The 56267-nt window shown below is 67.4% G+C and carries 56 protein-coding genes (2 of these 56 cut by a window edge); 32 read left to right on the forward strand and 24 right to left on the reverse strand.

Annotated elements, in window-relative coordinates; genetic code table 11:
* From GON09_RS13570 to GON09_RS13605, 8 genes are all read right to left on the reverse strand, one after another.
* Positions 1–437: the 5' end (the start) of an LLM class flavin-dependent oxidoreductase gene (locus GON09_RS13570; RefSeq protein WP_213932233.1), read on the reverse strand. Its footprint begins 916 nt before the window's first position; the window shows 437 of its 1353 coding nt (coding positions 1–437); it begins with the start codon at positions 435–437; its stop codon lies beyond the left edge, outside the window.
* Between the two features lie 34 nt (positions 438–471).
* Positions 472–1335, reverse strand: a complete 864-nt coding sequence (locus tag GON09_RS13575; RefSeq protein ID WP_213932234.1) for an ABC transporter permease — start codon at positions 1333–1335, stop codon at positions 472–474.
* On the reverse strand, positions 1322–2149 hold the full coding sequence (locus GON09_RS13580) for an ABC transporter ATP-binding protein (RefSeq protein ID WP_213932235.1): 828 nt from the start codon (positions 2147–2149) through the stop codon (positions 1322–1324). The genes GON09_RS13575 and GON09_RS13580 overlap by 14 nt, the downstream gene beginning before the upstream one ends.
* Positions 2146–3231 (reverse strand): ABC transporter substrate-binding protein, encoded by a 1086-nt coding sequence (locus tag GON09_RS13585; protein ID WP_213932236.1) that lies wholly within the window; start codon positions 3229–3231, stop codon positions 2146–2148. Before GON09_RS13585 ends, GON09_RS13580 begins: the two co-directional genes overlap by 4 nt.
* 351 nt (positions 3232–3582) lie before the next feature.
* Positions 3583–4863: an MFS transporter gene (locus GON09_RS13590; protein ID WP_213932237.1), complete on the reverse strand. Its 1281-nt coding sequence runs from the start codon at positions 4861–4863 to the stop codon at positions 3583–3585.
* A gap of 76 nt (positions 4864–4939) precedes the next feature.
* Complete coding sequence (locus GON09_RS13595; protein WP_213932238.1) at positions 4940–5113, reverse strand: hypothetical protein; 174 nt, start codon at positions 5111–5113, stop codon at positions 4940–4942.
* Between the two features lie 45 nt (positions 5114–5158).
* Positions 5159–5350 carry a hypothetical protein gene (locus GON09_RS13600; RefSeq protein ID WP_213932239.1) on the reverse strand — a complete coding sequence of 64 codons (192 nt, stop codon included), beginning with the start codon at positions 5348–5350 and terminating at the stop codon, positions 5159–5161.
* 31 nt (positions 5351–5381) lie between these two features.
* The gene (locus GON09_RS13605; RefSeq protein WP_213932240.1) at positions 5382–6761 is read right to left on the reverse strand and encodes an MBL fold metallo-hydrolase; all 1380 of its coding nucleotides are present in this window, start codon (positions 6759–6761) and stop codon (positions 5382–5384) included.
* A gap of 237 nt (positions 6762–6998) precedes the next feature.
* On the opposite strand from GON09_RS13605, the gene GON09_RS13610 reads away from it, so the two are divergent.
* The 6 genes from GON09_RS13610 (at position 6999) to GON09_RS13635 (ending at position 10561) form a co-directional block, all read left to right on the forward strand.
* Positions 6999–7598 (forward strand): rhodanese-like domain-containing protein, encoded by a 600-nt coding sequence (locus GON09_RS13610; RefSeq protein WP_213932241.1) that lies wholly within the window; start codon positions 6999–7001, stop codon positions 7596–7598.
* 2 nt (positions 7599–7600) lie between these two features.
* Positions 7601–8479: a sulfite exporter TauE/SafE family protein gene (locus tag GON09_RS13615; protein WP_213932242.1), complete on the forward strand. Its 879-nt coding sequence runs from the start codon at positions 7601–7603 to the stop codon at positions 8477–8479.
* A 58-nt stretch (positions 8480–8537) separates the two neighbouring features.
* On the forward strand, positions 8538–8852 hold the full coding sequence (locus GON09_RS13620) for a rhodanese-like domain-containing protein (protein WP_085470894.1): 315 nt from the start codon (positions 8538–8540) through the stop codon (positions 8850–8852).
* Positions 8853–8937: 85 nt separating this feature from the next.
* On the forward strand, positions 8938–9711 hold the full coding sequence (locus GON09_RS13625) for a sulfite exporter TauE/SafE family protein (RefSeq protein ID WP_213932243.1): 774 nt from the start codon (positions 8938–8940) through the stop codon (positions 9709–9711).
* 134 nt (positions 9712–9845) lie between these two features.
* Positions 9846–10115 carry a metal-sensitive transcriptional regulator gene (locus tag GON09_RS13630; protein WP_039586002.1) on the forward strand — a complete coding sequence of 90 codons (270 nt, stop codon included), beginning with the start codon at positions 9846–9848 and terminating at the stop codon, positions 10113–10115.
* Between the two features lie 32 nt (positions 10116–10147).
* Positions 10148–10561: a DUF302 domain-containing protein gene (locus tag GON09_RS13635; RefSeq protein WP_213932244.1), complete on the forward strand. Its 414-nt coding sequence runs from the start codon at positions 10148–10150 to the stop codon at positions 10559–10561.
* A gap of 55 nt (positions 10562–10616) precedes the next feature.
* Here GON09_RS13635 and GON09_RS13640 read toward each other — a convergent pair whose 3' ends face one another.
* Positions 10617–11843 carry an oxygenase MpaB family protein gene (locus tag GON09_RS13640; protein ID WP_213932245.1) on the reverse strand — a complete coding sequence of 409 codons (1227 nt, stop codon included), beginning with the start codon at positions 11841–11843 and terminating at the stop codon, positions 10617–10619.
* Between the two features lie 289 nt (positions 11844–12132).
* Between GON09_RS13640 and GON09_RS13645 the strand changes: the two genes are divergently transcribed.
* Positions 12133–12735, forward strand: a complete 603-nt coding sequence (locus GON09_RS13645) for a TetR/AcrR family transcriptional regulator (RefSeq protein ID WP_213932246.1) — start codon at positions 12133–12135, stop codon at positions 12733–12735.
* Here the strand turns inward: GON09_RS13645 and GON09_RS13650 are convergent.
* Complete coding sequence (locus tag GON09_RS13650) at positions 12717–13211, reverse strand: NUDIX domain-containing protein (protein ID WP_213932247.1); 495 nt, start codon at positions 13209–13211, stop codon at positions 12717–12719. The genes GON09_RS13645 and GON09_RS13650 overlap by 19 nt on opposite strands.
* Positions 13211–13852, reverse strand: coding sequence for a GyrI-like domain-containing protein (locus GON09_RS13655; RefSeq protein WP_213932248.1), 642 nt, complete (start codon positions 13850–13852; stop codon positions 13211–13213). Before GON09_RS13655 ends, GON09_RS13650 begins: the two co-directional genes overlap by 1 nt.
* 105 nt (positions 13853–13957) lie before the next feature.
* Between GON09_RS13655 and GON09_RS13660 the strand changes: the two genes are divergently transcribed.
* Entirely contained in the window at positions 13958–14884 is a 927-nt protein-coding gene (locus GON09_RS13660; RefSeq protein ID WP_213932249.1) for a sigma-70 family RNA polymerase sigma factor, read from the forward strand.
* A gap of 3 nt (positions 14885–14887) precedes the next feature.
* Here the strand turns inward: GON09_RS13660 and GON09_RS13665 are convergent, their stop codons facing one another.
* Entirely contained in the window at positions 14888–15484 is a 597-nt protein-coding gene (locus tag GON09_RS13665; RefSeq protein WP_213932250.1) for a carboxymuconolactone decarboxylase family protein, read from the reverse strand.
* Between the two features lie 114 nt (positions 15485–15598).
* On the opposite strand from GON09_RS13665, the gene GON09_RS13670 reads away from it, so the two are divergent.
* From GON09_RS13670 to thpD, 3 genes are all read left to right on the forward strand, one after another.
* Entirely contained in the window at positions 15599–16792 is a 1194-nt protein-coding gene (locus GON09_RS13670; protein ID WP_213932251.1) for a pyridoxal phosphate-dependent aminotransferase, read from the forward strand.
* Entirely contained in the window at positions 16793–17797 is a 1005-nt protein-coding gene (locus GON09_RS13675) for an AraC family transcriptional regulator (RefSeq protein ID WP_213932252.1), read from the forward strand. It begins immediately after the preceding gene.
* 193 nt (positions 17798–17990) lie between these two features.
* Positions 17991–18881, forward strand: a complete 891-nt coding sequence (thpD, locus tag GON09_RS13680) for an ectoine hydroxylase (RefSeq protein ID WP_213932253.1) — start codon at positions 17991–17993, stop codon at positions 18879–18881.
* Positions 18882–18944: 63 nt separating this feature from the next.
* Here thpD and GON09_RS13685 read toward each other — a convergent pair whose 3' ends face one another.
* The 3 genes from GON09_RS13685 to GON09_RS13695 all read right to left on the reverse strand — a co-directional run bounded on the left by GON09_RS13685 (position 18945) and on the right by GON09_RS13695 (position 21858).
* Entirely contained in the window at positions 18945–19829 is an 885-nt protein-coding gene (locus GON09_RS13685) for a glycosyltransferase family 2 protein (protein WP_213932254.1), read from the reverse strand.
* Between the two features lie 83 nt (positions 19830–19912).
* On the reverse strand, positions 19913–21010 hold the full coding sequence (locus tag GON09_RS13690) for a 3-deoxy-7-phosphoheptulonate synthase (protein WP_213932255.1): 1098 nt from the start codon (positions 21008–21010) through the stop codon (positions 19913–19915).
* A gap of 236 nt (positions 21011–21246) precedes the next feature.
* Positions 21247–21858 carry an acetate uptake transporter gene (locus GON09_RS13695; RefSeq protein WP_213932256.1) on the reverse strand — a complete coding sequence of 204 codons (612 nt, stop codon included), beginning with the start codon at positions 21856–21858 and terminating at the stop codon, positions 21247–21249.
* A gap of 164 nt (positions 21859–22022) precedes the next feature.
* On the opposite strand from GON09_RS13695, the gene GON09_RS13700 reads away from it, so the two are divergent.
* On the forward strand, positions 22023–22427 hold the full coding sequence (locus tag GON09_RS13700; RefSeq protein WP_213932257.1) for an SRPBCC family protein: 405 nt from the start codon (positions 22023–22025) through the stop codon (positions 22425–22427).
* 23 nt (positions 22428–22450) lie between these two features.
* Positions 22451–22912, forward strand: a complete 462-nt coding sequence (locus tag GON09_RS13705; RefSeq protein ID WP_213932258.1) for a PPOX class F420-dependent oxidoreductase — start codon at positions 22451–22453, stop codon at positions 22910–22912.
* 294 nt (positions 22913–23206) lie between these two features.
* Here the strand turns inward: GON09_RS13705 and GON09_RS13710 are convergent, their stop codons facing one another.
* Positions 23207–24391 (reverse strand): acyl-CoA dehydrogenase family protein, encoded by a 1185-nt coding sequence (locus GON09_RS13710; RefSeq protein WP_213932259.1) that lies wholly within the window; start codon positions 24389–24391, stop codon positions 23207–23209.
* Between the two features lie 125 nt (positions 24392–24516).
* On the opposite strand from GON09_RS13710, the gene treS reads away from it, so the two are divergent.
* Positions 24517–26340 (forward strand): maltose alpha-D-glucosyltransferase, encoded by a 1824-nt coding sequence (treS, locus tag GON09_RS13715; RefSeq protein WP_213932260.1) that lies wholly within the window; start codon positions 24517–24519, stop codon positions 26338–26340.
* A complete protein-coding gene (locus GON09_RS13720; RefSeq protein WP_213932261.1) occupies positions 26340–27731 on the forward strand; it encodes a maltokinase N-terminal cap-like domain-containing protein in 1392 nt (463 codons plus the stop codon). Before treS ends, GON09_RS13720 begins: the two co-directional genes overlap by 1 nt.
* A 64-nt stretch (positions 27732–27795) precedes the next feature.
* On the opposite strand, the gene GON09_RS13725 is transcribed toward GON09_RS13720, so the two are convergent.
* Positions 27796–30219 carry an ATP-dependent Clp protease ATP-binding subunit gene (locus GON09_RS13725; protein ID WP_213932262.1) on the reverse strand — a complete coding sequence of 808 codons (2424 nt, stop codon included), beginning with the start codon at positions 30217–30219 and terminating at the stop codon, positions 27796–27798.
* Positions 30220–30369: 150 nt separating this feature from the next.
* Between GON09_RS13725 and GON09_RS13730 the strand changes: the two genes are divergently transcribed.
* The 3 genes from GON09_RS13730 to GON09_RS28875 all read left to right on the forward strand — a co-directional run bounded on the left by GON09_RS13730 (position 30370) and on the right by GON09_RS28875 (position 33631).
* Positions 30370–30834, forward strand: a complete 465-nt coding sequence (locus GON09_RS13730) for a MarR family winged helix-turn-helix transcriptional regulator (RefSeq protein ID WP_213932263.1) — start codon at positions 30370–30372, stop codon at positions 30832–30834.
* Positions 30831–31253 (forward strand): organic hydroperoxide resistance protein, encoded by a 423-nt coding sequence (locus tag GON09_RS13735; protein WP_213932264.1) that lies wholly within the window; start codon positions 30831–30833, stop codon positions 31251–31253. The genes GON09_RS13730 and GON09_RS13735 overlap by 4 nt, the downstream gene beginning before the upstream one ends.
* A gap of 77 nt (positions 31254–31330) precedes the next feature.
* Positions 31331–33631, forward strand: a complete 2301-nt coding sequence (locus GON09_RS28875) for a DEAD/DEAH box helicase (protein ID WP_213932265.1) — start codon at positions 31331–31333, stop codon at positions 33629–33631.
* Positions 33632–33652: 21 nt separating this feature from the next.
* On the opposite strand, the gene GON09_RS13745 is transcribed toward GON09_RS28875, so the two are convergent.
* Positions 33653–34540: an oxidoreductase gene (locus tag GON09_RS13745; RefSeq protein WP_213932266.1), complete on the reverse strand. Its 888-nt coding sequence runs from the start codon at positions 34538–34540 to the stop codon at positions 33653–33655.
* 173 nt (positions 34541–34713) lie between these two features.
* Between GON09_RS13745 and GON09_RS13750 the strand changes: the two genes are divergently transcribed.
* Both GON09_RS13750 and GON09_RS13755 read left to right on the forward strand, forming a co-directional pair.
* Positions 34714–35895 carry an RNA polymerase sigma factor gene (locus GON09_RS13750; RefSeq protein ID WP_244865507.1) on the forward strand — a complete coding sequence of 394 codons (1182 nt, stop codon included), beginning with the start codon at positions 34714–34716 and terminating at the stop codon, positions 35893–35895.
* 89 nt (positions 35896–35984) lie between these two features.
* Positions 35985–36419, forward strand: a complete 435-nt coding sequence (locus GON09_RS13755; RefSeq protein ID WP_213932268.1) for a GNAT family N-acetyltransferase — start codon at positions 35985–35987, stop codon at positions 36417–36419.
* A gap of 36 nt (positions 36420–36455) precedes the next feature.
* Here GON09_RS13755 and GON09_RS13760 read toward each other — a convergent pair whose 3' ends face one another.
* On the reverse strand, positions 36456–37322 hold the full coding sequence (locus tag GON09_RS13760; protein WP_213932269.1) for an oxidoreductase: 867 nt from the start codon (positions 37320–37322) through the stop codon (positions 36456–36458).
* Positions 37312–38307 carry an alpha/beta hydrolase gene (locus GON09_RS13765; RefSeq protein ID WP_307854371.1) on the reverse strand — a complete coding sequence of 332 codons (996 nt, stop codon included), beginning with the start codon at positions 38305–38307 and terminating at the stop codon, positions 37312–37314. Before GON09_RS13765 ends, GON09_RS13760 begins: the two co-directional genes overlap by 11 nt.
* Before the next feature lie 191 nt (positions 38308–38498).
* On the opposite strand from GON09_RS13765, the gene GON09_RS13770 reads away from it, so the two are divergent.
* Together GON09_RS13770 and GON09_RS13775 are read left to right on the forward strand one after the other, a co-directional pair.
* A complete protein-coding gene (locus tag GON09_RS13770; protein WP_213932270.1) occupies positions 38499–39419 on the forward strand; it encodes a pseudouridine synthase in 921 nt (306 codons plus the stop codon).
* Positions 39420–39447: 28 nt separating this feature from the next.
* Positions 39448–39954: an SRPBCC family protein gene (locus GON09_RS13775; RefSeq protein WP_213932271.1), complete on the forward strand. Its 507-nt coding sequence runs from the start codon at positions 39448–39450 to the stop codon at positions 39952–39954.
* Positions 39955–39979: 25 nt separating this feature from the next.
* Here the strand turns inward: GON09_RS13775 and GON09_RS13780 are convergent, their stop codons facing one another.
* Positions 39980–40525 carry a flavodoxin domain-containing protein gene (locus tag GON09_RS13780; protein ID WP_213932272.1) on the reverse strand — a complete coding sequence of 182 codons (546 nt, stop codon included), beginning with the start codon at positions 40523–40525 and terminating at the stop codon, positions 39980–39982.
* 166 nt (positions 40526–40691) lie between these two features.
* Here GON09_RS13780 and GON09_RS13785 point away from each other — a divergent pair, with 166 nt between their 5' ends.
* Entirely contained in the window at positions 40692–42224 is a 1533-nt protein-coding gene (locus tag GON09_RS13785) for a CYTH and CHAD domain-containing protein (protein WP_213932273.1), read from the forward strand.
* Positions 42225–42372: 148 nt separating this feature from the next.
* The gene (locus GON09_RS13790; protein WP_213932274.1) at positions 42373–43266 is read left to right on the forward strand and encodes a universal stress protein; all 894 of its coding nucleotides are present in this window, start codon (positions 42373–42375) and stop codon (positions 43264–43266) included.
* A 70-nt stretch (positions 43267–43336) separates the two neighbouring features.
* Here GON09_RS13790 and GON09_RS13795 read toward each other — a convergent pair whose 3' ends face one another.
* On the reverse strand, positions 43337–44866 hold the full coding sequence (locus tag GON09_RS13795; RefSeq protein WP_213932275.1) for a bifunctional aminoglycoside phosphotransferase/ATP-binding protein: 1530 nt from the start codon (positions 44864–44866) through the stop codon (positions 43337–43339).
* Positions 44867–45008: 142 nt separating this feature from the next.
* Here GON09_RS13795 and GON09_RS13800 point away from each other — a divergent pair, with 142 nt between their 5' ends.
* The 6 genes from GON09_RS13800 to GON09_RS13825 all read left to right on the forward strand — a co-directional run bounded on the left by GON09_RS13800 (position 45009) and on the right by GON09_RS13825 (position 52802).
* Positions 45009–47411 carry a glycerol-3-phosphate 1-O-acyltransferase gene (locus GON09_RS13800; protein WP_213932276.1) on the forward strand — a complete coding sequence of 801 codons (2403 nt, stop codon included), beginning with the start codon at positions 45009–45011 and terminating at the stop codon, positions 47409–47411.
* Complete coding sequence (locus tag GON09_RS28880) at positions 47408–48838, forward strand: HAD-IB family hydrolase (RefSeq protein ID WP_213932277.1); 1431 nt, start codon at positions 47408–47410, stop codon at positions 48836–48838. Before GON09_RS13800 ends, GON09_RS28880 begins: the two co-directional genes overlap by 4 nt.
* The gene (locus GON09_RS13810; protein ID WP_213932278.1) at positions 48839–49987 is read left to right on the forward strand and encodes a lysylphosphatidylglycerol synthase transmembrane domain-containing protein; all 1149 of its coding nucleotides are present in this window, start codon (positions 48839–48841) and stop codon (positions 49985–49987) included.
* Between the two features lie 81 nt (positions 49988–50068).
* Positions 50069–51673 carry a sodium-dependent transporter gene (locus GON09_RS13815; protein WP_213932279.1) on the forward strand — a complete coding sequence of 535 codons (1605 nt, stop codon included), beginning with the start codon at positions 50069–50071 and terminating at the stop codon, positions 51671–51673.
* Positions 51670–51777, forward strand: coding sequence for a methionine/alanine import family NSS transporter small subunit (locus GON09_RS13820; RefSeq protein WP_129977153.1), 108 nt, complete (start codon positions 51670–51672; stop codon positions 51775–51777). The genes GON09_RS13815 and GON09_RS13820 overlap by 4 nt, the downstream gene beginning before the upstream one ends.
* 194 nt (positions 51778–51971) lie before the next feature.
* Positions 51972–52802, forward strand: coding sequence for a hypothetical protein (locus GON09_RS13825; RefSeq protein WP_213932280.1), 831 nt, complete (start codon positions 51972–51974; stop codon positions 52800–52802).
* Between the two features lie 31 nt (positions 52803–52833).
* Here GON09_RS13825 and GON09_RS13830 read toward each other — a convergent pair whose 3' ends face one another.
* Positions 52834–53517 (reverse strand): TetR family transcriptional regulator, encoded by a 684-nt coding sequence (locus GON09_RS13830; protein WP_016934359.1) that lies wholly within the window; start codon positions 53515–53517, stop codon positions 52834–52836.
* A 164-nt stretch (positions 53518–53681) separates the two neighbouring features.
* Here GON09_RS13830 and GON09_RS13835 point away from each other — a divergent pair, with 164 nt between their 5' ends.
* The gene (locus GON09_RS13835) at positions 53682–54527 is read left to right on the forward strand and encodes an LLM class F420-dependent oxidoreductase (protein WP_129977154.1); all 846 of its coding nucleotides are present in this window, start codon (positions 53682–53684) and stop codon (positions 54525–54527) included.
* A gap of 22 nt (positions 54528–54549) precedes the next feature.
* A complete protein-coding gene (locus GON09_RS13840; RefSeq protein ID WP_213932281.1) occupies positions 54550–56013 on the forward strand; it encodes an FAD-dependent oxidoreductase in 1464 nt (487 codons plus the stop codon).
* A 48-nt stretch (positions 56014–56061) separates the two neighbouring features.
* On the opposite strand, the gene GON09_RS13845 is transcribed toward GON09_RS13840, so the two are convergent.
* Positions 56062–56267, reverse strand: the 3' portion of a protein-coding gene (locus GON09_RS13845; protein ID WP_307854374.1) for a GMC oxidoreductase. The gene runs 1399 nt beyond the window's last position; 206 of the gene's 1605 nt are visible here — the last part of the coding sequence; its start codon lies beyond the right edge, outside the window; the stop codon is at positions 56062–56064.

Genomic DNA, 56267 nt, shown 5'->3' on the forward strand with positions numbered 1-56267 from the left:
TGGTCGGGGGTGTCGTCGTAGCCGAAGTTCCGCGCCTCGTCGGCCCCACCGGACGTGACGATGTTCCAGCCGGCGCGTCCCTTGCTGATGTGGTCGAGGGAGGCGAACTTCCGCGCAAGGTTGTAGGGATCGTTGTAGCCGGTCGAGGCGGTCGCGATGAGTCCGACATGCTCCGTCACCACCGCCATCGCCGACAGGAGCGTGATCGGTTCGAAGATCGCCTGCGTGTTGTGCTCCACCCGCGGCCCCACCGCGAGTCCGTCGGCGAAGAACACCGAATCGAGCCTGCCGCGTTCGGCGATCCGCGCGAGTTCCTGGAAGTGCGCGATGTCGAGTATGCGTCGCGCCTCGGTACGCGGATGGCGCCACGCTGCTTCGTGGTGCCCCACCCCCATCAGGAAGGCGTTGAGATGCAGATGATCTGAGGAATCGGACATGAACGACCTCACTGTGCAGAACGAGATGTGGAAGCTACTGGTCGGCGCGCCAGCGCGACAGGCGGCGTTCGATCGAGACGAGGATGCCGTTGAAGACGAGCCCGACGAGAGAGATCGCAATGATGCCCGCGTACATGTCGGGGATCCGGAAGTTCAACTGCGACGCGGTGATCAGGTAACCGAGACCGGCCTTCGCCCCGACCATCTCGGCCGCGATGAGCACCAGGATCGAGGACGCCGCCGCCATCCGGATACCGGTGAAGATCGTCGGCACGGCTGCGGGCAGGACGACCTTCTGGAACAGACGGTGCGCCGGAAGACCGAGCGAGCGCGCGGACTTCACCAGCAACGGATCCACCGTACGCACCCCGGAGATGGTGTTGAGGAGGATCGGGAAGGTGCACGCGTAGATCACCAGCGCGACCTTCGAGGTCTCCCCGATACCGAGGATCAGGATGAACACCGGGAGCAGCGCGAGCGCGGCCGTGTTGCGGAAGACCTCCAGGATCGGGTTCAGCAGGTCGGCGACGGGCTTGTACCACCCGATCGCCACACCGAGCGGCACAGCCACGGCGACCGCGACGAAGAATCCGACGAGCGCACGGGAGAGACTCGCAGCGAGGTGGTCGACGAGGTGGCCGTTGCCGAGCAGGTCGAGGAAGGCACCGACCACGGTGGTGAACGGCGGCAGGAACACCTGGTCGACGAGCCCGACCCGGGGAGCGATCTCCCACAAGGCCAGGAAGGCGACGATCGCCACAGCGGGTTTGACGAAACGCCACACCAGGGCCACGGTGCGTCGCCCGGCACTGTGCACCGGGGATCCGGCCGGGGCGACGGCAGGTGCGGCGTGGTCGTCGAACTCGGGCTTCGTCAGAACCGCACTAGTGCTGGACATGCTGGGCCTCTTCCGTTGCTGTGGCGAGTTCGAGGTCGTGCGCGCGAGCCACCTCCGAGTGCAGCAACGACCAGATGTCGTGCCGCAGCGTCCGGAATGCCTCGCTCGAGCGGACGTCGTCGACGTTCCGGTCGATGTCGACGTCGACGATCGTCTTGATCCGCCCCGGTCGGGACGTGAGGATCGCGACACGCTGCCCGAGATAGACGGCTTCGTCGATGCCGTGGGTGATGAACAAGATGGTCTTGCCGGTCTCGTGCCGGATGCGGAGCAGTTCGTCCTGGAGGGATTCGCGCGTCTGGGCGTCGAGTGCCGCGAACGGCTCGTCCATGAGCAGGACTTCGGGGTCGAAGGCGAGACTGCGCGCGATGGCGACGCGTTGCTTCATGCCTCCCGACAATTCGTGTGGGTAGCGGTCGCCGAATCCGTGCAGTCCCACGAGATCGAGGTAGTGCCCGGCGAGCTCGCGCCGCTCCCGCTTGGGCAGCCCTTTGGCCTCCAGACCGAACTCGATGTTGTGACGGGCCGTGCGCCACGGGAGCAGTGCGTACTGCTGGAAGACGATTCCGCGATCCAGGCCGGGACCGGTGACGGGCCGGCCGTCGAGCAGGATCCGACCCGAGGTCGGTGTGCTGAGGCCACCGAGAAGGTCGAGCAGGGTGGACTTTCCGCAACCGCTCGGGCCGACCAGTACGAGGAACTCCCCGTCGGCGAGGTCGATGCTGATGTCGTCGAGCGCGGTGAAGGTGTCGTTCGTGCCGCGTATCGGGAACTGCTTGGTGACGTGGTCGATCCGGAGTTTGGGCTGGCTCACTTCGCCTCCTCGAGAGTTTCACCGTTCGGACCGCTGGTGGGTTCGTAGGTGCCGTTGGCGTAGGGATTGAATTCGTTCGTGTAGACGTCGTCGAGCTCGATCTGTCCTTCGTCGAGTTCGCCGTTGCGCGTGAGCCAATCGATCCAGGTCCGGATCTCCTGGTCGGCGATCACTCCGCCGGGTCCGGCCACGCCGGGGCTGCGCCAGTACTCGATGAGGCTCGTCGACTCGTTGCGTCCGCGACCGTCGATGATCTCCTCGAACTTCGCGATCACCTCGTCGCGCGGCGTCACCTGGGTCCAGCGGATGGCGCGAGCCGTGCCCTGCACGAGGTCCGCGACGGCGTCGCGGTTCCGCTCGATGAAGTCGTCACGGAACACGAGTGTTCCGTAGGAGAACGATCCGAAGAGGGATTCGTCGGTGAACAGCGGCCGGATGCCGCCTCGTTCCACTGCGGTCTCGCGGAACACGCTGCCGAGCGTTCCGACGTCGATCTGTCCCTCGCGCAGAGCCTGTTCCGTGTTGACGGGCGGCACCACGATCAGCTCGACCTGCGCGATCTCCTCCGCGTTCAGGCCCTGCTGGGCGAGCCACTCCCGGACGAGGAATTCGTGGTGGGCGCCGAGGGTGTTCATGCCGACCTTCTTGCCGATCAGATCACGCGCGGTGCGGATCGGGCTGTCCTGGAGGACGAAGTAGCCGTGGAAGGTCTGCTTGTCGGACCCGTAGTAGGCGAGCACGGAGGTCAACGGCGAGTTGCCGGCCTGCGCCTTGATCACAGCGCCGTTGAACGCGCCACCGAAGTCGATCTGGTTCGTGGCGGTGTTCTGGAGCGACTGCGGACCGTTGCCGTTGTCACCGATCCACTCCAGCTCGACGTTCTCGAAATATCCGAATGCTTCGGCGAGTTCGGGGAATCCGACCTGTCCGGCCGAACCTTCGTAACGGAGAACGGTCCTGCCGTCCGCAGTGGTGGTGGCCTCGGAGCCCGAGCACGCGGTGGCGACCGAGATGAGGGTGAGAAAGGCTGCGGCGGCAGCGACGACACGCAGAATACTTCTGCGCAGGGTGGGTGCGGGCATCAGGATTCGAGTCCTCGTGTCGGCCCGTGGGGCGGGCGCGGTGATGTGGTGGCCGGGCATTCCGGCACAGGGAACTACGCACCGACGGTGCGATGATGGGCACGACTGTCGCTCAGCGACAACACAACCGGCACTCGGACACGGTCCATCCCCCTTCGATGTTCTGCGACCGTGACAGCATCCCCGCCCGGCAGGCGTGGTCACAACGATTCTGCGCAGAGTGATCCGAAGTGAGCGAATCCTCGTCCACGCACGACGAAGGCCGGCACATCGACTGTGCCGGCCTTCGTCGTAGGGGACACGATCCGCGCGAACGCCCCACCGCCTCGGATCGGTTCCCTCTTCCGCCCCCTACCGATCGGCCGGGAGCAGGTGGTGGGTTTCGTACATGCGCACCGCCACGATCAGCGCGGAGGTTGCGCTGACGACCGCAGCGACTCCGACAGCAGCGTGCAGACCCATCAGGTCGGCGACGATCCCGCCGAGGACTGCCCCGACCGCGTAGCCCAGATCGCGCCAGACGCGATAGACGCCGACGGCCCGGCCTCGCCAGACCGGATGGGCGACGTCGCCGATCACTGCCAGCAGGGTGGGATAGACCATCGCGGTACCCGCGCCCAGCAGTACGGTGCCGGTCGCCCAGCCCGCGAACGCATCACTCAGCGCGATGACTGCCAGGGCGGCCGCCTGCGTGGCCATTCCTGCGGTGATCAGGTGCTTACGGCCGATCCGGTCCGAAAGGGCTCCGGTGACCAATTGTCCCGCTCCCCACACACCCGGATAGAGGGCGAACAGCAGGCCGATCTGAGCAACCGTGAGATCCGCGGTGGCGAACAGCAGAGGGAACAACCCCCACGAGAGACCGAAGTTGAGGTTGTTGACCAGTCCCGCCTGGCTCGCCGACGAGAGAGCGGGCTCCCGCAGACTGGTCTGGACCACGACCTCCCGGTCGGTCAGGTCGGCGTGAAGGTGATCGTGGATCCCGTCGGCGCGGGCCACGTGTTGCCCGGCGTCGAGCAGCGCGTGATCTCGGGTTTCCTTCACGAAGAAAACCGACAACACCAACGCCAGGGCGGTGTACGCCAGCCCCAGCAGGAAAGGTGCCGGGCGCAGACCGAAATGTTCGGCCAGATAGCCCGCGAACAGCGATGTCACGGCGACAGCGCCGTAACCGGCAGCTTCGTTGAGTCCCATGGCCAGACCGCGCCGGGCCGGACCGACGAGATCGATCTTCATCACCACGGTCGTCGACCAGGTGAGTCCCTGGTTGATACCCAACAGCACGTTCGCGGCTACCACCCACCACCAGTCGGTGGCGAGAATCAGCATGAGGGGTACCGGCAGGGCGAACAACCACCCCACCAGCAGCACCGGTTTGCGCCCGTAGCGGTCGGAGAAGGTCCCGGCGAAGTAGTTTGCGGCAGCCTTGGTGATCCCGAAGGCTGCCACGTAGGTGAAGATGAATGTGTAACCGCTCAGCCCGAATTCGTTCTCGGCAAGCAGCGGGAGAACGGTCTGTTGCTGACCGACCATGCCTCCCACCAGGGCGTTGACCGCCACCAGCAAGGTGAACTGGGCGGCGTTGGCCCGCAGACCCAGCACCGGAGGCCGGGGCGTGGCCCTGGGGCTCACACTCCGACCTCCGGGTCGGGGCCGACCACTACGGCCGGTTCCGGTTCGAACACCGTCTCCATGGTTGCGACCGAGGTCAGCGACGGAAGAGCGACCGCACGCTTCGGCGCTCGGCGCGGGCCGGGACGGTGTCCTGACCGCAGGTGCAGCGGTCGGCGGCGGGCACGGAACGCATGACGGCGTCGACATGCTGTCCGCATCCGCCCCATCCGGTCTTTCCGCACTTGGGGCAGGCGACGGGGTAACACATGAGAGTCCTCCTCGATGAGAGTTCGCTACGGGCCCAGCGAAGGGGTCAGGAGCGGGAGGCTGCGCGTGGTTCGGCAACCTGGTTGTGAATCTCGGCCATGTCGAGCGCCTCGATCCGGGTGATCAGGTCCTCGAGAGCCGGTGCCGGCAACGCGCCGGGCTGTGAGTAAACGAGCACGATGTCGTTGCCGACGATGGTGGATTCGAAGTCCGCCATCGTGAGGTTCTTCGTCGCCATCGGTTCCGTTCCATTCGCGAGGCCGGAATGATCAAGCAGAGACGTGGGATTCGGCCCAGGCGTTGTAGCCGCCGAGCAGATCCGTGACGTTCTCGAAGCCCTGGGCCCGCAGCAGCGACGCCGCCACGCTCGAACGCCATCCGCCGGCACAGTGCACTACGATCGGCTTGCCGGAGGGAACCTGGTCCAGACGGGTACGCAACTGCGCCAACGGGATCGGAACCGCGCCCGGGATGGTCCCGAACTCGCGCTCGCCGGGGTTGCGGATGTCGACGAGGGTGACCGCGTCGGCGGCGAGCAAGCGGTCGAGCTCTTCGACGGTCGTCCGCGGCGCGGCCTCGATCAGGTCGGCCAGCTCCGCAGGGAATGTTCCGTCCCGGTCGACGTTCAGATAACCTGCCGCACCGTCGGATCCGATTCGCGCGAGGCGCACCGCAGCGTCCTGCTCCTCACCTGGATAGGTGATCAGCACGATCTTCTCGCCGACCTCGGCGACCATGCCGCCGGTCTCTGCGAAGCGCCCGTCGAACCCGACATTGACCGAACCGCGCAGGTGTCCGGCGGCGAAGTCGTCGACACTTCGCGCATCGAGAACACGCGTACCGGCAACGAGCTCTGCCTTCACCTGTTCCGGAATCAGCTCGGGAATCGTGCGGTCCTGCAACAGAAGCGGGTGGATCCGCTTGTTCATCGCGGCGTCGACCGAGAAGTACGACGGGGCGGCCGGCTGCCCGTCGGTGACCAGGGCGACGAAATCGTCCTCGCTCATCGGCTGCACCGACGGATTGGTCACGCGCTGCTCTCCGATGGTCGAGGTCAGCTCGGTCGACAGGTTCTTGCCGCACGACGAACCGGCGCCGTGAGCAGGCATGACCACGACCTGGTCGGGCAAGGTCAGCAGCTTCTCGTGCACGGTGTGATACATCGCCCGCGCCAGATCGCTGGTGGAGCCGTCGCCGAGGTTGACCAGGTCGGGGCGGCCGACATCGCCGATGAACAGCGAGTCGCCGGTGAGCACCGCCGACGGGACGGCATCGGGGCGTTCGCGCACCAGCACCGAGATCGACTCCCAGGTGTGACCCGGGGTGGAGAGGATTTCGAGTTCGACCTCACCGAGGGACAGCTTCTCGCCGTCGCGCAGTCGGCGGATCGGGTAGTCGGTCTCGGCGGCTTCACCGAATCCGATCCACGCACCCGTTGCGTCGACCAATTCGAGGTGACCCGAGACGAAGTCTGCGTGGAAGTGGGTGTTGATCACCCCTTCGATGGTCAGTCCGTACTTCTGCGCGTCGGAGAGGTATTCGGTGATGTCGCGGCGGGGGTCGACCACGACCGCCCTGCCCGTGCTCTCGTCACCGATGAGGTAGGACGCGTGGGAGAGGCACTCGATGTAGTACTGCTCGAGAATCATGGATTCCTCCATTGCTGGATCCGGGTGATGTTCCGGTGATGTAGACATCGTGGCATATACCCCCTAGGGTATGTCAAGTACCCCCTGGGGTATCCCGAATTCGAGCCCGGACGCACCCGAGTGCACATCGCAACATTCCTTGCTTATACCCCTGGGGGTATGTATACGATGGTCGAGCAATACCCCCGGGGGCATCCTACGAGCCTCCGCTTCCGATCCCCGACCGAAGGACCACCCATGACCGAGTCCCCCGCTGTCACCGTCGACCCGGCTTCCCTGCACGAGTCGATCGATTCCGGCAAGAACGTACGGATCATCGACGTCCGGACGCCAGGCGAGTTCGAGTCCGTGCACATCCCCGGCGCCTACAACGTCCCCCTGGACCTGCTGCGTGAGCACCGCGACGAGTTCTGCGCCCATTTCGACGAGAACGTCGTGCTGGTGTGCCGCTCCGGACAGCGTGCCGGTCAAGCCGAAGAGACCCTGCGCGGGGCAGGATTGTTCAACCTCCACATCCTCGAGGGCGGCATGCTCGGCTGGGAATCGGCCGGCCTGCCCGTCAACCGCGGCACCGAACGCTGGGATCTCGAACGCCAGGTCCGACTCGTCGCCGGTTCGCTCGTGCTGAGCTCGGTTCTCGGCAGCATCGCCGTGCCGAAGCTCAAGTGGCTCGCCGCCGGAATCGGCGGTGGGCTGACCTTCGCCGCACTGTCGAACACCTGCGCGATGGGCATGCTGCTGTCCAAGCTGCCCTACAACCGCGGCGCCTCGTGCGACGCCCAGAGCATCGTCGCGCAGCTGGTCCAGTCGAATACCGAACGCGCCGAGAGGAACTGATCATGATCGCGTTGACCGTAGCTCTGGCAGTCCTCGTCGGCGTCACCCTCGGACTGCTCGGTGGCGGAGGCTCGATTCTCACCGTCCCGCTACTCGCTTACGTCGCAGGTATGGACGCCAAGGAAGCGATTGCCACTTCGCTGCTGGTCGTGGGTGTCACGAGCGCGGTCGGCGCGATCTCCCACGCACGCGCCGGCCGCGTGCAGTGGCGCACCGGGATCTTATTCGGCCTGGCAGGCATGGTCGGCGCCTACGGCGGTGGTCTGCTCTCACGCTTCATCCCCGGCACCGTCCTGCTGCTCGGCTTCGCCGTGATGATGATCGCAACAGCGATCGCCATGCTCCGCGGCCGTAAGAACAAGGCCGCCGGCGACGAGGGCGACCATGCGATGCCCGTCGGCAAGATCCTGCTCGACGGTGTGGTCGTCGGTCTGGTCACCGGCCTCGTCGGCGCCGGAGGCGGCTTCCTCGTCGTGCCCGCCCTGGCGCTGCTCGGCGGCCTGCCCATGCCGGTCGCCGTCGGCACCTCACTGATCGTGATCGCTATGAAGTCCTTCGCCGGACTCGGCGGCTACCTGTCCACAGTGCAGATCGACTGGCGTCTGGCGGCGATGGTCACCGGTGCCGCCGTCGTGGGCAGCCTCATCGGCGGCCGCCTCACCTCGCTCGTCGATCCCGACACCCTGCGTAAGAGCTTCGGCTGGTTCGTCCTGATCATGTCCTCCGTCATCCTCGCCCAGGAGATCCACCCCGGCGTCGGAATCGCGGCAGCCGGACTCACCCTGGTCGCCGCCGGCGCCACCTACGCCTGCAGCCGCAGGGAGCATTGCCCCTTGCAGCGTCTCGGAGGGCGCCCTCGTGCCTCCGTGGCGGCCGGCTGAGCAGAAAGACACGGAAGTGCTCACCCATTTTCGGCAGACCCGAACAGAGGAGTTCACCATGCACGAAGTCGACACTGCCGCTCTGATCCAGGCGTGGGAGTCCGGAGCTCCGGTGCTCGATGTCCGCGAGGACTACGAGTACATCCAGGGTCACGTTCCCGGCGCCCAGTTGATCCCCCTCCCCGAACTGTCCGCCCGTGTGGGCGAGGTGTCGCCGGGAGAGACCGTCTACGTCATCTGTGCATCCGGAAACCGGAGCAAGCGCGGAGCCGAGATCCTCGAGTCAGCCGGACGGCGCGCGGTGTCCGTCGCCGGCGGAACGAGCGCGTGGGTGACTGCGGGTCGAGAGGTCCGGCGCGGACCCACCGCCTGAGAACGGATCCGATATCGAGTTCGGCGTCGGATCGACCGGGCCCGCCGGGGTACTGCTGACAGAGAATTCGACGGAAGGGATCGAGATGACGTTGGTGCTCGCGCTCGGCTTCGGTGCCGTCATCGGCGTGCTGCTCGGCCTGCTCGGTGGAGGCGGATCGATCCTTGCGGTTCCGGCGCTGGTCTTCGGCCTGGGGCTGAGCATGGCGCAGGCCGTCCCGATTTCACTGATCGTGGTCAGCGTGGCGTCGGCTGTCGGGGCGCTACCGAGAGTGCGTGCCCACCAGGTCGAGTGGCGTCTGGCAGGCACCTTTGCCGCCACTGGCATTCCGGCCACCTTCGCGGGCAGTGCCGTGGGAAGGTTGCTTCCGGAACGCGCTCTGCTGATCGGCTTCGCGGTGGTGATGGTCGTGGCGGGGGCGCGGATGCTCGCCGATCGCGGCGATACGGGAACGGCGTGCTCGACCGGAAGTTCCGGAATCAACTGGCGCCGTTGTGCTCCTCGGTCGATCTCGGCCGGCCTCGCGGTCGGCTTCCTCACCGGCCTGTTCGGAGTCGGCGGCGGATTTCTGATCATCCCGGCGCTCGTCCTCATGCTCGGCATCGAGATGCCTGTCGCCGTGGGGACTTCGCTGGTGATCATCGTCGCCAACTCCGCCGCGGGTCTGATCTCGCATCTGAGCGGCACGAGCATCGACTGGGCGATCACCGCCGCCTTCGCGGGCACGGCGATCGTCGGGTCGCTCGTCGCGGGGCAGTTCGGCACCCGCGTCGACACCGACCGGCTTCAACGCTGGTTCGCCTATCTGGTGTTCGCCGTGGCCGCCTACGTGCTCGTCGATGCGATCTTCCTGCGGTGATCGACCCCGCATCCACCGTTTCACCCGCAGCGGGCAAGATCTACGCCCTCGTCGCCGCATCGAATTGCGACTCACACCCCGATCTGATACCCCCGGGGGTACACTGGTCCACAGAACTAGGAAAGGACGCCTCCATGGTCGGCGACGAAGACAGCATCGCATTGGTACTCAACCGGCTGCGCCGCGCGCAGGGTCAGCTCGGCGGAGTGATCGCGATGATCGAACAGGGCCGGGACTGCAAGGACGTCGTCACCCAGCTTGCAGCCGTGTCGCGCGCACTGGACCGCGCCGGTTTCAAGATCGTGGCAACCGGCCTGAAGGAATGCATGAACGGCAATGCCGAGGACGGCAAGGAACCGATGACCGAGGTCGAACTCGAGAAGCTTTTCCTCGCTCTGGCCTGACACCTCACCTTCCGAGAGAAAGCAGGACACCCATGACACTCGCACTCTCGACCACCCTGCGCACCTCGTTCCCCGACGCGGTCGAACGCACCCGCAAGGCGCTGTCCGAGCAGGGATTCGGCGTGCTCACCGAGATCGACATGAAAGCCACCCTGAAGGCGAAGCTCGGCGAGGACATGGAGGACTACGTGATCCTCGGTGCGTGCAATCCGCCGCTCGCCCACCGTGCGGTGACGGTCGACCGGCAGATCGGGCTCCTGCTCCCCTGCAACGTCGTGGTCCGCACCGACCCCGACGACCCCGAGACAGTGGTGGTCGATGCGATGAACCCGCAGATGATGGTGCAGGTCGCCGATCAGCCGGGACTCGCGGAGGTCGCCGACGACGCCACCACCGCACTGCAGGCCGCCATCGATTCGCTGAAAGCGGATGCGGCGAAGAACTGAAGGCGACACCACGAAGGCCGGCACAGCAACTGTGCCGGCCCTCGTCCGGAACGGGTCAGGGATAGTTGGGGTTGTTGAATTCGGGGATCTCGATGCTGATCGGGCGCAGTTCCGCCATGTACAGCAGAACGAACTGGCGCAGCAGTTCGTCGAACGTCCAGTAGGCATCCGGCGCCAGCGGGAGGGGCAGCAGCCCTTCGCGTACCGCGATGAACGGACCCCACGCGACGTCGAGCAGTGTGCCCCAGACGGGTTCGCGTGGAATGTTGAGCCAGTCGGCGATCTCGTTGCCGAGAGCGAACCGCGTGAGCGCACCGAGGATCGGGCGGGTCAGCAGCGTGAAGTCGAGACCCTTGCCGAGATCGAGCAGCATGTCGGCGAGTTTCACACCCTCCGGCGTGGGCGCCAGGATCGGATCGAGCGATTCCCGCGCTTGGGATTCTGCGTCGTCCCAGGTGGCCGGGATGTACTGGTCCTCGATGCCGAGCATGTGCGCGCTGACCTGCCACGAGTGCAGGAATCCGTCGGCCTCCGCAGCCGGGATCGGAACCTTCCACTCCTTCAACGTGCGCATCACGCTGGTGGGCAGGCTGTGCCAGGTGACCATCATGTCGTGCTGGCTGATCGGCACATCCTCGGGCGCCATGTTGGCCCAGTGCGACGACTGCGGGAGCAGGTGGCGCACAGCGGCATGGACGAGCCTTGTCTTGACTGACGTGACGATCATCTCGCCGTCGCCCAGATACGCGTTGCGAGAACCGATGTCGTAACCCAGTTTGGCTGTTTTCGAGATGCGGCCCTTCATGTTGGCGCCGCCCTTGGAATAGTAGACGGCGAGCGCTTCCTTCGGGATGACCGTGCTCATCATGCCGCTCACGAATCCGTACAGGACACCGAGATACAGCCCACGCTTCTCGTTGAACCGAACGGCCGTCTCGAGCTTCGCCGGGTCGGCCCAGGACGGAAGCTGCCGGGCGTGCTCCATGAAGTCGCGCAGGTCGTTCGGAAGTCCTTCGGGCAACGGCTGGGAGTTCTTCTTCCAGGTACGCAGCAGTTCGTTGACCTTCGGCACGTCGCCCCGATCGAGTAGCGAGGCGACGAGCGGGTCGGCTTCGTTGTCCCACACCTGCCGTGGATCCGCGCCACTTCCCGCGCCCGGTATCGATCCCGCCGGCGACCACCTCCACGGTCGCGCCTGGGCCGGTGTCGCCACCGCGAACGCCCCCAGTGCGCCAAGGAGGCCACCGGTTTTCAGAACGTCGCGCCTGTTCGGATTATCCATACTGTCGCTCCCCTACGACTCGTGGATGTAGCAATGAAACATTCGGAGTTTCTCTGTAACATGGAACCACACTGTGGCTCGGGTCACAATGAATCGTGAAATGTCACTGCTCGGGATGGTCGGCGACAGGACCGGAACGGTAAACTCTGCACTTCGAGGAGGACATGTGGATTCTGCGTCGCCGATTTCCCGAGCGGTCTCACCCGCCTCCGCACCGCCCCCTGCCGAATCGGCGTCGTTGCTGGAACGTGCTTTTCAGGACGCACTTCTCCTTCCGGACGAATCCGTCATGGGAACCGAGATCGACGAGACCCGCGTGCGCCTGCTCGATGCCGCCTACGAACAGTTCTGCCGCACCGGCATCCAACGTTCCTCGATGGAGGAGATCGCGCGCCGCGCGAAGTTGTCGCGAATAACCTTGTACCGCAAGTTCGAATCGAAGGACGCTCTCGTGGACGAGGTCATCCTGCGCGAGTTCCGCCGCTACTTCCTGCGTTTCCTCGAGGACATCGCCCAGGCCGGCACCGTGGCGGACCGAGTGGTCCTCGGATTCGTCAGCGCGCTGCGCGTCATCCGCACGAACAGGCTGATCGGGAATCTACTCGAGACCGAACCGGTGCTGTTCGCAGGTGCGATCGGTGGCGACGACGGAACGATGCTCGCCGCCGTCCGCCGTTTCGTCGCGGGGCAGTTGCAGCGTGAACAACGCGCCGGAACGGTCGCCGCCGATCTGAACACCGATCTCGTGGCCGAGATGCTCGTCCGCATCTCGGCCTCGTTCCTCACCACCCCGAGCCAGGTCGTCGACATCGACGACGACGAGGCGCTCGCCTCGATCGCCCGGCAGTTCCTCGTTCCGATGGTGCTGCCGGACTACGGTTCGACGCGGTAGTACCGGCCTTCTTCGTCCAATCGCGTACGCAGCGCTTCCAGCACCGGCCGCTGCCCCTTGTGCAGTTTCGTCTCGGCGTCCGCCGCGACGATCCAGCGCGCATCGTCGACCTCCGGGATCGTGATCCGCTTACCGGACTTCGGCGGCCATTCGACCTCGCACGTGTTGCTTTCGACGAATTCCAGCTCGTCCGTCGTCTCCCCCGCGTAGATGCTGACGATCTTGCCGGACGACTGCCGGTAGCGACCGAGCAACGACAGCGGCACGTCCGGTGGTTCGATCCCGCACTCCTCGGTGAACTCGCGCAGGGCGACCTCCCGGGGGTCCTCCTCCGGGCCGTACTCCCCCTTCGGCACCGACCAGGCCGCTTCGTCCTTCCCCTTCCAGAACGGGCCGCCGGGGTGGACGAGCCACACGCTGAGCAGACCGGTGTCGTCGACGCGGTAGAACATCAGACCTGCGCTGGTGACGGCCATCATCGCTCCTGTATGCCTGTGACAGGCTGACGCAGAATCGTTTTCAGCTTATCGGGGGCCGTACGGCGAGGGTCGGACAGGTAGATCTCGTGGTGATCACCGGCGAACGTCACCCCTCGTTCGGGCATCACCTGCGTGTGCAGGCGCTGCAGGACGGGGCCTTCGTCGTCGTACGGTCCGATGTGCAGGATCTGCAGCGCCCTGCCCTCCGTCAGCCGGAACGGCCGCACTCGCGGCAGGGACGGGAGCGGCTTCTTCTTCACCCGGGCCTTGTCGCCCGCCGCTGTGATCGCGTCGTCCACCATGTCGTCGGTGATCCACGGCGGCTGCGCGATCATCATGCGCCACGACCAGAGGTCTTTGTTCCGCGTGAGAAAGGTGCGCATGTCCTCGCTCCACCACAGTCCTTCGAGGGGCCCGACGACGAAATCACGGCCGAGTTCCTTCTTGGAGGTGAACTTGACGGTGTACGCCACCGAGTAGAGAGCTTCCACGGCGTCGGCGTACTCCTCGGAACTGTTCGGATCGCCTGTCCCGTCCACGGCCAGATAACCGAACTCGGGAACGTGCACCTCCGTGAAATCCTCGGACGAGCAGGTATACAGCTCGCGGTGCTGCCGTCTGATGTCGTATTTGTCCACGGCACCCCCTTCCGTTCGAGGACGAGGATAGGCGTCCGGCGACATCCGTACGCTCGATCAGCCGTTGCCTTCGCCCTGCAGTCGATTGCGTCTAGCATCGTCCCCATGCTCGACGAGAACGCCCAGAAGGCGTTCGAGGAGAACCGCACCCACCTGCTCTCGGTGGCGTACCGCCTCACCGGCAGCATCGCCGACGCCGAGGACGCCGTGCAGGACGCATGGCTGCGCCTCGCAGGTGCAGACGTCACCGAGGTACGCGACCTGCGTGCGTGGCTGACGACGGTCGTGGGGCGGTTGTGCCTCGACAGACTTCGCTCGGCCGCGGTGCGCCGCGAGACCTATGTGGGCCAGTGGCTGCCCGAGCCGATCGTGGCGCCCCTCGGCTCCTCCGCTCCCGCGGATCCGCTCGACGAGATCGTGCGCGACGAGGACAACCGCCTGGCCGCGCTCGTCGTGCTCGACAACCTGACCCCGGCGCAGCGCGTGGCGTTCGTCCTCCACGACGCGTACGACATCCCGTTCGACGACATCGCTCGCATCCTCGGCGTCGCCACCCCGACCGCCCGCCAGCTGGCCTCCCGCGCCCGCCGGACGGTCTCGTCCGTTCCACTGCCGAGTTCGCCGGCCGAACACGAGGAGGCCGTCGGGCGGCTCGTCGCGGCCTTCGCCGGCGCCGACCTCGATGCCGTCGTCGCCGCGCTGCATCCCGATGCCCGCATGATCGGGGACGCCGGGGGCACGACCCGCACGGCACTGAACGTCGTGGTCGGCGCCGAGAAGGTGGCGCGCTTCATGCTGGGCTTGCTGAGGCTCTACGGCTCCGAGGCGCTGACGGCGTTCGAGCCTGTCCTGGTGAACGGCGAACTCGGCCTGGTGAACCGCGGCCGCCCGGCCGCCGATGGACGGCCGGGCTTCCCTCCGCGCGTGACGGCGTGGACCGTGCGGGACGGACGGATCTGGGCTGCCTACGACATGGCGAATCCCGAGAAGCTCAGGCGCGGAGTCCTCCTGGACGTCAGCATTTTCGACTAGTCGTCAGACGCTTCCGGCCTCACCGGTTCGCGGTTCGGCCCACGGCACCCGGCAGGCGTCTGTGCTGAAGCCCTGATCGTGGATGCCCAGAGCCGAGTTCATGCGCGCACGCATGTTCTCGAGCGCAATCTGATAGGTGAGTTCGACGACGCCCGCCGGCCCGAAACGGCGCTCGAGGTCGGCTACCTGTTCGTCGGTGACCTCCGTCGCCACGGCGCCGGTCATCGCATCCGCGTAGGCGATCGCCGCCTTCTCGTCGTCGCTGTAGAGATCGGAGGTCCGGTACTCGGCGATGTGGGCGAGCCGTTCGGTGTCGAGCCCGTCCAGCCGTTGCAGCATCGTCCCGAAGTCGATGCACCACGAGCACCCGACGGTCCACGCCACGCGATAGACCGCGATCTCCCGGACTGCGGCGGGCAGAACGGTGGAGGCGCGTTGGGCGAGCATCTCGTGGACTCCGCTCGTACGCATCAGCCTCGGATGGTGCGCCGTCACCGCGAAGGGTTCGGGTACCGAACCGAACCTGCGGCGGGCAAGCGCATACATCGCACGGGTCGTCAGGCCCGCACGGTCGGGAGAGACGGCTTCGAGTCGTGCCATGACAGTGTCCTTCCGGTACGGCCGACGGAGCCTTCCATCGGATCCGAGGTGGTCTACATCATGGAGACGAGGCAGGCCGCACGGATGTGACACCGCGGGCGCTACGCTGCAGGAATGGCTGATTCGACGACTTCGGGACGGGTTCGTACGGTCTCCCGGTTACGACCGTTCGCCTCGACGATCTTCGCCGAGATGACCGAACTCGCCGTCCGGCACGGCGCGATCAACCTCGGGCAGGGCTTTCCCGACGTCGACGGTCCGCCCGCCATGCTCGAGGTCGCCCGTCGCGCTATCGCCGAAGGCGTCAACCAGTACCCGCCGGGGTCCGGCATGCCCGTGCTGCGCGAGGCCGTCGCTGCCGATCGCGCCGCGCGGTACGGCCTCCACCACGACCCCGAGTCCGAGGTGCTCGTCACCGTCGGCGCCACCGAAGCGATCAGCGCCGCTATCCTCGGACTCGTCGAGCCCGGCGAGGAGGTTCTGCTCACGGAGCCGTACTACGACTCGTATGCCGCCTCGGTGGCTCTCGCCGGGGCGACGCGGCGCACCGTGCCGCTGACCCGATCCGGAAACGGTTTCGTGCTCGATGTCGACGCTCTGCGCGACGCCGTCACCGACCGGACCCGGATGCTGGTCGTCAACAGCCCGCACAACCCCACCGGCACCGTCTACGACCGCGAAGCGCTGACCGCTCTCGCCGAGTTGGCCTGCGAGCGCGATCTGCTGGTGCTGTCGGACGAGGTGTACGAACATCTCGTCTTCGACGGTCGCGCGCACATCCCACTCGCGTCGTTGCCCGGCATGGCCGAACGGACGGTCACGGTCTCGAGTGCCGCCAAGACGTTCAACGTCACCGGCTGGAAGATCGGGTGGGCGCTCGGACCGCGCGAACTGATCGACGGGGTACGCGCCGCGAAGCAGTTCATGACGTTCGTCGGGGGTGCACCCTTCCAACCCGCGGTGGCGCACGCGCTGACGCACGAACAGGAATGGATCGCGTCGATGCGCGACGATCTCGAGCGCAAACGAACCTTCTTGTCGCGTGCTCTCTCCGGTGCCGGGCTGAATGTGTTCGATTCCGCCGGAACGTATTTCGTGTGCGCCGATCTGACACCGATCGGCAGGTCGGATGCGGTCGCCTTCTGCCGGGAACTTCCCGGGCGGATCGGGGTGGCCGCCGTGCCGGTGAGCGTCTTCGTGGACGACACCGCCTCATGGAATCATTTGGTGCGCTTCGCGTTCTGCAAGCGGGACGAAGTGCTCACCGAAGCGGTGGCACGTCTGAACGGATTGCAGGAGGCGCGCTAGATGTTGCGACCGACCATTCCGTCCGACTTCGTCTCGCGAGCGGTACGGGTGGGAGCCGAGGAAGGTATCGATCTGCAGCCCGCCCTCGATGCGGCGCGCATCAGCCGCGCCGTGCTCACCCATCCCCATGCGCGCCTCACACCGGCGCAGGTCAGTCGCTTCACCCAGGTGGTCTGGCAGATCACCGACGACGAACTCTTCGGCATCGCAGCGGCACCCGTGCCTCGCGGCACCTTCCGGGTGATGTGCCTGACCCTGATCCACCGGCCCGATCTCGACCACGCCCTGCGGCGGATGATCGAGGTCAACCACGTCATCCGTTCCCTGCCGCAGCTGAGCCTCACTCCGGGTGGGTCCACCACCTTCCTGGAGGTGGAACTGCCGGAGGTCGTGGACGACAAGACCCGTGTGGTGGTCGATTTCCTTCTCATGCTGTTGCACCGTTTCGCGGCGTGGCTGGTGGGAGGCCGCGTCCCACTCGAATCGGTGTTCCTGCCGTACACCGAACCCGATCCCGTCCTGGCCCGCAGTTACGATGCGATCTTCGGCGTGCCGGTGACCTTCGGCGCAGGACGCGCCGCGCTCGAGATCGACAACGCCGCACTGAAATCCCCACTCGTGCAGACAGAGGAATCACTCGAGGAGTACCTGCGGGACTCTCCGAATCTCATTCTGTCCGAACGTGATTACGAATCGACGGTCTCGGCCCAGGTGCGGCGGATCTTCGAATCGGGCATCGAGGGACGGACGGCGACCGCCGAGGACATCGCCGGCAGGCTCGCGGTGAGCCCTCCTCATCTGCGACGCCTGCTCCGCCAGGAGGGCACGTCGCTGGGACAGTTGCGCGAGGAGGTTCTCCGTGACCTCGCGATCGCCGGTCTGAGACGCGGCGAGGCGGTCGACGACCTGTCGTCCCGGCTCGGCTTCTCCGAGCCGAGCGCCTTTCGCCGGGCATTCAAGAGATGGACGGGAAACACTCCTCGCGCATACCGCGAACACCGCTGACGATTGCGGACGCCGACTGCGCCAGCATGGCCGAATACCCGCACTGTCACGAATCGAAACTCGATCCGACCAGCAGCTTTCGACCGAGGCACGGGGATAGGGACATGCCGGTGCCGGGCTTGCATTCGCGCATTTTCAGTGGGAACGTCGGAAGTGAACCGTCATCGACTTCCGAGAGGGTGATCTACGAGCTATGCGCACGATAGTTCGCGACGACTATCCGACCCGCGGTCGCACCGCCTGCGAGTCCGTCGAGAGGAAGGATCCCGTCGTCTGGGGGTCGGCAGCGGACGGTCCGCTCGACGCGGAGGCCGTGGCCGAATACGACCGTCGCGGATTCCACACCGCCGAAGGACTTCTCGCCGCCCACGACGTCGGGAACCTTCTGGAGGAGACCTCACGACTCGGCCGGGAACTCGGTGACGACGACCGCGTGGTCCGCGAACAGGGCAGCGGCGACGTCCGCTCGGTTTTCGACGTGCACCGGCTCAGCGATCTCGTGGACTCGATCGTCCGCAGGCCTGAAATCGCCGGAATCGCACGGCAACTGCTGGGATCCGACGTGTACGTCCATCAGTCGCGGCTCAACGTCAAGCCCGGCTTCCGCGGTGGACCGTTCTACTGGCATTCGGACTTCGAGACGTGGCACGCAGAGGACGGCATGCCCAAGCCGCGTGCCCTAAGCATCTCGATCGCCCTCACCGAGAATTACGGCTACAACGGCGGTCTGATGATCATGCCGGGTTCGCACAAGACGTACGTCTCGTGTGCCGGTGAGACGCCCGACGACTACTACCGGGAGTCGCTGGTCACCCACGTTCCGCCGACGGGTTCGCCCGACGAGGACACCCTCACCCGCTTGGCGGCCGAGCACGGTATCGCGACCTTCACCGGCCCGGCGGGGTCGGCGACGGTCTTCGATTCGAACTGCATGCACGGTTCCAACGGGAACATCACACCGTTCCCGCGCTCGAATCTGTTCGTCGTGTTCAACAGCGTCGAGAACACGCTCGTCGAGCCGTTCGCCGCATCGAGGCCGCGTCCGCCCTATCTCGGCAGCCGCGACTTCACGCCGCTCAGGTGACCTGAGGCGAGAACATCCCACGACGGTGGCCGGGACGGCCCTGCGGCGTCCCGGCCACCGCCGTCAGGGGGACGCCGTGCGGCCCTTCGTATCGATCGGCATCGCACGTCCGCCGGAGCCGAAGATCGCTCGCCGGAGGGTGAATCTGCCCAGGTCGGGGTCGTAGGGCCGGTATGCCGCATACACGAGGACGTGGAGACGTGACTGTAGACGGATGAGCCTGAGGATCTCCGGCGTCAGGCGGCCGTGCAGTTCGAAGGTGTCGATTCCCGACTGGATGTAGGCCGCGTACTCACGAGGCGGGGTGTAGGCCCGGCGCGGCGACAGGTCGGCGTACAGATCGGTCAGCTGGGCGATCTCGATGTCTGCCTCGCGCAGACACAGTGCCAGATCCAGATCCTCGTGGATCCTCGGGTCCGTACTGACGACGTCCCGGACACGCTCCCACGCCGAGCGTCGCAGCGCCATGTTTGCGCCGTGCAGATTGTCGATCCGTCGTTCCCCGCCGAACGTCCCCTGGGCCGTCCGCTTGTCGACGTACCACTTCTTGAGCTTGCTGTAAGGGGAATCGTACGAGTTGCTGAGCCCGCTGATCGCTCCCACCTTCGCGGTGTCGTCGCGGGCGAAGAAGGCGCGGACCGTATGCGCCCACCCGGAGCGGACCCGCGTGTCCGCGTCGATCCTCCCGATGAGATCACCTGTCGCCGCGTCGAATCCGGCATTGCGGGCGAACGCGACGCCGGGCCGTTCCTCGGCTATCCGCCGCACGAGCGGCTCGCCGGCTGCAATGGCCTCGACGATCTGTGCGGTTCGATCGGTCGAATTGTTGTCCACCACCAGGATTTCGTGGATCTCCGACTTCTGCTCGAGCAGCGCCGCGAGGCACCGCGCGATGTAGCGCTCCTCGTTGTGGGCAGGCACGACGATCGACAACATGTTCGTAGCCATGCAGCCGACGCTACCGGACGGAGGAGGGCCGGCGGCTCGTCATCTCGGACGACTCCGCCGGCCCTTCACGCCGCGGACGGGATTCAGCTGCGGCGGGCGCGCACCGCCTGCGCGAGGCGGTCGAGCTGCGCCGCGGTGGTGCCCCAGTCGATGCACGCGTCGGTGATCGACTTGCCGTAGTCGAGCTTGCCGGCCTCCCCGAGGGTCAGGTCCTGGCGACCCGCCTCGATGAAGCTCTCGAGCATCAGGCCGACGATACCCTTCTCGCCGGCCTCGATCCGCTCGGCGACATCGGTGACGACGTCGACCTGCTTGTTGTGGTCCTTGCGGCTGTTGCCGTGGCTGGCGTCGATGACGACACGCTCGGGCAGTCCGGCCTTGCGCAGCCGAGCCATGGTGTCGGCGACGGTCTCGGCGTCGTAGTTCGGGCCCGCGCTGCCGCCGCGCAGGATGACGTGGCAGTCGGGGTTGCCGACGGTCTCGATCAACGCGGCCTGGCCGTCGAGATCGGTGCCGGGGAAGACGTGGCTGGCCGCTGCGGCACGGGTGCCGTCGACCGCGACCTGCACGTCGCCTTCGGTGGAATTCTTGATACCGACGGGCATGGACAGCGCGCTGCACAGCTGGCGGTGGACCTGGCTCGCGGCGGTGCGGGCACCGATGGCGCCGTAGGTGACCAGGTCGGCGTAGTACTGCGGGAGGATCGGGTCGAGGAACTCGCACCCCACGGGCAGCCCGAGGCCGGAGACGTCGAGCAGCAGCTTGCGGCCGATGCGCAGGCCGGTGTTGATATCGAAGGTGCCGTCGAGGTGCGGGTCGTTGAGCAGGCCCTTCCACCCGAGCGTGGTGCGCGGCTTCTCGAAGTACACCCGCATCACGACGTGCAGGTCGTCGCGCAGCTCCTCGGCCTTGGCGGCCAGACGACGCGCGTAGTCCATCGCGGCGGCGGGGTCGTGCACAGAGCAGGGGCCGACCACGACGACGAGACGGTCGTCGGTGCCGTTCAGGATGTCGACGGTGCCGGCGCGGCCCGAGCGGACGGTTGCTGCGACGACGGCGTCGGGTGCGTACTCGGCACGGATCTCGGACGGCGCGACGAGAGGGCTGACCTTGACGGTGCGCTGTTCGTCGAGATTCGACGTCGAGATTCCGGTGGTCGCGGTTCCGGTGGTGGGGCTCATCGATGGTTCCTGTTCTCGGTGGTTCGGATTCCGACCCGAGAGAACCTGCGATTCCTACGAGCCGGTCTGGATCCGGCTCGTAGGTGAAGAAGTCAGCGCGTGGTCACGCCGACCGACCCACCCCGGGCCGGCCTGCTAAACCAGAAATATGCACGCTGCATGACTCCGGACTGTACCAGGAGAGCCGAAGTGCGTGTCAAACCGGCCCCCGTGGGGTGGAGATGAACAGTGTCCTGTCAGCGTGGGCCCGTCGGGAGGACGACGCGCCCGAAGGTCGTGCTGAGGACCCCGGCAGCGGAGGTGTACCAGGCTCCTGCGGCAGCGGCGAGTCCGAAATAGCCACCGACCCTCGTCAGGCCGGTCTGCTCCAGGAGCGCTCCGAGGGTGAGGAAGACGAATGCGAGGAGGAGCACCGAGAAGGTGGCGAACAGAGCCGTGCTGATCCGGGTACTGGCGAACCACATGTAGACGGTGAAGATGGTCCAGGCCAACAGGAAGATGCCCACCCCGACGTGTCTCTCGGAGCCCATCTCCTCGGCGGTATAGGTGACGAGATACCAGAAGCTCAGCCAGAACGCGCCGTACGAACCGAAGGCCGTCGCCCCGAAGACGTTCCCTTTCAAGAATTCCCACATTCCGGCGGCGAGCTGGGTGAGACCGCCGTAGAACAACGCCACGCCGAAGACGGCGGCTTCCGCCTCCGCCGAGACGAATCCGGCGTTGGCACTGGACAGGATGAACGTGGTGAGGGCGAAGGCTGCCAGACCCAGAGGTCCGGGGTCGGCGATGTGAGCCCCCCGGTGAACGGGGACCGCGATTTCGTTGGGGTCGTCCTCGGTGTACGACATCCGCCGGCTTCTTCCTGAGGAGAAAGGACCCGGCACAGGCTCCCGGGCCCCCTTCGGATGGTTCGAACATCTCCAGTGTGCGCCTCGGCAACCGGCGTACGCGCGGCAACGGGAAACCGATTTCCGGTATGAGCCGGTCCCCCGGACCTTCTAGTGTTGTGAGCATGAGCAAGCCCGTCGTCCGCAGTCGACATGTCGCTCGTGTCGTCCGGTGCTCACCCCGCCGGGTCTACGAGTTCGCCGCAGATCCCGACAACCTGCCGAAGTGGGCCGCCGGTCTGGCCCGGAGCGAGGTGCGGCGCGTCGGCGACGCACTCGTCGCGGATTCCCCCATGGGCGAGGTCACCGTGCGGTTCGTCGGCACCAACGACTACGGGGTACTCGACCACGAGGTGGCCCTGCCGTCGGGGACGAAGGTGCACAACCCCATGCGGGTGCTCCCCCATCCGGACGGCGCCGAGATCGTATTCACCGTCCGCCAGATCGAACTGACCGACGACGAGTTCGACCGCGACACGGGCATGGTGGAGGAAGACCTCGCGCGACTCGCGGCGCTCCTCGAGTCGTAGCCCTTCGGAACAGGAGAACGTGCATGGCCCGCAAGATCGCAACGAACACCACGGTCGGCATCCAGGAGCTGCTGGACTTCGTCCGGCCCCGGCACCGGATGATCCTGATGACGCAGCGCGAGGACGGCACACCGCAGGCCTCCCCCGTCACCGGTGGCGTCGACGACAGCGGGCGCATCGTGATCGCGACGTACCCGCAGCGCGCCAAGACCCGCAACGCCCGTGTCCGTCCCGAGGTCGGCGTCGTCGTGCTGTCGGACGACTGGAACGACGCGTGGGTGCAGGTCGACGGAACGGCGGAGGTGGTCGACGCCCAGAACGACGTCGAACCGTTCGTCGAGTACTTCCGCAACATCGCCGGTGAGCATTCGGACTGGGACGAGTACCGGCAGGCGATGCGCGATCAGGGCAAGTCACTGATCCGGATCACCCCGACCCGCTGGGGTCCGGTGGCCACGGGAGGGTTCCCACCCGAACTGGCATAGGCGGCTCACCACCCTGCGTCGACCACGTGCCCCGCGATCCTGCGCAGGGGCACGTTGCGTTCCTGGGACAGCTTCCGGAGCAGGACGAGGCATTGTCGGCGTCCACCGCGAAACGCCGATACCGGCAACCGATGCTTCACAAGTGAAAGCCGGCCGACGATTCTCACGCCGCCGCAACGCGATTCCGGCCTCCCCTACTGCCACGCCACATACTTGCATCGGCACCTCGGGATGCCGAGACCCTAGCGCGAGAGGTACGTCGTCCCCGTCACTCACCGGACGAGTCCGGAAGGCCTACCGCCACGGCACCCGTTCCGGGTCGCGCAGCATCCGCCGCGCCGTGGACATCCGGTGCACCTCGTCGGGGCCGTCGTAGATGCGGGCGTAACGCGCCCGGCGGTACATCCCCTCGAGTGGGGTGTCGGCGGTGAGGCCGAGCGCCCCGTGCACTTGGATCGCGCGGTCGACGACGTCGTGCAGCATCTGCGCCCCCCGGAACTTGACGAGCCCGATCTGGACCCGGGCGTCCCCACCGGCGTCCATGACCCGTGCTGCATCCAGGGTCATCAGGCGGGCAGCCTGGATGTCGGCGGCGGATTCGGCGATGTAGCGCTGGATCTCGCCCTTTTCGGCGAGCAGCGACCCGTGGGCGAATCGGGTGTTGGCGCGGGCACACATCAGTTCGAAGGCCCGTTGCGCCTGCCCGAGCCACCGCATGCAGTGGAAGATCCGCCCCGGCCCGAGCCGGTCCTGTGCGACGACGAAACCGTTGCCGCGTTCGCCGAGCACGTTCTCCTCGGGAACGCGCACGCCGGTGTAGCGCACCTCGTAGTGATCGCTCGGCTCGTGCCCCATCGTGGGGATCGACCGGACGATCTCGAGCCCGGGGGTGTCGATGGGCACGATGATCGCGCTGATGCTGCGGTGCAGTGGCGTCGACTCGGGTTCGGTCCGGGCGAAGACCGTGCAGTAACCGGCCTGCGCGGCACCGGTGGTGAACCACTTGTGCCCGTCGATCACCCATTCACCGTTCTCGAGCCGCGCGGTGGTCTGCACGAGCACCGGGTCGGATCCCGCCACTTCGGGCTCGGTCATGCCGACGGAGGGCAGGATGTCGCCGGAGACGAGACCCGGGATCCAGCGCTCGCGTTGTTCGGCGGTGCCGTGCCGCTGGATCATCAGTGCGTCCTGCATGGACACCGACCCGACCGCGAGCTGCCCGTACTCGGAGCGGCCGATGATCTCGTTGAGGTAGACGAAGTCGAGGAAGGGAACCCCGCCACCGCCCATCTCCTCGGGATGCCCCAGAGCCCACAGACCCAGTTCCTTCGCCCTCGCCTTCAGGTCGGTGAGAGCCTCGGCGGCCTTGTCGTCGTGTCGGCTCAGGACCGGTTCGAGAGGAATCACCTCGTCGTCGATGAACGAACGCATGCGGGTGCACAGCTCGGCCACCCGCCCTTCGGGCCGGTTCGCAGTCATGCCCGCCAATGTATCGGCGCACACGTGCACCCACATAGTGTTCCGTCCGGTCCGGGTGTGGAAATCCGTCCGCCGGGGCATTCTGGGGCGAGTCCATCCTGCGACGCGACGAGCACGGAGGTGCCATGCCGGATCCGTCCGACCGAGTGCCCGAATACGAACACACCGAAGACGGTCATCTCGTCGAGAGCCGAGCCGAGGACTTCGCCCACGCGCGCAGCCTGCCCGTCGACCCGGACTGGTTCAAGACCGCGGTCTTCTACGAGGTCCTCGCCCGCGCTTTCAACGATTCGAACAACGACGGCACCGGCGACCTGCGGGGCCTGACCGAGAAGCTCGACTACATCGCGTGGCTCGGTGCCGACTGCATATGGCTGCCACCCTTCTACGACTCACCGCTCCGGGACGGTGGTTACGACATCCGCGACTTCCGTGCTGTGCTACCGGAATTCGGTACGGTCGAAGATTTCGTGCTCTTCCTCGACGAGGCGCACAAGCGCGGCATCCGCGTCATCACCGACCTCGTCATGAACCACACCTCCGACACGCACGCGTGGTTCCAGGAATCGCGGAGCGACCCCGACGGCCCGTACGGCGACTTCTACGTGTGGTCGGACGTCGACGACCGGTACCAGGAAGCCCGCATCATCTTCGTCGACACCGAGACGTCCAATTGGACGTGGGATCCGGTGCGCAAGCAGTACTACTGGCACCGGTTCTTCTCGCATCAACCCGACCTGAACTACGACAACCCCGAGGTGCAGGACGCGATGCTCGACGTCCTGCGCTTCTGGCTCGATCTCGGCATCGACGGGTTCCGGCTCGACGCGGTCCCCTATCTGTTCGAGCGCGAGGGGACCAACTGCGAGAACCTGCCCGAGACGCACGCCTTCCTCAAGAAGTGCCGCTCGGTGATCGACGCCGAATATCCCGGCCGGGTGATGCTCGCCGAGGCGAACCAGTGGCCCACCGACGTCGTCGAGTATTTCGGCGAACCCGAGATCGGCGACGAATGCCACATGGCCTTCCACTTTCCGCTGATGCCGCGCATCTTCATGGCGGTGCGGCGGCAGAATCGTTTCCCGATCTCCGAGATCCTCGCCCAGACCCCGCCGATCCCGAAGACCGCCCAGTGGGGCATCTTCCTCCGCAACCACGACGAGCTGACCCTCGAGATGGTGACGGACGAGGAGCGCGACTACATGTACGCGGAGTACGTCACCGACCCACGGATGCGCGCCAACATCGGCATCCGCCGTCGCCTCGCGCCGTTGCTCGAGAACGACCGCAACCAGCTCGAGCTGTTCACCGCTCTGCTGCTGAGCCTGCCCGGCTCCCCCGTCCTGTACTACGGCGACGAGATCGGCATGGGCGACAACATCTGGCTCGGCGACCGCGACGCGGTGCGGACCCCGATGCAGTGGACCCCCGACCGCAACGCGGGTTTCTCCCGGGCGGACCCGGCCCGGCTGTATCTGCCGGTCATCATGGATCCCACCTACGGATACCAGGCGGTGAACGTCGAATCGCAGATGAATTCGACGAACTCGCTGTTGCACTGGACGCGGCGGATGATCCAGGTCCGCAAGCAGCATCCGGCCTTCGGCAAGGCCTCGTTCACCGAACTCGGCAGCGCCAACCCCGCGATCCTGTCCTATCTGCGCGAGATGTCGCCCGGCCCCGAACGCAACTACAGCGACGTCATCCTGTGCGTGAACAACCTGTCACGTTATCCCCAGGCGGTCGTACTGGACCTGTCGCGCTTCGCCGGGTGGATCCCGGTGGAGCTGACCGGTTCCGTCCCGTTCCCCCCGATCACGGAGGAGGGTTACATGATCACCCTGCCCGGTCACGGATTCTTCTGGTTCGCCCTCCAGCCCGATCCGTCGAAGGAGGGACCGGGCGAGCACCCGGTGAGCAGCGAAGCGGAAGCGGCGGTGCAACCGTGATGACCAACACCGAGCTCTACCCGGACGAGCGGCTCGTCGAGGACCTGCGCGAGTGGATGCCGCACCAGCGATGGTTCGCGGCCAAGGGTCACACCATCACCGGGATCAGCGTCGTCCTGCGCCATCCGCTCATCGAGGAACCCGGTTTCGGGGCCGATCATCTGCTCGTGAAGATCTCGTTCGAGTCGACGGCGGATCAGATCTACCAGGTGCCGCTGGGTTTCCGTTCCCATCTCCCCGAGGAACTGCAGTCGTGGAGCGTGGTCGGTCCCGACGACTCCCACGACCACGGGCTGCACGTCTACGACGGCCTGCGCGATCAGGAGATCCTCGACCGGTACTCCCACAATCTGGCGAGGGGCACCCCCGCCGGCCCGGTGGATCTCCACAACGTGCCGGGCTCGGTCATCGAACCGGGACTGCGGGGCCGTGCGCTGAGCGCGGAACAGTCCAACACCTCCGTAGTTCTCGGAGAGAAGTTGCTGCTCAAGATGTTCCGCCGCGTGACACTCGGCATCAACCCGGACGTCGAGTTGCCGCTCGCACTGGGCGAGGACGGATGCCGGTCGATCGCACCGATCCGCGCGTGGATCGAAGCGGAGGTCGACGGGGTCCGCACCACGCTGGCGATGGTGCAGGACTTCGCGGCGAACTCGGCCGACGGCTGGTCGATGGCGCTCGGCAGCGTCCGGGACCTGCTTCTCGAAGGGGATCTGCGTGCCGACGAGGTGGGCACCGACTTCGCCGGGGAATCCCACCGCATCGGTGCGGCCGTCGCGGATGTGCACGCCCACCTCGGCTCCGCGCTCGGCACCGAGGAGCGTGCCGCCTCCGAACTGGCCGAGGGCATGGTCCGCCGGCTCGAGGGTGCGGCGGCCGAGGTCCCGGAGCTCGCCGAACTCACCGACGCGATCCGCGCACGATTCGAGGAGGTCGCGGCGCTGGGGCAGGTTCCGGTGCACCGCATCCACGGCGACCTGCACCTCGGCCAGGTGTTGCGCACCCCCGAGCGCTGGCTGCTCATCGATTTCGAGGGAGAACCGGCGAAGTCCCTCGAGGAGCGCCGCAAGCCCGACAGCCCGTTCCGGGACGTGGCGGGGATGCTGCGGTCGTTCGATTACGCCGCGCACCATTCGGTCCGCGAATCCGAACAGGGCGCGGCGGTGGAGTCGCAGCGGGAATTCCGGGCACGGGAATGGGCCGAGCGCAATTGCGCCGCCTTCTGTGACGGTTACGCGGCCGCCTCGGGAAACGATCCGCGGGACGCCGACGTCCTGCTGCGCGGGTACGAGCTCGACAAGGCGGTCTACGAGGTGGTCTACGAGGCGCGGCACCGTCCCTCGTGGTTGCACCTGCCGCTCGAGGCGATCCGTCGCCTCACCGCCGCCTGAACACCGCCCGGAACACGGGAAGGGGAGAGACGCCGTGGCATCTCTCCCCTTCCCGTCTCGCAGGTCAGCTCACCTGGAGCAGCAGTTCGTCGTCGACGACGTCCGCCGTGACCCGGTTGCCCTCGGCGAGTGCGTCGTCGAGCAGCATGTCGGCGATGCGGTCGTCGACCACCCGGGAGATCGAGCGGCGCAACGGACGGGCACCGAACTCGGGCTGGTGCCCGTTGCGGGCGATCCACGCCACCGCGTCGGCGGTGAACTCGAGATCGATCCCCTTGCTCTGCAGCCGCTTCCGGCTGTCGGCGAGCAGCAGCTCGGTGATCCGGTGCAGCTGGTCGTCGTCGAGCTTGCGGAACATCACGATCTCGTCGATGCGGTTGAGGAATTCCGGTCGCATCGATTCGCGCAGCCGACCCATGACCCGATCGCGCAGCGGCTTCTCTGCCGCCTCGGCGTCACCGGTGGTGAAGCCGAGCGCCCCACCGCGGCTCGAGATGATGTCCGAACCGAGATTGCTGGTCATGATGACGACGGTGTTGGTGAAGTCCACCGTGCGTCCCTCACCGTCGGTGAGCCGACCGTCGTCGAGAACCTGCAGCAACGTGTTGAACACGTCCGGGTGCGCTTTTTCGATCTCGTCGAGCAGCACCACCGAATAGGGGTGACGACGCACCTGTTCGGTGAGCTGACCGGCCTCGCCGTATCCGACGTAGCCGGGAGGGGCACCGACGAGCCGGCTCACGGTGTGGCGTTCGCCGAACTCGCTCATGTCGATGCGCAGCATGGTGCGCTCGTCACCGAAGAGGACCTCGGCGAGGGCCTTCGCGAGTTCGGTCTTGCCGACACCGGTGGGACCGAGGAACAGGAAGCTGCCCACCGGACGACGTGGGTCGCTCATGCCGGAGCGGCTGCGCCGCACGGCGCGTGCCACGGCGTGCACGGCTTCGTCCTGCCCGACGACGCGCTTGTGCAGCTCGTCCTCGAGAGTGCGCAGCCTCTCCTTCTCCGCGCGGGTCATCTGCGAGGCCGGGACACCGGTGGCCCGCGAGACGATCTCGGCGATCAGTTCCGGATCGACCGTCGGAGTGTCTTCGGCGGTCCCGTCACTGCTGTCGATCCGTGCCTGGACGCGGAGGACCTCGTCGCGGATGCGCGAGGCCTCCTCGTACTGTTCGGCCTCGACGGCGCGGTCCTTCTCCGCTTCGAGTTCGTCGAGCCGCGAACGCAGTTCGGTCACATCGGTGCGCGGTGTCCGCAGGCGCAGTCGTGCACCGGCCTGGTCGACGAGGTCGATCGCCTTGTCCGGCAGCTGCCGGTCGGGCAGGTACCGCATCGACAGGTCGACGGCCGCTTCGAGCGCTTCGGCGGTGTACCGGACCTTGTGGAACTCGGCGTACCGATCGGCGAGACCCTTCAGGATCGTGACGGCGTCGTCGCGTGCGGGTTCGTCGACCGTGACCGGCTGGAAACGACGTTCGAGCGCCGGATCCTTCTCGATGTGCTTGCGGTACTCGTCGAGGGTGGTCGCACCGACGACGTGCAGCTCACCGCGGGCGAGCTTCGGCTTGAGGATGTTCGCGGCGTCCATCGCGCCCTCGTTGCCGGCGCCCGCGCCGACCACGGTGTGGATCTCGTCGATGAAGACGATGAGCCTGCCCTGCTGGGCGACGATCTCGTCGAGCGCTGTGGTGAGGCGTTCCTCGAAGTCGCCGCGGTAGCGGGTTCCGGCGACCATCGCAGTCAGGTCGAGCTGGACGATGCGCTTGTCCTGCAGGATCTCCGGGACGTCGCCGTCGACGATGCGCTGGGCGAGTCCTTCGACGATGGCGGTCTTGCCGACACCGGCTTCACCGACGAGCACCGGGTTGTTCTTGGTGCGCCGGGCGAGGATCTCGATCGTCTGCTCGATTTCGTCTGCGCGACCGATGACAGGGTCGATGCCGCCGCCCCGGGCCCGTTCGGTGAGGTCGACGCCGAACTTGTCGAGCGTCGGCGTGGACGTCTCCTCCGCGACGGGAGTCGCGGGGACGGGCTGCAGCGCGGTCTGCAACGCCTGCGGTGTCACGCCCAGCGACGCGAGCAGGCGCCCCGGAGCGCGGGTCTGGTCGGCCGCGAGGGTGAAGAACAGGTGCTCGGGGTCGATGTAGGTGGAGCCGAGCGCGCGCGCGAGCTGGTGCGCCTCGAAGAGCGCGGTCTTCACGGCACCGGTCAGTGCGGGTGCGGAGACGGCCTCACCGGGGCGGCCCTGCGGCAGCCGCTGGTCGACGGCCGCGACGACGTCGGCAGGGTCGGCTCCGGCGCGGGTCATGACCGTGCGGGACGGATCCTGTTCCGCCATGGCGCGGAGGAGGTGCAGCACGTCGAGTTCCGCGTCGCCACGGTCGGTGGCGTAGCGCGCTGCATGTGCGAGGAGATCCTGAGTCCCGCGGCTCATGAAACGCGTGATGTCGATTCGGCCGGGGCCACCAGGCCCGAAGAATGCCGGCATTCCGAAGCCTTTCTGTCGAACTTGAGTCATTCTCACTCAACTAACGTGCCCGGGATCCCTGCAATTCCCACAGTGGAGTGATCCGGATCACTTTCCAAGTTGTGGCCATTAATATTGCGCGCAACATAACGGTGCACTACATTCATTCCCGTGCCGTCTCCACTCGAACTCGACCAGCAGGTGTGCTTCGCGCTCTACCGCGCGTCCCGCACCATCACGGCCGCCTACCGGCCGCATCTCGACCGGCTGGGCATCACCTACCCGCAGTACCTCGTACTCCTGGCCCTGTGGGAACGCGATGCGCGTGGCGTACAAGATCTGTGCGACGCACTCGATCTCGACACCGGCACACTGTCCCCCCTGCTCAAGCGGCTCGAGGCCGCAGGATACGTCGAGCGGCGCCGGCAACAGGCCGACGAGCGTCGTGTCGTCGTCCATCTCACCGAAGCAGGGGACGCACTCCGTACGGAGGCCGCAGACATCCCCGAATGCGTGACGCGAGGCAGTCGGTTCGACATCGACGAACTGGTCGCGCTACGCGAGACACTCCACCGCCTGACCGCCGCGTTGCAGGAAGCACCCGGCGCACCCTCGAAGAAAGGCCGGACATCGTGAACATCATCTACACCGCCGAAGCACTCGCCACCGGAGCAGGCCGCGACGGCCACGCCCGCACCACCGACGGAAAGCTCGACGTCGACCTCGCTCTGCCCACCGAGATGGGTGGCAGCGGGAAGGGCACCAACCCCGAACAGCTCTTCGCCGCCGGATACGCCGCGTGCTTCCACTCGGCGCTGCAGATGATCGCCCGGCAGGAGAAGGCGGACGTCAGCGATTCGGCCGTCGGCGCCCGCGTCGGCATCGGCCCGACCGACGGCGGCGGATTCGGTCTCGCCGTCACCCTCGAGGTGACGCTGCCGAACCTCCCCCGCGAGAAGGCGCTCGAGCTCACCGAGAAGGCCCACCAGGTGTGCCCCTACTCCAACGCGACCCGCGGCAACATCGACGTCACCCTCGAGGTGACGGAAGACTGAGTCACCCTCGAGGGTGACGAACGAGTGACGTGTCCCTGCGCCGCGCACGTCTCCACGCCGCCACGTAGCGTGGAGACGTGCGCACGCAGGACCGGTCGCAGCTCACGACGTTCGCGACCGAACTCGATTTCCCCCTCGACGACTTCCAGCTCGAGGCCTGCCGCGCCCTCGAGGACGACCGCGACGTGCTGGTGTGCGCACCCACCGGGGCCGGCAAGACGGTCGTCGGCGAATTCGCCGCCCGCCTCGCGCTCGCAGCGCACGGTCGCTGTTTCTACACCACCCCCATCAAGGCGCTGAGCAACCAGAAGTATCTCGACCTGTCGCGCCGCTTCGGCGACGACCGGGTCGGTCTGCTCACCGGCGACATCTCGCTCGATCCCCACGCGCCCGTGGTCGTCATGACCACCGAAGTGCTGCGCAGCATGCTGCACGGCGGCTCCCCGCTCCTGCACGGTCTCACCCACGTCGTCATGGACGAGGTGCACTATCTCGCCGATCGTGAGCGCGGCGCGGTCTGGGAGGAAGCAATCCTCTCGCTCCCCGACGACGTCCGGCTGACGAGCCTGTCGGCCACGGTGAGCAACGCCGAGGAATTCGGTGGCTGGCTGCGCGGCATCCGCGGCGACCTGGCCGTCGTCGTGGAGGAGACCCGCCCGGTACCGCTCACCCAGCACATGCTCGCCGGAGGACGCCTGTTCGACCTGCTGTCGCCCAGCGGCACCGTCGACGAGACCCTCGAGCGGTACATCGCCCACCGCCGGCTCGTCGAAGCCGCGCCCGGCCCCGCGACCGCCAGAGGACGGCGACGGCGACGGGCACGCGGAGCACCCGGACCTGCCGGTGGCGACCTGCCCGGTACCGTCGCCCGCCTCGAGGCCGAACAATTGCTGCCGGCCATCTGGTTCCGGTTCAGCCGCAACGGTTGTGACGACGCCGTCACCGAATGCCTCGAATCGTCGGTCCGTCTCACCGAGGCCGCCGACACAGCCGAAATCCGTGCGGTCGCCGACCGGCACACCGCAGCCCTGCCACCCGCCGATCTCGACGCGGTCGGTCACACCGAGTGGCTCGAAGGTCTCGAACGTGGCTTCGCCGCGCACCACGCCGGTTTGATCCCCGCCTTCCGCCACACCGTCGAGGAACTGTTCGCCCGCGGTCTCGTGCGCGTCGTCTTCGCCACCGAGACCCTCGCCGTGGGGGTGAACATGCCGGCGCGCACCGTCGTCCTCGAACGTCTCGTCAAACCCACAGCCGACGGCCCGGTGCGCCTCTCCCCCGGCGAGTACACGCAGCTCACCGGTCGTGCCGGTCGTCGCGGTATCGACGTCGAAGGACACGCCGTGGTGCTGTGGAGTCCCGAAGCCGACCCCGCAACCGTCGCCGGTCTCGCCGGCGCACGCTCCTATCCGCTGCGAAGTTCGCTGCGCGTGGGATACAACACCGCGATCAACCTGGTCGCCGGTCGTGACATCCCCGGCGCGCGGGAGTTCCTGCGACGCTCGTTCGCCCAGTTCCAGGCCGAGCGGTCCGTCGCAGCACTCATGGACGCCGTCCGCGCGAATACGACCACGCTCCGCGATCTCGACGCCGAACTCGGCGACGTCGAAGACTTCACGGAGTACCGGCATCTGAGCGACAGGCTCACCGAGGCACGACGATCCGGCTCGGCCGACCTCGTCGCCTCGCTGGCACGGGCGGTGCGCTCGCATCCGGCGCACCGGCGCGGCGACAAGGATCGTCTCCTCACCCTCTCCGCCCGACGTGCCGCGGTGCACGGCGACACCGCACGGATGCGATCGCAGATAGAGACGGTCACCGGCCGCCTCGCCGACACCTTCGATCGCACGCTGGATCTGCTCGAGGAGCGGGGTTATCTGCTCCGGGATCCCATGAGCGGGTCGGCCTACGTCACCGACGACGGTCGCCGGCTGGGCCGGATCTACTGCACGAACGAACTTCTCGTCGCCGAGTGTGTACGCACCGGAGCCTGGTCGGGACTGACGCCGGCCGAGCTCGCCGCCGTCGCCTCCAGTGCTCTGGGCGAGACCCGGCGCCGCACCCTCGGTGTCCCCGGCCGTACGACCCCGGCGATCGACGAGGCGCTGCGTGCCACCTCGCGGTTGTGGAGCGAACTCGCCGGACGCGAGGAACGACTCGGGCTGGAAGTGGGGCCGGATCCGGATCCGATCGCCGTCGCCGCGATCCACCGCTGGGCGCGCGGGGACGGACTCGCCGCTGCCCTGCGCACCGCGTCGGATGCCGGACTGTCGGCGGGCGATCTGGTCCGCCGATATCTGAGGACCCTCGACCTCGTGGACCAGACCGGGCTGTGCCGGCGGGACGAACTGCCGCCGGTCTCGTTCACCCTGACCTGACGGCCGGGACTTCGCCGGATCTCAGGGCATCGAATACTCGACGGAACACAGCCGCTCCGACAGCTCCCACAGTTTCCGGGCCAGGATCTCGTCGCGGGAACGCGAGGTGGACTGCACCCGCTTCGGGTGGCCGCGCATCTCGAAGAAGGCGTCGGGCCCGTAGAAGCCGCCCGGCTCCGCGTCCGGTGCGGTCGCCGCGTAGAGGGTCGGGAGCGCGCCCTGTTGCGGGGACTGCCCGATGATCGGGGTGACGAGTTCGACGATCTTGCCGTGCCAGGACTCGCTGCGGTACTGCAGATTCGTCGACGAGTAACCCGGATGTGCGGCAATCGATCTCACACTCGATCCGGCCGCGGTGAGGCGTCGCTGCAGCTCGTACGCGAACAGCAGATTCGCCAGCTTCGACTGCCCGTAGGCGAGCCACCGCTCGTACCGGCGGCGTTCCCAGTTGATGTCGTCGAGATCGATGCTGCCGATGCGGTGCATCGCGCTGCTGACCGTCACGACCCGGTCGGTGATGCGATCGAGCAACAGCCCGGTGAGCGCGAAGTGACCGAAGTGGTTGGTCCCGATCTGCATCTCGAAGCCGTCGGCCGTCCGGCGCAGCGGCACCGCCATGACACCGGCATTGTCGATCAGGACGTCGATGCGCTCGTGCTCGGCCCGCACCGCCTCGGCGAATGCACGTACCGACGCCAGATCTGCCAGGTCCAGACGGCGGACCCGGGCGCGCTCGCCGAGTCCGGCCGCGACCGCCTCGCCCTTCGCGACGTCGCGGCAGGCGAGCACCACCTCGGCTCCGGCCCGCGCGAGTGCCCGGGCGGTCTCCGCACCGAGACCGCTGTTGGCTCCCGTCACGATCATCGTGCGTCCCGACAGATCCGGAATATCGTTCGTCGTCCACCCCATGCCCGCCACCCTACGGACGCGCGTCGCGCCGCGACAGTCCCCCGCGTCCCGCCCGCCGCACTGGGCCCCCGATGGATTGCACCCTCGCCGTCGGCCACACCGGCTCGTAGACTGCCCCGGAACGCACGGTCGCACGCGCGCGGGGGCGCATGCACGACAGGAAGGTTCCATCGATGGGGCACCACCCCGGACGTCCGGATCGTGAGCTCGCCGCAGCGTTGCGGAACGGAGCGCCGGACGCCACGGCAGCGGTCTACGACCGTTTCGCCCCCGGTCTGTACGCATACGCGTGCGGCTTCGTCCCCGTGTCGTCCGCATCGGACGTGGTGTACGACTCCGTGTGGACGGCGACCGCACGTATCCGGTCGCTGCGCGATCCCGCACTCCTCCGGGCCTGGCTCCACGCCGTGGTCCGGGCCGAGTGTCTCCGTGTACTGAACCGGTCCGGGTCCGCACTCGAGTATCTCCCCGCGACCGACCCTGGCTACCAGGCCGGACCCGAGGTGCTCGAGGTCCGCGAGGCCGTCCATCTGCTCGACGGCACCGCCCGCGAGGTGGTCGATCTCGCGGTCCGGCACCACTTCGCGTCCCATGAGATCGAGGCGATGCTCGGTTCCGCAGGTGACGGGCGTGTCCTCGCCCATGCGCAGGACTTCGTAGACCGGGCGGTGCCCCGCGTGCCGAACGCGCTCGGAACCTTCTCCCTCCTCCCCTTCGCTCCCCTGCCCGCCCACCTGCGGGGACGCGTCCTGGCGGTACAACCCTCGGAGGCGGAGCTGCTCGATCTCGGCCGGCGGCTCGAACCGGTGGACCGTGAGGGCTTTCCGCGCCGTGATCGTCGCGCGAAGCGCACCGTCCCCGTCATTGCGGCATCGGTGGCCCTGTTCGCGGCCCTGGCCGTCGGTGCGTTGTTCGCGTTCCCGCAGGCCGAGCCCGTCGACCGACAGGTCCTGCGTCCCGCCTCCGAACCGGCGCTCGACGCGGGATCCGCGGTCGCCACGACCACGACGACGGGTGCCGCGACCGAGACCACCACGTCGCCCGAGGCTCCGGAGACGACGGAGGAAGCGGTGGCCGAGGCACCGGTGGTGACGACCACCGCGGCCCCGCCCGCCGAACCCACTGCGGCATCCACCGCTGCCCCCACCACGACGGCGACATCGACAGGTAGCGGTTTCACCAGGCGCGGAGGTCCCGGTCGCGGGGCCGAGCCGGAGGAGGAGCGTCCACCCCGGGACACCGAGGAGAGCGACGCACCGGGTACCGCGACGGGTCGCCCCACCACCTCGGGTGCACCCACCACGCCGCGGGAGATGCCGACGCTGCCGACCTTCCCTCCGCGCGGCGCCGGGTGACACACGGTCCGGGAAGCACTCGAGACCTGTTCGGGACTGCTCGACGGGTTCACGACGAGACGGTGAATCGCCGCCCCTACGATCGAGACGTGCCGTCCATCCACCATTCACCGTTGCGGAAGACCGACCCCGAGAGCCTGTACCGGATCGTCGCGCTGCGGACCGACGTGTTCGTCTTCGAGCAGGGCATCACCAGCGAACCCGAACTCGACGGGCGCGATCTCGACCCGACCACCGAGCTGTTCTGGACGCGGGAGGGCGACGACGTCCTGGCCACGCTGCGCGTCCTCCACGACGACGGGGAGATCGCGCATATCGGTCGAGTCGCCACCGCCCGGCACGCACGCGGACGCGGACTCGCCGCCGACCTGATCGAGGCGGCGCTCGCGACCTGCCCGGGGGTGGTCGACATCTCGGCGCAGGCGTACCTGGAGAACTGGTACGCCCGATTCGGATTCGTGCGTACCGGACCGAACTACATCGAGGCCGGAATCGACCACGTGCCGATGCGCCGGACCGCGTGAGCGGGGACGCGCATCAGCCTGCGTCGAAGACGGACATCAGCCGATCTCGAAGTGCACTCCGGTGAGTTTCTCGGACAGCTCCCACAGACGCGTCGCGGTCTCCCGGTCGCGGGCGCGACGACCCACGGCGGCGACATGGGGCGATCCGTACAGCAGGAAACGCGGACCGATGTAACCGCCCGCGATGCCCGGATCGGACGCGGCGAGCACGACCGATTCGGCCCCCTGGTCCGGGGTGCGTTGCAGAATCCTCTTGCCGAAGCCGAACAACCGGTCGAACCACGTCCCGGTGTGGCTGCCCACCTCGGTCGCCGCGTAGCCCGGATGCGCCGCGACGGCACGCAGAGGTGAGCGGGCCGCGGCGAGGCGGCGTTCGAGTTCGAGACCGAACAGCAGGTTCGCGAGCTTCGACTGCGCGTACCCGGCGGCACGGTTGTACGGGCGCCGCTCCCAGTTCAGGTCGTCGAGATCGACGCGTCCGAGCAGATGAGCGGCACTCGACACCGTGACGACGCGACCGGTGATGCGCGGCAACAGCAGTCCGGTCAGGGCGAAGTGTCCGAGATGGTTGGTTCCCATCTGCATCTCGAACCCGTCGGCGGTGCGGCGTAGCGGAACCGCCATCACGCCGGCGTTGTTGACCAGGACGTCGATCTGCCGATCGGCGAAGGCGTCCGCGAAGGCGCGGATCGCCGAGAGGTCGGCGAGATCGAGCGACATCGTCTCGGCCCGGGGACCGATCTCCTCGGCGATGCGCCTGCCCCGGTCGACGTTGCGTCCGGCGAGCACGACCGTGGCTCCGGCGGCGCCGAGGGCCCGGGCCGTCGCCTCACCCACACCGCTGGTGCCCCCCGTCACGACGACGGTGCGGCCGACCAGCGATGTGGAAGCGTCAGGCGCCAATCGAGGACTTGAGCATCGGGAGCATCGCCCACAGCTCGTCCTGCCAGTAGCCCCACGAGTGGGTGCCCAGGACCGGGAACGAGAAGTGTGCGGTGTCGATACCCAGGGTCAGCAGACGCACCTGGAAGGCGCGGTTCTGCGTGAGGGCGAGCGCTTCGAGCCCCATGGCGTTGGTCGTGTTGAAGCTGCCCACGAGCGAACTCGGCCGGTCGTACTGGCCGGGCAGACCGCTCGCCGCGGAGATCCACATCGGCAGACCGCGCAGGTTCGGCGCCGCGACGAACGGGTCGTGCCGCAGCCACGCCGAATTCCACGGCGGTCCCCACATCGCGTCGGAGTTGTATCCGCCGGCGTCGAGCATGGCCACACGAATGGCTTCGCGCATGCCCGGTGCCGAGAGATTGAGATAACCCGACAGCGAGCCGGCGAACTTGAACTGGTCGCGATGGTAGGCGGCCAGGATCAGCGCCGCGTTGCCTCCCATCGACAGGCCGACCACTGCGTTGTTGCTGCGATCGATGCCGTAGGCGTTCGCGAGATGGTTCGGCAGGTTCTGGGTCAGGAAGGATTCCCACTTGTACGTGTAGGGCTGACCGTTGAAATTGCTCGGCGCGTACCAGTCGGCGTAGAAGCTCGACTGCCCCCCGACCGGCATGATCACGTTGACACCGTGGTCGGCGAGCCACGCAGCGTTGGTCTCGTGCTCCCAGCCGCTCACGTCGTCGGTGGCACGCAGCCCGTCGAGCAGATAGACGGCCTTGTTGCTGCCGTTGTTCGCTCGCCAGATGCGCACCTTGATCGCGCCGACACCACCCGGTGCGGCGACCATGTCCTCGTGGAAGCGGGTGTACGGATCGGCCGAGGCCGTCCCGGCCCCGACGCCCGTGAACACGAGGGCCAGTGGAAGTACCACTGCTGCCACCAGTAGCCGAACGAGAGCGCGTCCCCCCCGCCGACGTGTTCCGGTCTTCGCCGAAATCGTCACAACAAGCTCCCCTTGCACTCCAGTAACATTCTTCACTTCCGTCCCAGGGTATCGACGGTGCAGAAACCTTTAGCAGGCTTGCACACAATCGTTATCGTGGAAAGTCCGGCAGTGTTATCGACACCGCTCCCGGCACGTTGTCGACGCAGCGTCGGCACCCGACCTCCGTAGTGCGACTAGCCTGACGATCCGTGCCCGACGCTCCGCTCCCCGTTCGCGACGGCTTGAACCCCACCCGCCTGCGACTGCCGGAAAACACCAGCTGGGAGACCATAGCGGAGTTCCTGGCGGCGCGCTTCCCGAACGATACGACGCGAATTGCGGAAAAGATCGAATGCGGCGAAGTGCTCGTACAGGACGGCACTCCGATCACATTCTCGACGCCGTACGCCCCACGCGCATTCGTGTATCTCTACCGTGATCCTCCCGTCCGACCGCGCGTCCCGTTCGAGATCGACATCCTCCATCGGGACGAGAACCTGCTCGTGGTCGACAAGCCGCACTTCCTGGCGACCACACCTCGCGGATCATGGGTGACGGAGACGGCCGTGGTCCGGTTGCGCACGGAACTGGACCTTCCCGAACTGTCCCCGGCCCATCGGCTCGACCGGCTCACGGCGGGCGTACTGGTGTTCACCGTCCGGCGCGAGGCGCGACGCCCGTACCAGATGCTGTTCGACCGGCGTCTCGTCGAGAAGGAGTACGAAGCGATCGCTCCGGCCGCGCCGCATCTCGGCTTTCCTCTCGACGTACGCAGCCGCATCGTCAAGGAGCGCGGCATCCTGCAGGCACGTGAGGTCGAGGGGCCCGTCAACGCGGTGACCCGGATCGACGTCGTGGCCACGGCCGGCGACCGTGCGCGTTACCGTTTGCGACCCCGCACCGGCAGGACGCACCAACTCCGTGTCCACATGAACTCGCTGGGAATCCCCCTCCTCGGTGACAATCTCTATCCGGAGGTGTACGAGGTTGGGCCACAGGACTATTCGAATCCACTGCAGCTGCTGGCGCGATCGGTGTCGTTCCACGATCCGATCACAGGTCGGTCGACCCGCTTCGTAAGTCGACGAAACCTGGCAGCATGGGGTAACAGCACGCCAGGACCCCGCTGACCGGCGAGTTCTCGTCTTGGAGGTTCCCATGGATATCGGCATCATCTCGCGTACCTACGACGGGAGGGTCGCTCTTCGGTTCCAACGCTCGTTCCCCTACGCCCCCGAGAAGGTGTGGAGCGTCCTCACCGATCCCCAACACCTCCGCGCCTGGTTCCCTGCCGACGTCGAATTCGAACTCACGCCCGGAGCGGCGCTCGAATTCCGATCCACGCAGGAACAGACCCGGCGTTTCGGGCTACCGGAAGGACACACCACCACGGGTAGCGTTCTCACGGTGCGCACCGGGCGGATCCTGGAATACCTTTGGGACGCCGACGTTCTGCACTGGGAGATCACTCCCGACGGCTCCGGCGGGTGCTGGCTCACGCTCACCCACACCACCGACGACGAAGAGGATGCCCTCGCGCACGGCGCGGGCTGGCACGCCGGGTTCGAAGTGGTCGAGGCCCAATTGGCGGGACGCCCGGTCGACTGGTCGATCTGGGACCGCGCCGCCGAACTGAGCTCGCACTACCGGGGTGATTCGGGCTGATCTCCCGGGGTGATCCGGGAATTTCTCAACGACGGACTCCACGCCGCGCGGGAGCTGATCCGACCCCGTCGAGATCATGGGCCCGGGCGGCGGTGCGCGCGACGATCCGCGCACCCCAGGCTCCGATCGCATCCCAGTCCCGGAAGTCACCGGAGGGGGCACCGACCATCCTGACGACCATCCGTTCGCCGGTGCCGAGCACCGCCGGATCCAACTTTCCCGGGAAGGTCCGATGCTCGCAGGCCCCGACACGTTCGGCGACAGCGCACGCGTCGTAGGAGGTGTTCACCGGCCTCCCACCCGAGGCGACCGGACCCGACGAGAAGAGATAGACGTCGCGCTCCCGCAACTCGGACGCATATCGCTCGGCGAACTCCCGTGCGCTGCGCAGCCAGCGACTGCGGTAGACGGCACTGCCGAGCACCACGACGTCGTATGCACCGACGTCGTCGACGTGCTCGGGTGCGTCCACGTCGACCTGTGCGCCGTGGTGGCGCATCGACGCGGCGAGTGCTGTCGCGATCTCCGCGGTCGAACCGTGCCGACTGGCCGCCGAAACAAGAACCTTCATCACTACCCTCCGGACCCGCGTCGAACCATGATCACCCCGAAACCGAGCCTTGACCAGGGCCGAAGTGCCCTTTGCCCGGTATCGGCAGATCACAGCCGGACGAATCACCGCATATCGGACCGCGTGGCAAGGTGGAAGGCAACGCGTATCGAGAAGGAGCAGATGGATGCCCAGCACACCGTCCCCGGCCGCCACCGAGGAGGCCGAACGCAAGTACTCCGCCACCGGCGACCAACCGCTCCCGGACCTGACGGGGTTACCCTCCGTCGATGCGATCGACGTCGACCGATTCGAGTTGTCGGCCCAGTACTACGACACTGCGGACCTGAGCCTGCTGCGCTCGAAGATCACGCTCCGGAGGCGTGAGGGCGGTGACGACGCGGGATGGCATCTCAAGCTCCCGTCCGGTATCGATACCCGCACCGAACTGCGCTTCCCCCTCGGTGACGATTCGGCCGAGGACACCCCCGCCGACCTGTCGTCCCTGCTGCTCGGGATCCGTCGCGGTGCACCGCTGAGCCTGGCCGCCCTGCTCGTGACACAACGGCATCGGCACCGTCTCCGCTCCCCCGACGGCAACCTCGTCGCGGAGGTGGTCGTCGACGAGGTGGACGCCGTACGCCGGGCCGACGGGTCCGAGATCCGCTGGCGGGAGATCGAGGTCGAATGGAACTCCTCTCTCGACGAGAAGACCGTCGGCCGCTTTCTCACGGCGCTCGAGAAACGCTTCGCGGCGGTCGGGATCACCCGCTCGGAGAGCCCGTCGAAACTGCACCGTGTGCTCGGTGATCTGATCCCCGCTCGACCGCAGATCGCGAAGGGCCTCCTCCCGGTCCGCGACTATCTCGCAGCCGAACTGCACACCCTGGAGTTGTCGGACCTCGCGGTGCGTCGCGACGCGCCCGATTCGGTGCACAGCATGCGCAAGGCCGCGCGCCGCCTGCGCAGCGCACTGCAGACCTATTCCGGCGAGATCGCCGTGGACGACGGTCTGGTCGACGAACTGCGTTGGCTCGGAAGACGTCTCAGCCCGTCACGCGATCTCGAAGTCCAATGGGAACGACTCGCGGATCGAGTGGCCGACATTCCGGTCGAGTCGCACCGGGAAGCGACGAGAGCCCGTATCGACGAGTACTTCTCGGCCGCATCCGAGGCCGCGCGTCTCGAGGCCGTCGACACCCTCGGTTCCGGCCGGTACGTCGCGTTGCTCACCCGACTCGACGCGGCGCTCGGCGACCTCGCCCCCGCGACCGAAGCGGTGGGGGCACGACCGAAGGTCGCGCGGAAGGAACTGCTGCATGCGATCGAATCGCTTTCGAACAAGGTGTCGCGTCGCGTCGCCAAGGTGGGCGGTGCCGAGAACACGGCCGAACGCGACGCGTTGATGCACCGGGCCCGCAAGGGTGCCAAACGGATGCGGTACGCCATCGAGGTGATCGCACCGCTGCATCCGAAGCGCTCCGGGCGGATCCTCGACCGGTTCGACGCCTTCCAGGATCTGCTCGGCGAATTCCAGGACTCGGTCGTGGCGCGGGAACACCTCCTGCACATGCTCTCCGAGCAGGGCCACACCGCCGAGACCAGCTTCGGGCTCGGGATCCTGTTCCGCATCGAGAGCGAGATCGGCGACGCACAGGCCGCACACCTGGACGAGGGCTGGAGGAAGGCCCACCGATCGGCCCGCCGATTGTGGAGCTGACCGAGGTCCGAAGGCCCTGGTCCGGTTCTGTCCCATCAGGGATCATGTAGACCGTCGACAGCAGGTCACGACCGCGTCGTGGCGGTAACGTGACCTCGAGTCGACCGGCGCACGGGAAGCCGGACGCCGCAACCAGAAGGAGACATCGATGAGCACACCGAGCACCGGCAAGGCAGTCGTCGCAGGCGTGGACGGCTCCGAAACGGCTGTAGCGGCAGCGCGGTGGGCCGGCGCCGTCGCGTCGCGTATCGGAGCGCCGCTCCACCTCGTGCACTCGATGCCCCCGGAGGGCATCTTCTACAGCGAGGCCGCGGTGCTGGTGCAGTCGCAGATGATCCAGCAGCTCGAGGAGGACGGCAAGAAGCTCCTCGCCGACGCCGCCGAGCGCGTCCGCGCCGATCACCCCGATCTCGAGATCGGTAGCTTCATCGGCCCCGGCCCCGCAGCCAAGTCTCTCCTCGAGGCCGCCGAGGACGCCCGTCTGGTTGTCATGGGCGCCACCGGCGCGGGGGCACTGGAGAACTTCCTGCTCGGCTCGACCGTTCTGCGTGTCGCGAACCATGCGCCGTGCCCGGTGGTCGTGTGGCGCGGCAACACCGACGCTCCGCTGCCCGATTCGCGGCCGATCGTCGTCGGCGTGGACGGAAGCGAATTGTCTTCTGCCGCAGTCACTCACGCATTCGACCTCGCTTCTGCTCTGAACGTCCCGCTCCGTGCCGTGCACTCGTGGATCGGTGATGCCGCGCTCGGCGTCGGCGCCACCGCCGCGCTGGTCGACTGGGATGCCGTGGAGACTTCGGAGACCGCGGTTCTCGCCGAGACCCTCGCCGGATGGAGCGATCGTCACCCCGAGGTCACCGTCGACCGTGTGATCGACCGGGGCCCGGCGACGAAGGTTCTGCTCGCGCACCTCGACGACGCCCAGCTCGTCGCGGTCGGAAGCCACGGTCGTGGCCAGTTCCGCGCCGCACTGCTCGGCTCCACGAGCCAGAACCTGCTGCACAAGGCTCCGTGCCCGGTGCTCATCGCGCGCAAGGTCTAGCCCCACCCTTTCCGGTGAACGGGGATCGCTTCGACGGAAGCGGTCCCCGTTCCCCCTTTCCGGGACGCGCTCACCAGGGTGCCGGACCGAGCATGCTCTCCAGCCGTGAGCCGTCGACCGATTCGACGCCCGTGTCGACCGGGACCGCCTCCGGCCACGGGTCCCGCCGCCGGATTTGCTGTTCGAGCACGGCGGGAGTCGCATCGGAGGCATCGTCGCCGCGCTCGGTGCGGGATGCCATCCGTTGCAGAAGGATTTCCTTGTCCGCACGGCATTCGATCTCGATCACATCCACTGCTGCTTCGTCCGCGACCCTGCGGGCCGCGTCGCGCTGCTCGGACGACAACCAGGTCGCGTCCAGCACGACGGATCGTCCACGGGTGAGCGCGGTCGCGGCGCGGCGGAGCAGCTCCCGGTAGGTCGCCTCCGAATGCGCCGGCGCGTACAGACCGGCGTCCGTTCCGTCACCGGTCCGGTCGGTGGGCCGCAGTCCCACCAGCTCCTTGCGGACCACGTCGCTGCGCACCACCTCCGCACCGAGATACGCGCCGACCGTGCGCGCGAGCGTCGTCTTACCGGTTGCGGAGACACCCCCCACGAGCACCATGCGCACACGTCCGCGGTCGAGATGGTGCTCGAGCAGGTCGACGAACCCCATCGCCGTCTCCCGAGCCCCCGCATCACCCTGCTCGTAGCGGAGGGCGGTCACCTTCGCCCGCACCAGCGCTCGATAGGCGATGTAGTGATGCACGAGCGACGGCGGCGGCAGGTCACCCGAGACCTCGCTGTACTGCTCCAGCAGCCGCCGCGCCGCCGCCTCGGCACCCAGACGTTCGAGATCCATTGCGAGGAAGGCCAGATCGAGGACCGCGTCGCCGTAGCGCAGTTCGTCGTCGAACTCGAGGCAGTCGATGATGCGCGGTCCGTCGTCGAGGCAGAAGATGTCGTCGGCGAGCAGATCGCCGTGTCCGTCCACCGCCCGGCCCGCGGCGATGCGGTCGTCGAACAGGGCCGTCCGGCCGAAGAGAAAACGTCGCACGGACTCGCGTATCCGTGCCAACGAGGCGGCGCGATCCACTCCCGCCTCCAGCCGGCCGAGATGGTCGAGACTGAGATTCCACAACTCGGCGACGAAACCCGCAGAGGCACACCGGTCGATGTCGGGGCCGTGTGGCGAGGAGGCGTGCAGCGCCGCAACCTGTCGGGCCACCTCGTCGATCACCGACGACACATCCTCACCCCGCCGGACCGCTGCGGCCAGGCGCCGGTCGTCCGGGAGCCGCACCATTTCGACGAGGTGCTCGCACGGCCGGCCGTCCGGGCCGTACACGTCCGCGACCCCCAGGTAGACGTCGGGCGCGAGACGGCGGTTGAGTTCCACTTCGCGGTGACAGATCCGTTCGCGCGCCTCCCGCGTGCGGTTGTCGAGGAAGCCCAGGTCGAGCGGCTTCTTCATCTTGTGCACGCGGTCGCCCACGAAGAACACCACCGACGAGTGCGTCTCCCGCAGCCCCGCGTACTCGACGAGCCCTGCATTTTCGCCACCGTCCCGTCCGGTACCTGCGGTCACTGCGCCCTCCCTGCCGTCGGCGGGTCCCACCGAGTCCTCTCGTCCACCACATTGTCGTTCAGGCACTCCCCCGTTGCATCTGCGGAGTCTTCCGCGTTCTCGTCCGGATCGCCCGAACGAAACGGCCACGACAGGTAACTTTCACACCGGGGCGACTTCTGGACGGGGTGAGATGAGGAACAACCAACTGGGGCGACCACGAGGCGACGACATCGTGGGAGCATCCGGCGGACCGACGGTGGCGGTCGTGGCGTACACGACGACACTCGAACGGACGATGATCGAGGACTGGCTGCGTTCGGACGAGGTACCCGCCGAGTACCGCACGCCGACCCGCCCGGAGTCGCTCGCCCTCGACTCCCGGGTGCTCGCGGAACAGCTCGTCACCCGCACCGACGACCCGCTGATCCTGCCCGTGCGCGTCGTGTGGCTTCCGGCCGAACGGGGCGGTGCGCGACGCGTGCGGTTCTCCGACGTCCTCGCCCTGACGAACCCGCGCAACCCGAATCTGCTGCTGCAGAAGTGGCTCGTGCGCAAGGGCGCCGACCGTCACCGGATCGTCGTGGCCCAACCGGCCCGCCTGTCCGAACTGCGTGCCGCGCTCACCGCAGAGGACGGGGCCGCCGACGACGAGGCCCTCGCGCGGTATGTGACCCGCCGCGCCGTCGTCGCACTCGAACGCGCCGAACGTGCCGTGATCGGCGACCGCTACAAGGTCCCACGGCTCGTCGCCGCACAGATCATGGACTCGTCGCTCTTCCGGCGCCGTCTCGACGAGATCGCCGCCGAGCACGGTCTGTCGCGCGCCGAGGTCGAGGCGCGGGCACGCAGTGCGCTCGACGAACTGGTGGCCGTGCAGTCGCGTCTGGTCACCGACCTGTTCACGCAGGCGATGCGGCCGCTGCACGCGGCGGCCTGGACAGTGCACGCCGACGAGTCCGGCCTGCGTGCGCTGCGCGAGACCAACCGCCGGTACTCCCTGGTGTTCCTCCCGTCGCATCGGTCCTATGCCGACGCCTTCGTCCTGGGCGACATCCTGGCGGCGAACGACTTTCCCGGCAACCACATCATGGGCGGGGCCAACCTCACCTTCTGGCCGATCGGTCCCGTCGCCCGCCGCACCGGCACGGTGTTCATCCGGCGCAGTTTCGCCGACGACGACGTCTACAAGGCGGCGCTCGAGGAGTACTTCGCGTTCCTGCTCAGCAAGCGGTTCAACCTCGAATGGTATTTCGAGGGCGGCCGGACGCGGACGGGCAAGCTCCGGGCCCCGCGCTACGGCCTGCTCAGTTACGTCGCCAACGCGATCCGCGGCGGGCGGGTCGAGGACGCGATGCTGGTGCCCGTGTCGATCACCTACGAGGGACTCGCCGAGGTCGCGGCAGTCGCCGCCGAGCAGACCGGCGCCACGAAGAAGCCCGAAGGGCTGGGCTGGCTCGTCCGTTACGCCCGCAACCAGCGCAAGCGGGCCGGGAACGTGTACGTGCGGTTCGGTGATCCGGTGTCGCTGCGCGAACTGCTGATCGCCGGTGGGGATCCGGACCTGACCGCACCCGCTCTGGCCGCCGATCCCTCCGCGACGGCAACGGATCCCGAGGAGGTGCGCGCACTGCGCCGGAAAGCGTTGCAGAAGGTCGCCTTCGAGGTCGCGGTCGGCATCAACTGCAACACCCCGGTGACGGTGAACTGCCTGGTCACCCTGGCTCTGCTCGGTGTGCGCGACCGGTCGCTGACGCTCGAGGAGGTGCGGGCGGTGATCGCGCCGGTCCGCCGCTATCTCGACCGTCGCGGTGTTCCGCAGGGTGGCCTGCACATTCTCGACGTCGAGGGCGGGCTCGCGGATGTGCTCTCGTCGCTGACCCACGCGGGTGTGGTCACCACCTACGCCGGCGGGGAGGAACCAGTCTATTCCATCGAGCCGGGTCAGCATCTCGTCGCGGCGTTCTACCGCAACAGCGGCGTGCACTGGTTCGTCAACCGGTCGATCATGGAACTGGCGATCCTGTACGCGCACGCCAATCCCGGCGACGATCCCACCCGCGTCGCGTGGGAGGAGGCGAAGAACCTCCGCGACCTGCTGAAGTTCGAGTTCTTCTTCCCCGACCGCGACACCTTCGAGGCTCAGATGCGCGACGAGCTGGCCTGGCTCGTCCCGTCCTGGGGCGACACGCTGCCGACGAAGGACGAGGCCCTCACCGGTCTCGTGGAGACCGGTTTCTTCATGTCGCACCGCACGCTGCGGTCGTTCTTCGATGCGCAACTCGTCGTCGCCGAGCGCCTTGCCGTCCGGGACCCCGAGCTCGAGATCGACCGCGCCGCCTTCCTCTCGGAGTGTGTGGCGGTGGGCCGGCAGATGCTGTTGCAGCGCCGCTTGTACGGACCGGAGTCGGTGTCGTCGGAGTTGTTCGCGTCCGCACTCGCCCTGGCACGCAATCGAGGACTGCTCGACCGGAACGAGGACAGCGAGGTCGTCCGCGAACGCAGGAAGGCATTCGCAACGGAGCTGTCGGCGCTGGCGCAGCGGGTCGCGTTGGCCGAGTCGCTCGACGTGTCGAACAGAAAGGTGGAGCGGTGAACCTCGAGCAGGCCCTCGAACGGGTACGCACGGGTCCGCACGGACCCGAGGTGGCGGCCTTCTTCGACTTCGACGGCACCATCGTGCACGGATTCTCCGGTGTCCACTTCTTCCGCGATCGGGTGCTCGCCGGAAAGGTCTCCGCATCCGAACTCGCCGCGACGATGATCAACGGACTCCGCGGGACGGAGACCGAGGATGATTTCGAACGCTTCGTCGCGATCGCCTTCAAGGCGTGGCGCGGTCACACCGAGGACGAACTCTACGACATCGGCAACCGGCTGTTCATGACGACGATTGCCGGGCATCTGTATCCGGAGGCATGGCAACTCATCGGGGCGCACCAGAATGCGGGTCACACGGTGGTGATCGCCTCCTCGGCGTCCCGCTACCAGATCCAGGCCGCCGGGGACGCATTGGGAGTCGAGCACATCCTGTTCACACCCCTCGAGGTCGAGAACGGTGTGCTCACCGGCCGGGTCGATGGAAAATCGTTGTGGCGCAGCGGAAAAGCGGAAGCAGCGCGCAATTTCATCGAGACCCACGGCATCGACGCCGAGGCCAGCTACACCTATTCCAACGGTGGTGAGGACGTGGAGTTCCTGGCCACCACCGGCAACCCCACCGCCACCAACCCCGATCGCACCCTCGCACGCGTAGCCGTCGAACGCGACTGGCCGATCATGCGTTTCCGGCCGCGCGGTACGCCGGGCGCCCGCGAGCTCGTCCGGACCGCCGCCGCCTACGGCGGAATGTTCGGCTCGGTGTGGACGGGTCTCGGTCTCGGCCTGATCAACCGCAGCCGCAAGACTGCGCTGGACTCGATCATCAGCATCGGTACAGAGGTCTCCCTGGCCCTGGCCGGAGTGAACGTACGCATCGTCGGGGAAGCGAATGCGTGGGCCACCCGGCCGGCGGTGTTCATCTTCAACCACCAGAGCCAGCTCGATCCGGTGGTGCTGGCCAAGGTCCTGAGACAGGACTTCACGGGCGTGACCAAGAAGGAGATGGCCAACGACCCCCTCTTCGGGCCGCTCCTGCGTTTCGTCGGCGCCACCTTCGTCGACCGCACCAACACCGAGCGGGCGGTCGCGGCGCTCGGGCCCGTCGTCGACACCATCCGGGAAGGGACGTCGATCGTCATCGCACCCGAGGGCACACGATCGCTGACACCGGCGATCGGCAGATTCAAGAAGGGCGCCTTCCATATCGCGATGCAGGCCGGCGTCCCGGTCGTGCCGGTCGTGATCCGCAATGCCGGTGAGATCCTGTGGAAGCACTCGACGCTGCTGCGTTCGGGCACCGTCGACGTGGCGGTACTCGAACCGATCGACGTGAGCGGCTGGTCGCGGGAGAAGCTCGGTGAGCACATCGCCGAGGTCGAGGATCTCTACCGCCACACCCTGTCGAGCTGGCCCACCGACTAGATGTCGAACGAGACAGTGAAACCGGGACGACCGGACGACGAGGAACCGGACGAAGGTGCGGCCGACGAGACGGGACCGGACCAGGGCACGGCCGACGAGACGGGACCGCTCACCCCGCAACGGCGTCGCCGGCTCAAGTGGCTCATCGGCGCGCTGCTGGTCGTGGTGCTCACCGTCGAGATCGTCCTCGTGTGGCCGGAGCTGTCCGACAGCGTCCGCGGCCTCGGGCACCTGTACTGGTGGTGGGTCCTCGCGGCGGTGTGCGCGTCGATGGCGGAGATGTCGACCTTCGCGCGGGTGCAACGGGCCCTGCTGTCCGCGGCGGGCGTGAAGGTCTCGCAGCGGCAATCGCTCTCGGTGGCACTCGCGGCGAACTCCATGAGCGTGACCCTCCCGGGCGGGCCGGTGGTCGGGACGACCTTCACCTACCGGCAGATGCGTCACTGGGGTGCATCACCGGTGGTGTCGACCTGGCAGCTGGTCATGGCCGGTCTCCTCCAGGCCGCCGGACTCGCACTGCTGGGCCTCGTCGGCGCTCTGCTCGTCGGCGCCAGCAACAACCCGTTCTCGTTGATCTTCTCGATCGGCGGTCTGCTGCTGCTGGTCGTGCTCATCCAGTACGCGGCGGGCAATCCGGGTTCGTTCGAGTCGATCGGCCTGATCGCCCTGCGGGGTCTGAACCGTCTGCGGAAGAAACCCGAACAAGCGGGCGCGCGGGCGTGGCGGAAGATCGTCGCCCAGTTGAGCGCGGTGCAACTCGACCGTCCGCACGCGGCCCGCGCGTTCGGCTGGTCGGTGAGCAACTGGGTGTGCGACGGCGCGTGCCTGGCGTTCGCCGCGTACGCGGTCGGTGGCGCGCCGAGCCTGGCGGGTATCGCGGTCGCCTACGCGGCCGGAACCGCCACGAGCCGTGCCATCCCGCTGCTTCCCGCAGGCCTGGGCGTCATGGACGCGGTGCTGGTCCCGGCGCTCACCGCCAGTGGGATGACCGGTGCGCAGGCCCTGTCGGCAGTGGTGGTGTACCGGTTGATCAGTTTCGTGCTCGTCGCCGCGGTCGGCTGGATCGTCTTCGCATTCCGCTACCGGAACGTCGGTGAGGAGGACGAGGACGACGCTCCCCCGGATCTGCGGATCTGGGACGACGACTGAAGACGCCCACCCGAAAGATCGCCCGTGCGCCGGTCGGGGCGCTAGCGTTGCTCCATCCGAATGAATGGAGGGACGAGGTCCGTGGCACAGCACGAGGTCACACGTAAACGGGAGGTCTGGTCGGGCCGGTCGGTGTTCATCATGGCCGCGATCGGTTCGGCGGTCGGACTCGGCAACATCTGGCGCTTCCCGTACATCGCATACGAGAACGGGGGTGGCGCATTCCTGATCCCGTATCTGGTCGCGCTACTGACTGCGGGTATCCCCCTCCTCCTGGTCGACTACGCGATCGGGCACAAGTTCCGCGGGTCGCCGCCGCTGGCCTTCCGCCGGTTGCGCCGCGGGGCCGAGTTCATCGGCTGGTGGCAGGTGCTGGTGTGCTTCGTCATCGGCGTGTACTACGCGGTGATCGTGGCGTGGGCCGCGCGGTACACCTTCTTCTCGATCACCGAAGCGTGGGGTGACGACCCCGAGGGCTTCTTCATGAGTTCTTTCCTGAACCAGGACACCGACGCGACCTTCGGCCTGAGCTTCGTGCCGGGCGTCGCGTGGACGCTGCTGCTGGTCTGGATCGCGACGCTCGCGGTGCTCGCCCTCGGCGTCCAGCGCGGTATCGGCAACGCCAACCGGTTCTTCGTGCCGTTGCTGGTCCTGCTGTTCGGCGCACTGGTCGTCCGGTCGCTGACCCTCGACGGCGCGACCACCGGTCTGGATGCGTTCTTCAGCCCGAACTGGTCGGCGCTGACCGACACCGGTGTGTGGATCGCGGCGTACGCGCAGATCTTCTTCTCGCTGTCCGTCGCTTTCGGCATCATGGTGACCTACGCGTCGTACCTGAAGCGCAGGACGAACCTCACCGGTTCGGGTCTGGTCGTCGGTTTCTCGAATTCGAGCTTCGAGGTGCTCGCCGGTATCGGTGTGTTCTCGGCCCTGGGCTTCATGGCCCAGGCGCAGGGTGTCGAGGTCGGCGAGGTGGTCGCCGGCGGTATCGGTCTCGCGTTCATCGCCTTCCCGACGATCGTCTCGGAGATGCCCGGCGGTCCGCTCTTCGGCGTGCTGTTCTTCGGCTCGCTGGTCTTCGCCGGGTTCACGTCGATGATCAGCATCATCCAGGTGACCGTCTCGGCCTTCCAGGACAAGACGGGCCTCGGTCGGGTGCCGGCGGTTCTCGCCATCGGCGGTGTGTCGGCGATCGTGTCGCTGCTGCTCTTCCCCACCACCACCGGTCTGAACACCCTCGACGTGGTGGACCGCTTCGCGAACCAGTTCGGCATCGTCGGTGTCGCCTTCGTGGCGCTCGTGGTGGTCGCCTGGATCTACCGCCGCCTGCCCGAACTCCGCGACCATCTCAACTCGGTGTCGTCGTTCAAGGTGGGGACCGGCTGGCTCGTGTTCACGGGCGTCATCACTCCGCTCGTCCTCGGCTACATGCTGTTCAGCGAGATCCGCGACCGTGTCCGCGACGGCTACGGGGGCCTGCCCGACAGCCTGGTCACGGCGTTCGGGTGGAGTGTGCAGGCCGGCGTGATCATCCTCGCCGTCCTCCTGACGTTCATCCCGTGGCGCAAGGGAGTCGACGAGGAGTACGAGCTCGACGAGAACCGTCCGCTCGCGTCCGCCCAGGTTCCCGCTTCGTCCGGTGATCCCTCGCCCGCACCCGACTCGTCCACCGGAGGTAACCAGTGAGCACAGCAGCCATCGGCATGATGCTTCTCGCCCTGATCACCCTGTGGGGTGGTCTCGTGCTGAGCATCCTTCATCTGCGCAGACATCCGGACGATCCGGACTGATCTGCACACCCGACCCCGAAAGGGTCGATCGTCGACGCTGCCACCCGAGGGTGTCGGTTCGGTAACACAACGGGGCGGCGCTCTGGCCGGGGCGCCGCCCTTGTGGTCTCCTGGAACGGTCGCACTCTAAACCTCTACTTTAGAGTTAGGTAGAACCCGTCCGGGTGTCACGACCCACAGGAGGAGAACCCCATATGAGCCGCAGACACCGTCACCGGATGCGCCGCTTCTCGGCCGCCGCAGCCCTCACCGTCGCCGCCGGCCTGACGCTCCCCGCGGTCGCCGTCGCGGATCCCGCACCCGTGGACCCGGCCGCACCGGTACAGGCACCCGCCGAGAGCCCGTTGGCGGGTGCTCTCGAAGCACTCCGCGCGCTGCCCGGCGTCGATCCGGCCACCCTCGCCGCCGCCGAAGCAATAGCGAACGCACGCGGAGGTGCGGTCGACGCCGCGGAATCGACTCCACTGGGCGCCTACGAGGACGGCATGGAATTCCTTCGCCGTCTCGGCGTCGAACCGTTCCTCTACCCCACCGGCGCACCGTTCTGCACGGCCGACGGCGACCTGCCGCTGGGCACCGTGCCGGCTGTCGCGGGCGCACTGCCCGGCCCGTGGCCCAACCGCAGCCTCGCACCTCTGCCGGGAACCCTGAACGTCGTCGACCCCGCCGAAACGTTGTTCGCGTTCGTACCGGTCGGCCTCGAGGGCGACGCGGACGCCTCGGGAATCCAGCTCGCCTGGTTCAACATCAACACCTTCCAGGGCGGCTTCGTGCCGATGGGCACGCCGGAGGAAGCCGCTGCGGGAGCCATTCCGGAGGGCATCACCGGAGCGACACGCGGCATCATCGAGCAGGCCGTCACGCGCTTCATCGCCGACACACTGCCCATGGGTGGCGTGCGGGTCGCACCGGTCGAGACGGGTTCGGGCACCGTGCTCTCGGCCATCTTCGGCACCGTGCAGAACGGCGACACCCAGTGCTTCTTCCTGCCCACGATCGGCATCGTGGACGTGCCGGCGCCCTGACGACCGGTCTTCGACATGCAGCGGGCGGGCGTCAGCTCGCCCGCTGCAGTCGATTCAGCCGGTCGAACACGAGCGTGACGGCGGTGTCCATGTGCGCGAGCACGTCGTCGACGGACTGCCGTCCCGCAACCCAGGCGACGAGCGCCGACATCCACACGTCGGCGATGATCCGCACGGCGTTGAGCACCTCTTCGGTGACGATGTCGATGCCGGACGCCTGCGCGAAGAGGAGGGTGAGCACCTCACCGAGACGATCGAGTTCGGGCGCCGAGGACGCGTCGGCGAACATTGCTGCGCGGATGAGGGCGTCGTAGCGCAGCGGATTCTCGGAGAGACGGGGCATCACTCCGCGCAGCACCCCCATGAGACGCTCGGCAGCACCGTCACCCGGAATCTCTGCGGTGGTCACGGCTTCCGCGGCGGTTTCGAATTCGAGCACGAGCGCGACGACGAGCAGGTGATTCTTCGAGGGAAAGTAGCGGTAGACCGTGCCGAGGGCCACGCCGGAGCGGTCGGCGACCGCTCGCATCTGCACGGCGTCGTATCCGCCTTCCGACGCGAGTTCCTCGGCCGAGGCGATGATCCGCATGTACCGCGCCCGCTGCGCGGGCCGCAGGCCCGCGCCCGGCGAGCGGGTGGACCCGAGACCCGGTCGCGATGCCCGAGCCGACGCCGATCCTTCGTCCGCGGTCTCCGTCGTCGACTGCTCCGTCATCACGCCACCTTCCGTTCATGCCCGTTTCGAGGATAGTTCAGCGTGGTGCTTCTGCTTTTTCGTACCGCCGACCGAGCCCCGACCGGACAGGTGTCCGGAAATCCCTTCCCTCCGGATGTAGAACGCGTTACATTTTCTCCGTCACCGTCAGGAGAGGGGCAGCTGTGCGCCACGGAATCACCCTGTTCACGAGCGACCGGGGAATCCGGCCCGACGTCGCCGCCTCGACCGCGGAGAGCCGCGGTTTCGACAGTTTCTACGTCCCCGAACACACCCACATCCCGGCCCGCCGCGAATCCGCACACCCGGGAACGGGCAACGAGACCCTCCCCGACGACCGCTACATGCGCACCCTCGATCCGTGGGTGGCGCTGGGCCTCGCGGCCGCGGTGACGTCGACGATCACACTGGGCACCTCCGTCGCGCTGCCCCTCGAACACGATCCGATCACCCTCGCCAAGACCATCGCAAGCCTCGACCATCTTTCCGGCGGGCGCGTGCACTTCGGCGTCGGATTCGGTTGGAACGCCGAGGAACTCGCCGACCACGGGGTGCCACCGAAGAAGAAGCGGACCGCGCTGCGCGAATATCTCGAAGCGATGCAGGCGCTGTGGACAGAGGAGGAGGCCTCCTACGAGGGCGACTTCGTCGCATTCGGGCCCAGCTGGGCGTGGCCGAAACCCGTGCAGCAGCCGCGTCCCCCGATCTTCCTCGGAGCCGGTTCCACCGACCGCAACTTCGATTGGATCGTCCGCCACGCCGACGGGTGGATCACCACCCCCACTGAGGACAATGTCGTCGACAACGTCGCGCGCCTCCACAAGGCGTGGGCCGATGCCGGGCGCAGCGGGACCCCGGATGTCCTGGCCTTGGCCGGTCGCTACGACGCCGAGCAATCGAGACTGTGGGCCGATGCCGGTGTCACCGAAGTGATCTTCGGACTGCCCGACCGCTCCGAAGAGGACGTCGTCGCGTACATCGACCGGCTCGCTTCGAAACTCGACCACTGATCACCGACCGGAACGGATCCCCATGAGCACCGATCTTCACCCCGTCCCCGCCGACACCGTCACCACCTGGAACCACGAAGCCGACGTCGTCGTCGCCGGTTACGGCATCGCCGGTGTCTCGGCGTCCATCGAGGCCGCCCGCGCGGGTGCCGAGGTGCTCGTCCTCGAGCGGACCGGCGGATGGGGCGGCGCGGCCTCGCTGTCCGGAGGGATCATCTACCTCGGCGGTGGCACCCCGCTGCAGAAGGCACTCGGATTCGAGGACACTCCCGAGAACATGAAGGCGTTCATGATCGCCGCTCTCGGCCCGGGGGCCGACGAAGCGAAGATCACCGAGTACTGCGAGGGCAGCGTCGAGCACTACGAGTGGCTCGTGGACAACGGCGTGGTATTCAAGGAGAGCTTCTGGGGCGAACCGGGCTGGGAGATCCCCGGCGACGACGGCCTGATGTACTCCGGCGGCGAGAACTCCGCACCCTTCAACGAGATCGCGACGCCCGCTCCGCGCGGCCACGTCCCCCAGATGACCGACAAGCGCACCGGTGAGAAGGGCGGCGGGTTCATGCTCATGCAGCCGCTGTCGCAGGTCGCCGAAAGCCTCGGTGTGCGTTCCGAATACGACGTACGGGTCCAGCGGTTGATCGTCGACGGCGACGGACGCGTCGTCGGCCTGGCGGCCAAGCAGTACGGCAAGGACGTCCACATCCGCGCCCGCCGAGGCGTCGTCCTCGCGACCGGCAGTTTCGCGTACAACAAGGAGATGGTCGCCTCCTACGCGCCCCAGCTGACGGGACGACCGGGCGCGGCGATCGAGGAACACGACGGGCGCGCGATCCGCATGGCGCAGGCACTCGGCGCCGACCTCGCGCACATGGATGCCACCGAGGTCGCCTTCTTCGGCGACCCGCAGTTGATGGCGCGGGGCATCCTCGTCAACGGCCGCGGTCAGCGTTACGTCCCCGAGGACACCTATCCGGGCCGCATCGGTCAGCTCACGTTGCTCAGGAACGACAACCAGGCGTACCTGATCATCGACGAGCAGGCGTACGAGGAAGGTTGTGCGGCAACGAGTTCGACGCCCTTCTTCCGGTTCCGGCCGAAGTGGGTCGCGGAGACCGTGGCCGAGCTCGAATCCGACATGGAGCTGCCGGCCGGAACGCTGCAGGCGACCGTCGAGGTGTACAACCGGCACGCGGCGAACGGCAGCGATCCGGTGCTGGGCAAGAAGAGCGAATGGGCCAAGCCGATCGGCAGCCCGATCGCCGCACTCGATCTCCGTAACTGCACCGCAGGTTTCACGCTCGGTGGCCTGCGCACCTCGGTCGACTCGGAGGTGCTGCACGTCTCCGGCGACCCGATCCCCGGCCTGTTCGCCGCGGGTCGCTGCACGTCGGGTGTGTGCGCGTGGGGATATGCGAGCGGCACGTCGCTGGGAGACGGAAGTTTCTTCGGTCGTCGCGCCGGCCTGTCGGCTGCGAAAGACTGACAGCCGGAACGGTTCCGGTGGCCACGGCCACCGGAACCACCCATCGGGTCAGAACACGCGATCCAGGTCGCGCGAGACGATCTGATCGGCGCCGTACTCGGCGAGCGCCGCGATCGTCATCGACGGATTGCACGCCCCGGTCGATCCCGGAATCTTCGCGCCGTCCACCACATACAGGCCGGGCTGGCCGTGCACGCGACCGGCGTCGTCGCACACCGCCCCGAACGGCGCACCCCCGAGCGGATGGAAGGTGT

Origin of the sequence: Rhodococcus sp. B50 (assembly GCF_013602415.1) — a bacterium.
GTDB lineage: Bacteria > Actinomycetota > Actinomycetes > Mycobacteriales > Mycobacteriaceae > Rhodococcus.

What these genes read in the sequence shown, in the direction of transcription:
- treS (WP_213932260.1), top strand. Translation starts at nt 24,517, where the DNA reads ATGCCGGATCCGTCCGACCGAGTGCCCGAATACGAACACACCGAAGAC.
- GON09_RS13810 (WP_213932278.1), top strand. Translation starts at nt 48,839, where the DNA reads ATGTCGAACGAGACAGTGAAACCGGGACGACCGGACGACGAGGAACCG.
- GON09_RS13635 (WP_213932244.1), top strand. Translation starts at nt 10,148, where the DNA reads ATGACACTCGCACTCTCGACCACCCTGCGCACCTCGTTCCCCGACGCG.
- GON09_RS13630 (WP_039586002.1), top strand. Translation starts at nt 9,846, where the DNA reads ATGGTCGGCGACGAAGACAGCATCGCATTGGTACTCAACCGGCTGCGC.
- GON09_RS13620 (WP_085470894.1), top strand. Translation starts at nt 8,538, where the DNA reads ATGCACGAAGTCGACACTGCCGCTCTGATCCAGGCGTGGGAGTCCGGA.
- thpD (WP_213932253.1), top strand. Translation starts at nt 17,991, where the DNA reads ATGCGCACGATAGTTCGCGACGACTATCCGACCCGCGGTCGCACCGCC.
- GON09_RS13625 (WP_213932243.1), top strand. Translation starts at nt 8,938, where the DNA reads ATGACGTTGGTGCTCGCGCTCGGCTTCGGTGCCGTCATCGGCGTGCTG.
- GON09_RS13775 (WP_213932271.1), top strand. Translation starts at nt 39,448, where the DNA reads ATGGATATCGGCATCATCTCGCGTACCTACGACGGGAGGGTCGCTCTT.
- GON09_RS13650 (WP_213932247.1), bottom strand. Translation starts at nt 13,211, where the DNA reads ATGGCCGTCACCAGCGCAGGTCTGATGTTCTACCGCGTCGACGACACC.
- GON09_RS13665 (WP_213932250.1), bottom strand. Translation starts at nt 15,484, where the DNA reads ATGGCACGACTCGAAGCCGTCTCTCCCGACCGTGCGGGCCTGACGACC.
- GON09_RS13585 (WP_213932236.1), bottom strand. Translation starts at nt 3,231, where the DNA reads ATGCCCGCACCCACCCTGCGCAGAAGTATTCTGCGTGTCGTCGCTGCC.
- GON09_RS13720 (WP_213932261.1), top strand. Translation starts at nt 26,340, where the DNA reads ATGACCAACACCGAGCTCTACCCGGACGAGCGGCTCGTCGAGGACCTG.
- GON09_RS13710 (WP_213932259.1), bottom strand. Translation starts at nt 24,391, where the DNA reads ATGACTGCGAACCGGCCCGAAGGGCGGGTGGCCGAGCTGTGCACCCGC.
- GON09_RS13700 (WP_213932257.1), top strand. Translation starts at nt 22,023, where the DNA reads ATGAGCAAGCCCGTCGTCCGCAGTCGACATGTCGCTCGTGTCGTCCGG.
- GON09_RS13825 (WP_213932280.1), top strand. Translation starts at nt 51,972, where the DNA reads ATGAGCCGCAGACACCGTCACCGGATGCGCCGCTTCTCGGCCGCCGCA.
- GON09_RS13685 (WP_213932254.1), bottom strand. Translation starts at nt 19,829, where the DNA reads ATGGCTACGAACATGTTGTCGATCGTCGTGCCTGCCCACAACGAGGAG.
- GON09_RS13785 (WP_213932273.1), top strand. Translation starts at nt 40,692, where the DNA reads ATGCCCAGCACACCGTCCCCGGCCGCCACCGAGGAGGCCGAACGCAAG.
- GON09_RS13725 (WP_213932262.1), bottom strand. Translation starts at nt 30,219, where the DNA reads ATGCCGGCATTCTTCGGGCCTGGTGGCCCCGGCCGAATCGACATCACG.
- GON09_RS13615 (WP_213932242.1), top strand. Translation starts at nt 7,601, where the DNA reads ATGATCGCGTTGACCGTAGCTCTGGCAGTCCTCGTCGGCGTCACCCTC.
- GON09_RS13840 (WP_213932281.1), top strand. Translation starts at nt 54,550, where the DNA reads ATGAGCACCGATCTTCACCCCGTCCCCGCCGACACCGTCACCACCTGG.
- GON09_RS13600 (WP_213932239.1), bottom strand. Translation starts at nt 5,350, where the DNA reads ATGGCGACGAAGAACCTCACGATGGCGGACTTCGAATCCACCATCGTC.
- GON09_RS13695 (WP_213932256.1), bottom strand. Translation starts at nt 21,858, where the DNA reads ATGTCGTACACCGAGGACGACCCCAACGAAATCGCGGTCCCCGTTCAC.
- GON09_RS13575 (WP_213932234.1), bottom strand. Translation starts at nt 1,335, where the DNA reads ATGTCCAGCACTAGTGCGGTTCTGACGAAGCCCGAGTTCGACGACCAC.
- GON09_RS13605 (WP_213932240.1), bottom strand. Translation starts at nt 6,761, where the DNA reads ATGATTCTCGAGCAGTACTACATCGAGTGCCTCTCCCACGCGTCCTAC.
- GON09_RS13670 (WP_213932251.1), top strand. Translation starts at nt 15,599, where the DNA reads ATGGCTGATTCGACGACTTCGGGACGGGTTCGTACGGTCTCCCGGTTA.
- GON09_RS13660 (WP_213932249.1), top strand. Translation starts at nt 13,958, where the DNA reads ATGCTCGACGAGAACGCCCAGAAGGCGTTCGAGGAGAACCGCACCCAC.
- GON09_RS13640 (WP_213932245.1), bottom strand. Translation starts at nt 11,843, where the DNA reads ATGGATAATCCGAACAGGCGCGACGTTCTGAAAACCGGTGGCCTCCTT.
- GON09_RS13745 (WP_213932266.1), bottom strand. Translation starts at nt 34,540, where the DNA reads ATGGGGTGGACGACGAACGATATTCCGGATCTGTCGGGACGCACGATG.
- GON09_RS13705 (WP_213932258.1), top strand. Translation starts at nt 22,451, where the DNA reads ATGGCCCGCAAGATCGCAACGAACACCACGGTCGGCATCCAGGAGCTG.
- GON09_RS13675 (WP_213932252.1), top strand. Translation starts at nt 16,793, where the DNA reads ATGTTGCGACCGACCATTCCGTCCGACTTCGTCTCGCGAGCGGTACGG.
- GON09_RS13610 (WP_213932241.1), top strand. Translation starts at nt 6,999, where the DNA reads ATGACCGAGTCCCCCGCTGTCACCGTCGACCCGGCTTCCCTGCACGAG.
- GON09_RS13690 (WP_213932255.1), bottom strand. Translation starts at nt 21,010, where the DNA reads ATGAGCCCCACCACCGGAACCGCGACCACCGGAATCTCGACGTCGAAT.
- GON09_RS13830 (WP_016934359.1), bottom strand. Translation starts at nt 53,517, where the DNA reads ATGACGGAGCAGTCGACGACGGAGACCGCGGACGAAGGATCGGCGTCG.
- GON09_RS13780 (WP_213932272.1), bottom strand. Translation starts at nt 40,525, where the DNA reads ATGAAGGTTCTTGTTTCGGCGGCCAGTCGGCACGGTTCGACCGCGGAG.
- GON09_RS13790 (WP_213932274.1), top strand. Translation starts at nt 42,373, where the DNA reads ATGAGCACACCGAGCACCGGCAAGGCAGTCGTCGCAGGCGTGGACGGC.
- GON09_RS13750 (WP_244865507.1), top strand. Translation starts at nt 34,714, where the DNA reads ATGGGGCACCACCCCGGACGTCCGGATCGTGAGCTCGCCGCAGCGTTG.
- GON09_RS13645 (WP_213932246.1), top strand. Translation starts at nt 12,133, where the DNA reads ATGGGAACCGAGATCGACGAGACCCGCGTGCGCCTGCTCGATGCCGCC.
- GON09_RS13595 (WP_213932238.1), bottom strand. Translation starts at nt 5,113, where the DNA reads ATGTGTTACCCCGTCGCCTGCCCCAAGTGCGGAAAGACCGGATGGGGC.
- GON09_RS13800 (WP_213932276.1), top strand. Translation starts at nt 45,009, where the DNA reads ATGAGGAACAACCAACTGGGGCGACCACGAGGCGACGACATCGTGGGA.